We start from the raw sequence: 57,671 nt of genomic DNA on the forward strand, positions 1-57,671 counted from the left end.
ATGTAAAACCAAATTGGTTTGCAGTATTTTTATTAGTTTCAGTGATATTCTTTTTTGTAGAAAAATCATCATAAAAAATCACTTCAATCTTAGTATCTAACACAGAAATTTGGTTATTTAACTCAGAGGCTAAATCTCGAATATCATAATTATAAACAGGTACTAAAATTGAAATCATAATAATCTTTTACGAATAAAAAAAGAGTCTACAACTAAGTAAACTCTTTCTTTAAAAATATATTGTGTCTTATTTTTATTCTGTAATTGCTTCAGCAACTTCAAATAATTTTCCGTCTTCACAACGCACTTTACGTGCAGGGTAACGTCGAATAATCTCGTAATCATGTGTCGCCATTAAAACTGCACAATTATTTTGTTTAGATACTGACAACAACAAATCCATAATATCATTTGACGTTTCTGGATCTAAATTCCCCGTAGGCTCATCAGCTAAAATCAACTCAGGATGATTCAATAAAGCACGAGCTATAGAAACACGTTGTTGCTCTCCTCCAGAAAGTCTGAATGGCATCATTTTTTTCTTAGACAACATACCTACCGCATCTAAAACTTCGTCAATACGCTTATCAATCGTTGATTTATCTTTCCAGCCAGTAGCTTTTAAAACAAACGTTAAGTTTTGTTCTACCGTACGATCTGTTAACAATTGAAAATCTTGGAAAACAATTCCTAAATGTCTTCTAAGATCTGGAATTTTACTTGTTTTTAATGATTTCAAATCCATACCAACCACAGAACCTTGTCCAGATTGTAATGGTAAATCACCATAAAGTACTTTTAATAAACTACTTTTTCCACTTCCTGTTTTTCCAATTAAGTAAACAAACTCACCTTCGTTAAGTGTAAAATTAACGTCTGATAATACTAAATGATTCCTTTGATATATAGATGATTGATTTAACTCAATTACATTTTTAGCTTCCATACTTTCTACAGTCTTTAAAACAAATGTAAAAAAAAAGCTTGAAAGAACGACCTTCAAGCTTATTTTTTATGAATTGTAGCGATTATCTTTTAGCTCTTACGTCACTAACAGTTAATGCTTTTCTTCCTTTCTTTCTACGAGCAGCTAATACTCTGCGCCCGTTTTTAGAAGCCATACGCTCACGGAATCCGTGTTTGTTTCTTTTTTTTCTGTTACTTGGTTGAAATGTTCTCTTACTCATCTTTACTAAGTTTCTAATCCATTACTCGAATGGGTTGCAAATATACAGTTAATATTATTAATTCAAAAATCAAATTGATAGAAAATTACAAAAAAGCTGAATTAATAGTAAACCGCGTTCCGTTCTACACTTTGTAATTTTCGAAGTGCAAATATAAAAACATTTTTTTGTTAAGCAAGAGAAAATTAAAACAATAACAATTAAAACTTATCAACATTTTTAATTTATCAAACGAAATGAACTAATTTTTGGATGGATTAGAAAACTTTCCTTAAAACTTTCATAAAACATCAAATATCTTGTTTTTATCAGTCTTTTTTTAGCTTAAAATTCGTATATTAGCCACCTTATATATCAAAACAATATGACTGAAGGAGAAAGACTAATCCCAATTAACATTGAGGATGAAATGAAATCCGCTTACATCGATTATTCGATGTCGGTAATCGTATCTCGTGCGCTTCCGGATGTGCGTGATGGTTTAAAACCTGTACACCGTAGAGTATTATTCGGAATGTATGAATTAGGTGTTTTTTCTAATCGTTCTTACAAAAAGTCGGCACGTATTGTAGGGGAAGTTTTAGGTAAATTTCACCCACACGGCGACAGTTCTGTTTACGACACAATGGTACGTATGGCGCAACCTTGGTCTTTGCGTTACTTATTAGTTGACGGACAAGGTAACTACGGTTCTGTAGATGGTGATCCACCTGCTGCAATGCGTTATACTGAAGCAAAACTTCAAAAAATCTCAGACGAATTATTAGCTGATTTAGATAAAGAAACAGTTGATTTTCAACTAAATTTCGATGATACTATTCAAGAACCAACAGTATTACCTACACGTGTTCCCAATTTATTAGTAAATGGTGCATCTGGTATTGCAGTTGGTATGGCAACTAATATGGCTCCTCATAATTTAACAGAAGTTATTGATGGAACTATTGCTTATATTGATAACCGCGAAATTACAATTGACGAATTAACTCAATACATCAAAGCGCCAGATTTCCCAACAGGAGGTACTATTTATGGTTACGATGGTGTAAAACAAGCTTTCGAAACTGGACGTGGACGTGTTGTTTTACGTGCAAAAACTAATTTCGAAGAAGTACATGGTCGCGATTGTATTATTGCAACAGAAATCCCTTACCAAGTTAACAAAGCAGACATGATTGCAAAAACTGCTGAGTTAGTAAAAGATGGTAAATTAGATGGTATTTCTGAGATTCGTGATGAATCTGACCGTAAAGGTATGCGTATCGTTTATGTACTTAAAATGGATGCGGTTCCAAACGTTGTTTTAAATAAACTATATAAATTTACTCAATTACAATCATCTTTCAGTGTAAATAACATTGCCTTGGTTAATGGTAGACCAGAACAATTGAATTTGAAAGATATGATTTATCATTTCGTAGAACACCGTCACGAAGTAATCGTGCGTCGTACAGAATACGAATTGAGAAAAGCACAAGAAAGAGCACATATCTTAGAAGGTTACATGAAAGTAATCGGAACACAAGATGATCTGGATCGTGCAATTAAAATTATTCGCGAATCTGCAACACCAGAAGATGCTCGAACAGGATTAATGCAAGCTTTCGAGTTGTCAGAAATTCAAGCACGTGCCATTTTAGATCTACGTTTACGTACATTAACTGGTCTTGAGATTGATAAAATTCGTGAAGAGTACGATGAAATCATGAAAATGATTAATCACTTAAAAGATATTTTAGCAAACGAAGATTTACGTATGCAAATTATCAAAGACGAATTATTAGAAGTTCGTAAAAAATATGGTGATGAACGTCGTACTGACATCGATTATGCAGGTGGAGATCTAAATATCGAAGATTTAATTCCAGATGAGCAAGTTGTTTTAACGATTTCTCACATGGGGTATATCAAACGTACACCACTTTCTGAATATCGCAAACAATCTCGTGGAGGAGTTGGTAACAGAGCCGCTACAACACGTGACGAAGATTTCTTAGAATATATGGTTTCGGCATCTAACCACCAATATATGTTATTCTTTACAGAAAAAGGAAAATGTTATTGGATGCGTGTATATGAAATTCCAGAAGGCTCTAAAACATCTAAAGGTCGTGCAATTCAAAACTTGATTAACATCGAACCAGATGATAAAGTAAAAGCATATATCCTTACACACGATTTAATGAACGAAGAATACGTAAATAACAATTACGTAATCATGGTAACTAAAAATGGTATCATCAAGAAAACATCTTTAGAAGCTTATTCTCGTCCACGTGTAAATGGTATCAACGCAATTACAGTTCGTGAAGGTGACACATTATTAGAAGCATTATTAACAGATGGTAAATCTCAAATTATGATCGCTTCTAAATATGGTAAAGCAATTCGTTTCGAAGATGAAAAAGTTCGTCCAATGGGTCGTACTGCATCTGGAGTTCGTGGTATCAATTTAGGAGATCAACCAGATAATGAAGTTATAGGAATGATTGTTGTAACTGATGTAGAAAAAGAAACTGTATTAGTGGTTTCTGAACAAGGATACGGAAAACGTTCTTCTATAGAAGATTATCGTGAAACAAATCGTGGTGGTAAAGGTGTCACAACACTTAATATTACTGATAAAACCGGAAAACTAATCGCTATAGAAGCTGTTACAGATGAAGATGATTTAATGATTATCAACAAATCTGGTGTAGCAATTAGAACTGGTTTAGATGAAATACGTATAATGGGTCGTGCAACGCAAGGTGTTCGATTGATTAACCTGAAAAAGAACGACGAAATTGCGGCTATTGCAAAAGTACAAGTTGAAGAAGAATTGGAAGACGAAGTAGAACTAGATGAAGAAGGAAATCCAATTGTTGTAGAAAATACAAACGAAAACAACGAAACTCAAGCAGAAGAAACATCTGCAGAGGATCCAAATAATGAATAATCAATGAAAAAATTATTATTTAGTTTAGGTTTAGTTTTAGCAATGTCAACATCATTTGCTCAAACAAACACAGAAGAGTTAACAACAGAACCTACAGTTTTAGCTGAAAAATATAACAAATCAGCAAAAGAAAACTTAGCAAAAGGTGACGTTACAAAAGCAAGTCAAGATTTAGCAAAGCTATCTAAATACGAAAACGGTAAAGTTTGGCAAGTCAAAAACAAAGACTCTAAAAAAGACGAATTTTACTATTCTCAAGCAGATTTAGACAAAGCTACAGCAAGCGGTAACTATGCAAAAGCTAAAGAAGTTGCATTACAACCAAAATATGGTTTCTTATTGCAATCAGAAGTTTCTAATTTAGCGAACAAAGAATTAGATGCAGCTAACAAAGCAATGGACGCTAAACAATACACAGAAGCTGGAACAAAATTCTTGAACGTTTATAATTTAGTTGAAGCTTTAGGTACAAAAGAAGATATCTATAAATATCAAGCAGCAATTTGTTTTTACAATGCAAATGATTACGATAAATCGTTAACGATTTTAAAAGAATTGGCTGCAAAAGGATTTACAGGTAAATCGGCTAATCAAACAAAAGATTACAACCGCGACATGTATGTTTTAGCGCTTAATGGATTATACAATGCAAAAAAATACGATGCGATTGTAGAAGAAGCTATTGCCAAATATCCAACTGATGCTGATATCAACAATATCGCGACTGGAATTTACCAAGTTTCTGGAAACTCTGATAAAATGTTGAAACGTATCGAAGAAGCAATTAAAATCAGCCCTAACGATTCACAAAACTATTACAACTTAGGCGTTTTATATTTAGATGACGCTTCTAAAGCAGAAGAGTCTAAAAAAATGTTCAAAAAAGCGATTGAATTAAATCCAAAACATTTCGAGTCTTATAACAATTTAGTTTTAGCTATTTTACAACCAGACAAAGAAATTGTTGAAGCAATGAACAACAATTTAGGAACATCTAAAAAAGAGAAAGAAATTTACAATACAAACGAAGCAAAACGTAAAGCTTTGTTTACAGAAGCAGTTCCTTACCTTGAGAAAATGTACGAAATACAACCAGAAAATCGTTTGGTTATTCGTAACTTAATTCAAGCTTACAAAACTTTAGGAAACGAGCAGAAAGAAAACTTCTATCGTGATGCTGAGAAAAAATTAACTAAATAATTCTCTCAATAAAATAAAAAAGGACTTCAATTGAAGTCCTTTTTTATTTTCAAGTTATTTGAAATTAGTTAAATAAAATCTCTTCGAAAAGCTAATAATTCCAGCAAGTTTCGCACTTCTAATTTTGTCTTACAAATCCCAATTTCTAAGATCTGGCAAAAAATGATGCGCAGTTAAATCATAACGAACAGGTACAACCGAAACATAACCTTCCTCTAAAGCTCGTTCATCTGTATCTTCTCCTTTATCAAGATTTTTAAATTCCCCACTCATCCAATAATATGTTCTTCCACGTGGATCTTCACGTTTATCAAACTTCTCTTCCCATTTTGCATCAGCTTGGCGACAAACTTTTATCCCTTTTATTTCATGTTCTTTCAATTTAGGAATGTTTACATTCAACACAACTCCTTTTGGTAATTTATTTTTTAAAACCTGAGCAATAATTGTTTTAATAAATTTTTCTCCTGCTTTAAAATCTGCATTATATGAAAAATCACACAACGAAAATCCAACAGCTGGAATCCCTTCTATACCAGCCTCAACAGCTGCAGACATTGTTCCAGAATATATTACATTCACAGAAGAATTCGAGCCATGATTAATTCCCGAGATACACAAATCTGGTTTACGAGGTAAAATTTGCGAAACAGCCAATTTCACACAATCCACTGGTGTTCCAGAACACGCATATTCTTTTACTTCCGAATCAACTTCTATCTCATCACAAAACAAAGTTGAATTAATTGTTACAGCATGCCCCATACCACTTTGTGGACTATCAGGAGCCACAACATAAACTTCCCCAAATTCTTTTGCAACTTCTATTAATGCTCTTATTCCTGGCGCAGTTACTCCATCATCATTTGTAACTAAAATTAGCGGTCTTTCCATATTTATTTATTACTTTTATTCATCATTTATACAAATGTAAAAAACTTCCTTCTAATTTCTTTTTTGTTTTATATTTGAAGGAACCTTAAATTATTAATTTATATAACACCAGCAAAATATGTTAATTAAAAAAACGTATGTTTTACTATCGTTTTTATCGATGAGTTTGCTTGCTTTCTGCTTTTGCAAACCCATGTTAGACACTGATGAAGAAAGAGAAAAGTTAATCGTAAAAAATACACGAAACACATTAACTTACCTACATTACAAACCTGCTACAGTTGACGATAAATTTTCAGAAAATGTATTCAATAAATATTTAGAATATATAGATCCTAGTAAACGCTTTTTGTTGCAATCTGATTATGATTTATTCAAAAAAGATTACCACAATTTAGATGATTATTACAAAAATGAGAATTTAAATTTTTACAATTCTACTGCAGATACAATTTACAAACGTATTGCTGAAGCTGAAAAATATTCGATGGACGCCTTATCGAAACCTTTTGATTTTAATCAAAAAGAGAATTTCAACATCGATTATAAAACATCTAAATATGCAAAAGATAAAAACGAAGCAAAAGATTTGTGGCGTAAATATCTTAAATATAACGTAATGTTAGAAATCATTTCTATGCAAGATGATTTAAAAGGTGAAAAGAAAGATACTTTAAGTAATTCTACTTCGTTGAAAGAAACTAAAGATCCTTTAGCTGATAAAGACAAAAAGAAAATCACAAAAGATACACCTTTTGCAGAAGTAGAAAAGATGGCACGCGAAGAAGTAAAAGACTTAATTTCTGACTATTTCCGTCGCATAAAACAAACGAAGCGTGAAAATTATTTCTCAATTTACATGAATTCGTTTACAGAACAATACGACCCGCACACAACATATTTCTCTCCAACAAGTAAAGAAGATTTCGAGTTTGAAATGTCTGGACAAATGGAAGGGATTGGAGCTAAGATTCAAGATAAAAAAGGATACGCAACAATTGCCGAACTTATCGTTGGAGGTCCAGCATGGAAAAGCGGTAAATTAGAAGTTGGAGACCAAATTATTAAAGTTGCTCAAGGGAAAAATGGCGAGCCTAAAAACATTGTTGGAATGCTTTTAAGCGATGCTATTCGTCTGATAAAAGGTAAAAAAGGAACAGAAGTAGTCTTAACAATCAAGAAAAAAGACGGTTCTCAACAACAAATCTCTTTGATTCGTGAAGTAATTGAATATGATGAAGTATTTGCTCGTTCGTCTGTAATTACTGACGACAAAGGGGATAAATTTGGAATCATCTATTTACCTGAGTTCTATACACCGATGGGTAAAGAAGGTGGTCGTTACCCTTCTGATGATATCAAGAAAGAAATTGAAATCTTGAAAAAAGAAAATATCAAAGGTCTTATTTTCGATGTTCGTAACAATGGTGGTGGTTCATTAGAAGAGGTGGTTAAAATCTCTGGATTATTCATCAAAGAAGGACCAATTGTACAAGTTAGACGTAGTGACGGAATGCTTAAAATTCACGAAGACAAAGATAATTCTATCTCATACGACGGACCTTTAGTGGTAATGGTTAACGAACTTTCTGCTTCTGCATCGGAGATTTTTGCTGCAGCAATGCAAGACTATGGACGTGCAGTTATCGTGGGTTCTCCACAAACGTTTGGTAAAGGTACTGTACAAACTATCTTACCTTTAGATCGTCAGTCGGGAAGTGATGAGTATGGAGCTGTTAAGTTAACGATACAAAAATTCTACCGAGTTAACGGAGGGTCAACACAATTGAAAGGAGTTCAGTCAGATGTTTCATTAGTTGATCAGTATACTTACGAAGACATCAGCGAAGCTTCTCGTCCAGAAGCATTGAACTGGGATCAAATTAAACCATTGGTTATTGCAAAATGGCCTTCATCTTTCGATTTAGCAAAAGTAAAAGCGAACAGTAAAGCTCGTTTAGAAAATAATGAACACTTGAAATTAATGAACGAAAGTTTCAAGTTCATTAAATCAATGGAAGAGGTGAAAGAGATTCCTTTGAACTTGGTTGACTATAAAGCGTACCGTAAAACGCGCGAAGATAAAATAAAGAAATTCGAAGTTTTAGATAAGTACAAAAACAACTTCAAGTTTACAATGAATCAAAACGACTTGGCAACTACTAAGACTGATACTGTCTTAAAAGCTAAACGTAACAATTGGTTCAAAGGAATGCAAAGAGACTTTTATTTAAACGAAGCGGTTAACGTTTTAAGAGACATAAAATAATGAAGCAAGAAAACGGTTCATTTTCTCAAATCGTATTCAATAAATTAAGAAAGAACACCCTTGGTGTTCTTTCTTTTGGTGTAATAGTATTGGCTGCAATCATTTCTATCTTTGCTTATGTCTTTGCGTCGGACAAAACAGAAAACGCTAACAGACAAGACCTAACCATTGCATATGCACCTATAGGTTATCAGCAAAAAACAATCGAAATTCCCTTACCAAATTACACAGGAGAAACGAGTTTTGCTGATTATATCTTCGGGAAAGAGATTGATTCGGAACAAATAAGTATTACCTCTTACACCAACAATGGTAAAACTATTACCTATGTTCCTTATTTAGGAAACGGACTAAGTGGCGAACCAATCAAGGTAGATGTATCAACTTGGACTAAGCACAACATCAAACCTCAAGATATAGAGAAAGAATTTATCTATACAAAAACATATCTTCTTGGTACAGATTCTTATGGAAGAGACTTTTATTCGAGATTAATTATCGGGACAAGAATTTCTTTTCTTATCGGGTTTATCGCTGTATTTATCTCATTACTTGTAGGTGTTACCATGGGCGCTATCGCAGGTTATTACAAGGGACGAGTAGACGACTTTATAATGTGGTTGATAAACGTAGTATGGTCTATCCCAACATTACTATTGGTAATTGCTATTACATTAGCTATTGGCAAAGGATTTTGGCAAATATTTATTGCCGTTGGTCTTACGATGTGGGTAGAAGTTGCACGTGTTGTCCGCGGACAATTCTTATCCTATAGAGAAAAAGAATTTGTGGAAGCAGCAAAAGCATTAGGTTTTTCAGATTCAAGAATTATCTTCAATCAAATATTACCTAACGTCGTTGCACCTGTTATTGTGATATCAGCAGCTAACTTTGCCTCGGCAATTTTAGTAGAAAGTGGTTTGAGCTTCCTTGGAATTGGCGCACAACCTCCTACTCCGTCTTGGGGAAATATCATCAAAGAACATTACAATCATATCATTCTTGGTAAACAACATTTAGCAGTTCTACCAGGTTTAGCCATTATGTTTTTAGTTCTTGGATTTAATATCTTTGGTAATGTTTTGCGAGATATTATGGATATTAAGCAATAAAAATCTTATAAAGTTTTAAAATTTTTATATTAAACCACATAGAAACATAGGTATATTAAATAGTTTTCATAAGCTATGTTTCTATGTTGTTTGATTAATATAAAATAAGATTATATATTCTCTTTATAAAAACATCGAGACATTTTCTATAAAACGTCGAGTGATTTTAAGTAAAACGTCGAGTGATTTTAATCAAAATCACTCGACGTTTTTTTAGACCTATCTCAATAGATGTTTATAAAAGGTTTTTAGGACTTCTTTTTTTCATACTTTAAGGTTGCTAAAGTTTCTCGTAAATCTAAACCAGGTCTAAAAAGAATTTTAGCACCTTTTATCAAATTAGCAGTTACTTTTTGCTGTGTATCTACACCTTCGCTACTAATACTTATCTGAAAAGAACCAAAGTCTCCTAACCTTACAATTTTACCATCAGATAAATGCCTCGATAACATTTTTGCTAAATCTATTAAAGTAGCATACACATCACTCTCACTAACAGAAGAGGTTTGTGCAATTTCTTTGCTTAGTCTACGAAGAGAAACTTCGCCATCGGCAACAGAACTTGCATAAAACTTTTTAGGCGCTGAAGCATCTCCAGGATTGCCTTTTTCAATAACGTTGTATTTTACTGACATAATTAAAAGTGTTTATAGATTAATAGTTAATTAACTCTAAATTAATACTTTATATTTAATTAACAAAATAAACTTATTGATTATCAGTTTAATACAAATTAAACCATACACAAAAAAAGCTTCCTTTATAAGGGAAGCTTAGTTTTTATCTTGAAACTTTAGTGGTAAGTTTTGCAGTATCTTTTGGATGAAGTGTCTGCTGATGCAACCTCATCGAATCTTTTGACGGAACTTTTATTGGATAAGTATCCATTAGTCCTGCTAATCTAAACGCACTATAAATATTTCTGTTCTGTTTATTTCCTAATGCAATTACCGTAAATTGATTGTTAACATCGTGTACAAAAACCGTATTGTTCCCATGCCACCAACCATTGTGATATAATAATTTTTTACCATTATCATATTCTAACAAGCGCATTCCAAGCCCATAGTTTTTGAAACCTTTTTGCTCGTAACTATATCCTTTAAAAGCTTCTTGCTTAATCTTCTTAGGTAAGAAATCATCCGAATACATGGCAACATCTAATTTATACAAATCTCTTGGTGTAGAATAGATGTTTTTGTCTCCATATGTACGGTCAAAATCGTCCCAAGCCCACTCGTAACCATTGTATTTGTAACTACGAGCTACTGTATCTTTATCGCGATCATAGTCAAAAACAAAGGTGTGCTTCATCTCAAGAGGGTCAAAAACCATGTATTTCATCGCTTTTGGATAAGGCATTTTCATAATCTTTTCGATAACCAAAGCAAGAAAAGCAAAGTTGGTATTCGAATAATAAAAACCTTTGTCTGCAGGACGAATTTGTTTAACGTCGTGTTCTCTAAAAATATCCAACACATCTTGATTAGAGATTGGTTTCTCACGATCCATCATCACCTTCTTACCATTCCACAAAACGTTGGCATAATTTGGTAAACCACTGCGGTGATTTAGCAAATTACGAACCGTAATGTCGTCGTAAGGAAAACCTTCTAATATTGTATTAACCTTTTGATCTAATTTAATTTTACCTTTCTCGACCAGCTTAAGAATAGCCATCGACGTGAAAACTTTCGAGATAGATGCAATGTGAATAGGTGTTTCGGCAGTTATTGGACGCTTATGTCTTTCGTCTGCCATTCCTTGATATTCCTCTAAAAGTATTTGTCCATTCTTTACAACCAATAGTCCTCCACTCACTTTTCCATCAACCCAAAAGTCTTTGTAAAAGGTATTTACTTTGTTTCGGTAATCATTTAACTCTGCTTCTGTATACTTCATTGGTTTGAAATCTGCTTTCCAATCCAACGAATCGTAACGCAAAGCGTGCGGATCTTTCTTTCTAAGTTCTTCTTTTTGTTCGTTTTTCTTGCTACAGCTTCCCATAAACAGCATTGCAGAAGCAAGAACAACCGCTACATATTTCATGTGTTTTTTCTTAATCTATTTGTTTGTTTCTACTAAAGTATATATTTATTTGTGGAATAGTTACCCGTTTAGAAACATTAAGTTTTTTTTATGATTTGTGCGAAAGTTGAGACTTAAATTCTCCTAAGATGACACTTGTTGCAACAGCTACATTAAGACTTTCGGTAGAACCATTTTTCCCAAAGAACGGAATGCTTAATTTATTTGTAGTCAACTCCTCGATCTCTTTCGAAATTCCATTTGCTTCATTACCCATCACCAAAATACCTTCTTGTGGAAGTGTTTGTTCATAAATAGATTCACCTTCCATAAAAGTTCCGAAAATGTTCCCTTTATATTCCGACAAATACTTTTCCAAATCGATGTAATGAACTTTCACTCGTGTAAAAGATCCCATTGTCGACATCACAACCTTCGGGTTATACATATCTACAGATTCTTTGGTACAAAGAATATCTTCTACACCAAACCAATCTGCCAAGCGGATAATTGTCCCTAAATTACCTGGATCGCGAATATCATCCAACGCAATAGATAAACCATTTAACTTGATATTTTCGTCGTAATTTGGTAACTCGCAAAGTGCTAAACCGATATTTGGAGTTGTTAAGAAACTGATTTTTTTCAAATCTTTTTCTTCTATAAATGTCTTTTTGATGTGTGTAGCTTCAGGCCAAAAATCCTCAGTTATAAATAATTCTTTAATATTTATAGAACTTTTTATAACTTCCCCAATATTTTTAACACCTTCTACGACAAACAAATTATATTTTTGTCTATATTTTTTAGAACCCAGAGAAGTTATTATCTTAATAACGTTATTTGATAACATATTTATGCAAAAAAAAATTACAACAAATATAACACTTATCTCTTGTTTAGGATTACTTTTTTATAGCTGTAGTACAACTAAGAAAGTTCCTGAAGGAGAATATTTGTTCGTAAAAAACAAATTTGTCTACGATAAAGAAGATCCTGACATCAAGAAAAAGAAATCGATAATCAACAAAGATTTAAGTGATTATGTAAAACAAAAGCCAGCAGGAAAATTCTTAGGATTTTTTCCACTTTGGCAATGGGTTTACAATTGGTCGCCTGCGAAATTTGATGAAACTTTTCAGGAATATTATCGACAAGACGCCTCTCAACGTAACCAAAAGTTATTGGATAGTTTACTCACTAAAAATAATTTGAGCCAATATGTAGGGCAAAGTTTATGGAAAGAACGCTTGTATTATAGCCAAGGTGAAGCGCCAGTTTTGTTAGACGAGCAACAATCGGAGTTTTCTGCAAAAAACTTAAACCGATTATTTCACGATAAAGGTTATTTCGATTCGAAAGTCGCTGTTTCTTATGATAAAGATTCGGTTGCAAAAAAAGCGGAAACCATTTATGACATCAAATTAGGAGAGCCTTCTTACATCGAAACTTTTTCTCAAAAAATTTCTGATGCGAAAATTGAAGAATATTTAAATTCTCCATTAGGTCAACAAACTGTTTTACATGCCGGAGATCAATATAATTTTGACAAATTCGAAGAAGAACGCGATCGAATTATTGATTTATTGAAGAATAGAGGTTACTATGATTTTAATGATTCGGGCGAAGATTTATACTTTGAAGCTGATACATTAAAGAGTAACAAACGTCTTGATATCACTATGTTTATAGATAAATATAGTCAAGATTCTCTAAAAATTGATAGTATTACTCCATTTACACAATATCGTTTTGGAAAGATAAATATCTATGCTGACTCACGTAGTATGGTAGACGACGAAAGTCAATTAATCAAAAAAGAATACAAAGATTACAACGTCTTTTATACAAAACAACCAGAATATAGACCTCGATATTTTACAGATGCTTTTGTAATTCGACCTGGACAATTATATCGTCAGCGTCAAGAAATTCAAACAAAACGAAATATTTTTAAGAAAGAGAATATTAATTTACATGGATTTAGAGTAACGAAACAAGATTCTATTCTAAATGTTGATGTGTTTTTTACACCTAAAAAGAAATATGACTTAAATTTATTTGTCGAAAGTTATGCTTCTCGATATATGAATTTTGCAATTTCTCCTGGGATGACTTTAACTTCGAGAAATTTATTTGGAGGAGGAGAAAATTTAGAAACAACATTAAAAGGAACTTTAGGTTCGGTGAACAAAGATTTCTCAATGAATAAAGCTTTCTTGAATGCTTACGAAATTGCTATTGAAACTAAATTGAAATTTCCTTATTTATTAACACCAGTTAATCTTGATAATATTTTACCTAAACGTTTCTCTGCTGAATCTGCTATTCGAATGAATGCAAGTACACAGAAAAATGTTGGTTTAGACAAAACAACTTATGGTTTTGGTTTTGATATGGATATTTCAAGTTCAGAATTTCAACACAAAGTTTCTTTATTTAATACAGAATTTATTAGCAATCGTAAAAAAGATCGATACTATGAAGTTTTTACAAGAGATAATACTACAAAAAATGAAGTAAAAGCCTTATATTATGCCTATAATCCAAATGCACCTGTTTATTTAACAGATGATGAGTTAACCGATGCAATTGAGTCTGACAAAGGGTTTCAGAGTTCGCTTACAGGTGAAGATGCGAGATTATATGTTGATTTTGAGAATATGTTGTATAGAAAAGCAAACATTTCTCAAAATGTCTTAATTAATTCATTTATTTATCAATTCACGTATAATCAAGAAAATGCATTTCGTCCAAAAAGCAACCCATGGTTTATACAAGCCAGAATTGAATTAGCTGGAAATTTACTTAGAGGTTTAGACAAAGCATTCGGTTTTAATAAAGCCGAACCTGATAGAGAAGGACATCAAGCTGGTTTAATTTTTGGAATTCCATATTCACAATTTGTAAAATTTGATCTAGATATACGTCGAAAATTCAAAATGAACTCCAACTCTAGTATTGCAGGTCGTTTTTTATTTGGAATTATTCAGCCATATGGCAATTCTGATACAGCACCGTTCGTTAGAAGTTATTCTGCTGGTGGGGCAAACGATGTCCGTGGTTGGGCACCATTAACATTAGGACCAGGAAGTAAACCTCGCATCAATTCTAAAAATCAAAGTTTAGAATTTGAAAGTATGAAATTATTATTCAATGCTGAATATCGTTTCAATCTTTTTGGAAGTTTAGAAGGAGCTTATTTTATTGATGCTGGTAATATTTGGGGTGTAAACAAAGATCGTCAAGAAACTTTATTCAAATTCAAAGATTTTTATAAAGAATTTGGAATTGGCTCTGGAGTTGGTTTCCGTTATCACATTGGTACGTTTGCAATTGTAAGATTTGATTTAGGTTACAAAATTTATGACCCTTCTTATGAATTAGGTGATCGTTGGCAATTTGATAATTTTAATTTATTGAAACCAAGATTACACTTCGGAATTAATTATCCTTTCTAAAAAAACATCTATATTTGTTTCACAAAATTCTAACATAATGAGCAGAAAATTTCCAGCCGGTGTTGCAACCGGTTCATTAGTTCAAGACATTATCAATGATGCAAAAGCTAATCACTACGCTTTACCAGCGTGTAATGTCATCGGTTCAGATACAATTAACGCAGCAATGGAAGCTGCAGTTGAAGTTAACTCTCCTATTATTATTCAATTTTCTAATGGAGGAGCTTCTTTTAATGCTGGAAAAGGATTAAAAGGTGATAATCAACTTTCTGCTATCAAAGGAGCAATTGCTGGTGCAAAACATATTCATACTTTAGCAGAATCTTATGGTGCTACTGTAATTTTACATACTGACCACTGTGCAAAAAAATTATTACCTTGGATAGATGGTATTATGGATGCTAACGAAGAACACTTCAATAAATTCGGAAAGACTTTATTTAGTTCTCACATGTTAGACTTGTCTGAAGAACCATTAGAAGAAAACGTAGAAACGTGCAAAAGATACTTAGAAAGAATGTCTAAAGTTGGAATGACTTTGGAGATGGAATTAGGTATCACAGGAGGTGAAGAAGATGGTGTTGACAATTCTAATGTTGACAACTCTCTATTATACACACAACCAGAAGAAGTAGCATACGTTTACGAAAACTTAAAATCAGTTTCTGACAATTTCTGGATTGCAGCTGCATTTGGTAATGTGCATGGTGTTTACAAACCAGGAAATGTTGTTTTAACACCAAAAATTTTAGATAATTCACAAAAATACATCAACGAAAAATATGGTGTAGACAATGCTGTAAATTTTGTATTCCACGGAGGTTCTGGTTCTACTTTAGAAGAAATCAGAGAAGCAATTGGATATGGTGTTATCAAAATGAATATTGATACAGATTTACAATATGCATTTATGGAAGGAATTCGTAAATATTTTGACGAAAATGCAGCTTATTTGCAAGGACAAATTGGTAACCCAGAAGGTCCAGAATCCCCTAACAAAAAATATTATGATCCACGTGTGTGGTTAAGAGCTGGAGAAGTTACTTTCAAAGATCGATTAATCCAATCTTTCCACGATTTAAATAATGTTAATACTTTAGGATAATCTTTAATTAAGATTTTTCTATTCAAATAAAAACAGAGAATATGCCTTGGTTTATTAGAAGCAAGAAAAATATTACAACGCCTACAGAGTCAAAAAAAGACGTCAAAAAAGGCTTATGGTATAAAACACCATCAGGAAAAATTATTGAAACTGAAGAGCTAAAAGCAAATGCGTATGTAAGTCCAGAAGACGATCATCACGTACAAATTGGTTCTCAGGAATACTTTGAAATCTTATTTGACGAAGGAAAATTCACAGAATTAGATACAAAAGTAGAAAGTAAAGATCCTTTGAACTGGACAGATACTAAACCTTATAAAGATCGTTTAAAAGAAATAAAAAAGAAAACGGGAATGACCGATTCTCTTCGTAATGCGACGGGAAAAATTCATGGACGTGACATTACAATTTCTTGTATGGATTTCAAATTCATTGGAGGTTCTTTAGGTTCTGTAATGGGAGAAAAAATTGCACGTGCAATTGACTACTCTATCAAACACAAAACTCCATTTGTAATTATTACGCAATCTGGTGGTGCACGTATGATGGAAGCTGCAATTTCGTTAATGCAATTAGCAAAAGTAGAAGCTAAATTAATTCAATTAGCAGATCATAACATTCCTTACATTACAGTCTTAACAAACCCATCTTTTGGAGGTATTACAGCTTCTTTTGGATCAATTGGTGATGTTATTATGGCCGAACCAGGTGCTTTAATTGGTTTCGCAGGTCCTCGTGTTATTAAGGAAACAATTGGTAGAGATTTACCAGAAGGATTCCAAACATCTGAGTTTTTATTAGAAAAAGGCTTCGTAGATATGATCGTTCATCGTAAAAAGATGAAAGATAAAATAAAAGAAGTAGCTGATATGTTAATGCCTATCAACTAATTAATAGAAGTGCAAATATATTTTTGAAATTTTATTCAAATTTCATTTGGATTATTAGAAATTGATTTTATATATTTGCACTCCAATCGCGAGAATAGCTCAGCTGGTAGAGCGCAACCTTGCCAAGGTTGAGGTCGCGGGTTCGAGCCCCGTTTCCCGCTCTTTGAAATAATATTAAGATTCAAAAATCAAATTTTGCCTTGGTGGTGGAATTGGTAGACACGCAGGACTTAAAATCCTGTGTCCATTAGGACGTGCGGGTTCAAGTCCCGCCTGAGGTACTTTTTATTTGATTTTTGCAATTTACACGCGGGAATAGCTCAATTGGTAGAGCGTCAGCCTTCCAAGCTGAATGTTGCGGGTTCGAGTCCCGTTTCCCGCTCTAACTTCTTTCTTAGAAGTGGATGCCTTGGTGGTGGAATTGGTAGACACGCAGGACTTAAAATCCTGTGTCCATTAGGACGTGCGGGTTCAAGTCCCGCCTGAGGTACAACAAAGCTCAAGAATTTATTTCTTGGGCTTTTTTTATGCTTTAAATAATTATATCTTTATCATCTAAATAAAGTACGTTTTTATCACATGATTCAACAGTCATTTCTAAGAAAAACTCTCTTTACTCTTACCTTTTTACCTTTATTTTCTTATAGTCAAGAAACTAAAAGCTCTGACGAATTATTTCAGGAAGCTCGACACAAAGCTTTCGAAGAAAAAGATTATACATCTGCTAAAAAACTTGCATTGCAAGCATTAGATCAATCGCCAGAATATACTGATATTGCTGTATTCTTGGGAAGAATTTATACATGGAATAACGAAGAAGATGAAGCCAGAAAAATTTTTCAGAATGTAGAAAAAAATATGGATCCTTCAACTGATTTCTATTTAGCTTATACTTCGCTTGAATATTGGGAAGAAAATTACTCCGAAGCTGTTTCTATTATTGATCGTGGATTAGTTAAATATCCTAAGAATGAAGAATTGCTATTGTTAAAAGCCAAAATTCAAAATTCGGCAGATGAATATAGTGATGCATCAAAAACGATTAAAGAATTATTAACGATTAATCCTAAAAATACTGAAGCACGCGAATTAGCAAATCGTATCGAAATCAACAATACAAAAAATGCAATTGGTGTAAATTATAATTACTCGCATTTTGATAAACAATTTGCTGATGATTGGCATCAAGTTTCGGTAAGTTACAAACGTCAAACATCTTTGGGATCATTGATTTTTAAACTTAATTACGCAAATAAATTTAGAGATAACGGAGTTCAGTATGAAATTGAAGCTTATCCAAGACTTTCTAAAACGTTTTATATGTACATTGGTGGTGGATATTCAGATAACGATGGAATCTTCCCTAAATACCGTACAGGAGCTTCTCTTTATGCGAATTTACCAAAAAGTTTTGAAGGTGAATTAGGTTATCGACAACTTCATTTTTCTGACGATGTTTGGATGTTCACTGGATCTATTGGGAAGTATTATAAAAATTATTGGTTTAATTTAAGAGCATTTGTTACGCCAAGCAATAATAACATTTCGCATTCGTATACATTTACAACACGCTATTATACTGGGGATGCTAATAATTATTTAAGTTTAGCAGTAGGAACAGGAATTTCACCAGAAGATTTTAATAATAATCTTTTAGAGGATACTACTTACAAATTGAAGTCCTTTAAAATTGGAGCAGATTATAATTTTTCGATTAATGAATTGAATTTAATTTCAATTGGTGCAAATTATTATAATCAAGAATATCGTCCTAATGAAAAAGGAAATCAGTTTGATGTAAGCGTTTCGTATAACAGAAAGTTCTAATATATATATTTATTAAATAACGAATCAGGAACCATTTTTTGAGTATTTTTCAACGAATGGTTTTTTGTTTTAAATGATTTTAATCGATTCTTCAATTCAATTTCCATCTTCGAATTCTGCTCGATATCTTCGGTTAAATTTTTCTCAATGCGATATAATTTTCCACCCGATAAATGATAGTTCTGGAAAACATAATCATCCAAAATATTTTTATTTTGCATCAACGGAATTCCTTGTTTTCTATAATTCGCTTTTCCATTTTCTAGATTTTGCCCCATCCAAGTTACATAATTAGGTAATTTCATTTTATACGAATCTCTAAAATAGGTCGTAAACGTTGGCGCAATATCAAAATGCGACACACTATTTGACATCTTTTTCGGTGCTTTTAATAACGGAGAATAAACAATAATTGGTACATGAAAACGATCTATTTTGGTTTCCATTGGCACTTCTGGCATTCGATGATCTCCTGTTATCACAAAAATTGTTTGATTAAAATCTGAACGTTTTTGATAAACCTCAAAAAAGTTTTTCAACGCATCATCAACACTCAAAAATGTCACCAATTGCTGTTTATATTTTTTGATTGTAGCTAAAGTGATTGCATCATAATTTCTTGTTTTAATCAACGATTCAAATTGCGTATTATATTTCTCTACATTATTTATCAAAAATGGACTATGCGTCGCTAATGTCATCAACACATTAAAATATGGTTGATTATTTTCTTTCTGTTCAGTCAAATATTTTTTGAAAACCGAATGATCATCATAGCCCCATGTAAAACCATTATTCGAAGGAATTTTAGCGAAATCATTTCCATAATTATCTTCGTCAATTATCTTTTCTACACGCGAATAATCTAAGTATTTTGACATAAAATCAAAATCTGCATTTCCCCCATAAAAATAACCTGTTTTATACCCTTGACTTTTCAATAAATTATACAAATTGAAATGTTGCGGTAACGTACTTTGTTCCATAAAACCATTTTCTGCAAATGGTAAAGATCCTGTCAAAGCCGGTAAAACACCATATGTTCTACCTGTCGTACTCAAACCATTTTCCCAATACAAACTCTTCTTTGATAATTGATCAATATATGGAGTAAACGAGCCTAAAAAAGCTCCATCGTTACTAAAAGCTCGTCCCAAACCTTCGATAACAATAAAAACAACATTTGGTTTACCTTGAATTAAATTGAATTGATTTGCAAAAAAGTCTTGGTTATCATCTTGATATAAAAATGGATAATTTGCCTGATCAGGATAATGTCGCTGATCTCCATTAGTTGAATTAGAGCTTGAATTTAAAAAATCAATTTCTGCTATTTTTTCTTCAGCATATTGTTCAAGAGAATTGGAAAAAAAGTAAGAAGATTTACTCTGCACTAAGTTCGAAGAAAATTCATCAATTTGTGTATTTTTCAAATAAAGATTAATCGGAATAATAATTGCTAAAAGACTTAGAACAATCAACGGGAATTGTAATAACTTTTGATTAATTTTCAATCTATAACTATAAATAAATATGGTTACTAAAATTGCAATTGCAAGAATTGATACAATAATATTTGTTGGATTTATAACACCTGAAGCACCAACAATTAATTTTAATTCTTCAAAAGTATATGAGAATAAATCTGAACCTAATAAATTGAGTGTAGTTTCGAAGTATTTAATCAATAATATATTCGAGATAATCAAAAATGAATAAGCGAAAATAATCCACTTTTTTGCAAAACTTACTGAATAAAATTGCACTAAATAGTAAATAATACTTACTACAAAAATACTATCTAAAGCAAAATCAATGTTATGAGCAAACAAATCAAAAAACCACGTATAAGTTGAATGAGGTGTTAAATTTTGTTTATAAAAAGTAAACTCTAAAATTGTCGATAAACCGAAAAGAATAAAATAAATAAACGATATAAAAGTAGTTTGTTGAACCAAATTAACAAATCCTAATTTCATTGTTTGCCAAAGCGACAATTCATTCGTTTGATTTCCTCCAAAACCTTGTCGTGTCATTTCTCCCCACGAATTATTTTTGAGAAAGAAATCTTTTACGCCTTTCACACCTGCCATAACAACAAACGGATGAAATGTAAAGGGTTCTATAAACGCTGTGAAAAAAAGTTTTGGAATATCTCCTTTCTTGTGATAAACATTGTACGTCATCAAATCAATCAAAATCGCATAAATAGAATATAAAATTCCGTAAAGCAAAATAAATGCAAAAAGCAGGAAGAAAATATGCCAATTGATAAGACCTAAAAACATCAGAACAAAGAAAATAATCCAACCAATATATTCGATAATTGGTCCTAAAAACTCAAAGAAAAACCAATACGGATAACTCATCATTCCTAATTTTCCATATTTCGGATTGAAGAATAAAACACGATGTTTCCACAATGTTTCTATTGTTCCACGCATCCAACGATTACGTTGCTTGGTTAATATTTCTTTACTTTCTGGCACTTCTGTCCAACATAGCGGATCGGGAATATTTACCACTTTATATCGAAGTTTTTGCTCGTGCATATAACGACGCATACGCACCACCAATTCCATATCTTCTCCAACTGTATCATGATCATAACCGCCGCATTGAAGTACAATTTCACGATCAAAAGCACCAAAAGCACCCGAAATCAACATCAATCCATTTGCACGCGACCAAGCCATTCTTCCTAAAAGAAATGCTCTAATATATTCTAACGCTTGTGCTCTACCCAAACGAGTTTTAGGTAAATTAACATCAACAATTTTTCCATCAACAATTGTACAATTATTCGCCAAGCGAATCACACCTCCACATGCTATTACTTTAGCTTTTGCTTCGTCCATAAAAGGTTTAGCCAATTTTAGAATAGCATCTTGCTCTAAAATACAATCTACATCTATACAAACAATATAATCGTTTGTTGCAATATTGATTCCCACATTCAGCGCATCAGACTTTCCGCCATTCACTTTATCTACAATCACCAATTTCTTAAAAACTGGATTTGTACTTTTATAAATCGCATTGATTGGTTTCGTTTCTATATTTCCTTCTACAAAATAATCAATTTTAATCAAATCATACGCTTTAATCAATCGTTGCAACGAATCATCTTTGGAACCATCGTTCACAATAATAATCTCGAGCTGGTTGTAATACAACGACAACAAAGAACGCACATTTTCTACAATCGTTGCTCCTTCATTATATGCTGGCGCAATAAGGCTAAAACTTGGCGCATTAGCAGATGTTGCAATAAGCGAATAATCTGTAAAACTATTTTTTCGGATATATGATTTTATAGCTCCTTTTGCATAAAAACCAATCCATCCGTATACTAAAATTAAGAGGACTGAGTAAAAAAGAAAGCCATAAATAAAAAAATCGAAAGCCGTTTCTAGCCAATTCATGATTAGTTTTCTTGAATAATTTGATTAATAATTTGTTTTAATTCAGGAGAGGTTGATTGATTAGAAAGCATTAATAATTCATTCTTATCACAACAATTTATCAAAGCTTTTACACTTGCTTTTTTGACAGAAAATGAAGGATTTTCATTCGCTTGAGTAATTAAAAATGAAATATTTTCTGGATTTGATATTTTTTCTAATGCTTTTAAAATGATTATCTGAAACTTCTCATTACAATTTTCGTAATACTGAATCAGTAAAGTTGATGTAGAATCGTCTTCAATTCTCACCAAGGTTTTAATTGTTTCTTGAACTATTTTTTCTTCTAAAGAATCAAGATTTGCTGCAACCAATTCGTGCATTTGCAATAATTGAAATTTACGAATCAACTTCATTGCAAAAATTTTCACACTTTGATTAGCTGATTTTAGCCAATTCGAAATCATCAAATCAACCTCATCATTACTTGGTAAAATTGTAATCGCATCCAACAATTTTAACTGATGCCAATCTGTTAATTGTTCTTCTAAATGATCTAAAAAATATAGACCTTCAAATCCAGAAAACTTTACCAAACCATATTGTGCTTCTGTGCGAACCAAATCGTTTTTATGATGAAGTAAACTTTTTATTTTTGGTAAAGTTTCATCACAATTCATTGCCGTAACTTCTTGAATTGCTTCGGCAATGTCGTAATCTTTTTTACTATTTAATTTTTGGAATGATATTTTTTTTAGTTGATAATGTTCGAACAAATTTCGAACACTTTCTTTCGAATTTCCAGAAAAATTATGTTCCGCTTTCAGTAGTTTTTTTATAAAATAATGTTTGAACGAAATCGATTTCAAATAACTTGTAAAATCATGATTCAAATTTGGTTGATCCTCTAAAATCGATTCATATATTTCTTGATCAATGATTGCGTTCCACTTATTTTTCTTTGTAATGATTTTATACTCAATTATACTTGTTATTAATGTATAAATGATCGTCAAAAAAAGTAAAATAAGTAGAACATAAATTCCTACGATTAACTCCGTATATGTGACTATTTGTAGGATAATCATCTTTTTATTTTAATAATTTCTTTACTCGAACTGATAATTCAATAGGACTAAATGGTTTTACCATAAAATCATTTGCACCAAGGTTAAATGCTTCCACAACCACATCTTCTTGCCCTAAAGAAGACAAAATAATAATTGGCGTAGTTGCATTTTTGCTTTTTCGAACTGCACTAATAATTTCTAAACCAGAAGCAAAAGGCATCATAATATCCGTAATAATTAAATCAATATCTTCTGACTCAATTTTATTGATTGCTTCTTTTCCATTTCGTGTTAAAACAATAGTATGTCCTTCTTTTTTTAGTTTATGTTCGATTGTTTTTAAAATCAATTCGTCATCTTCCGCAATTAAAATCTGCATTATATTGGTTTTTAAATATTTTTTAAATAATTAATTACTAATTCAATTTCAGTTTTGGTTTGTATGATCAGTTGGTTTTCTAGTAAAGAATTGATTGAAGTTGATTTTTCTATTTTTTCTGTCAAATCAGCTAAAATATTAAGTCCAGCAGTTTTTGCTGTTCCTTTTATTTTATGACCAAGTTGATTGATTTGTTCTAAATTTTCGTTAATTAAATGTGATTCAAATTCTATTTTTGATTTTCCTAATTCGTTTATAATAATCTCGATAAACATTTTTCTAAACGATTCATCACCGTTTGTATAATTATCTATCATCGAAATATCCAGATGTTCACCAAAATCATTCGTTTGTTTATTTTCATCTTGAGAAAAATCTAACCATTTTTCTAACACATTCAAAATATCATTTTCACGAATTGGTTTTGCCAAGAAATCACTTAAACCAGCGTCAAGACATTTCTCTTTTTCACCTTTCACATTTCCCGCAGTTACAGCGATTATTGGTGTTTCTTGATAAGCAGACATCATTCGAATAATCTTTGTAGCATCAATACCATTCATTTCTGGCATTTGAATATCCATCAAAATCAAATCAACTTGATTTTCTTGACAAACTGTAACCGCTTCTGTTCCATTTACAGCCGTATAAAGCACAGAATTTGGCGAAATATTTTTGATAATTTGCTGATTTAATGCCATATTCACGATATTATCATCAGCAATTAGAATATGAAATTGTTTCGAAAAATCTTGTATTTTTTCTTCCAGTTCTTCGACAACAATGGTTTGAGTTTCTTTCGAATCAACCACACTTTTTCTTAGCGTATCAAATAATTCTTCAGACTTAATAGGTTTCAATAAGCGAGAATTAATTCCTAATTCTTTGGCTTTCGAAATCAAAAATTCATCTTCAGAAGAACTATGCAATAAGACTAAAGGAGTTTTTGTGTGCACCGTTGCAAAATATTCTTTTATTTTCTGAATTGTTTCTAAGCCATTCAAAACTGGCATGTGATAATCCATCAAAATAACATCGTACACTTCTCCATTTAACACTTTCTGAAGCGCTTCCATTCCATTATTTGCAATGTCAGATGTAATTTCTTTGAACTGCAACATATGCTTCAAAATAACTTGATTGCTTTGGTTATCATCAACAATTAAAACGTGTTTAATTTCATCTAAATGATCAAATTGTTGTTCTAAATTGTATTCAAAATCAACTTCTAAATCAAAGTAAAATGTTGAACCTTTATCTACTTCACTGCACAATTCTAAGTGACTTCCGAAATAATTTAGTAATTTATTTGAAATTGTTAACCCTAAACCTGTTCCACCAAAACGCTTACTAACAGTACTATCTTCTTGTGTAAAAGCATCAAAAATTTTGGCTTGTTTTTCTGGTTTAATTCCAATTCCTGTATCGCGAACAGAAAATCTAAGTTTGGCTTTTTTACCTTCTTCAATTGGTTCAACTTGACTAATTTTAAGTTCAATCTCACCTTTCTCGGTAAACTTCACAGCATTTCCAAGTAGATTAATCAAAACTTGTTTCAATCGCGCTTCATCAATCCAAATAAATTGTGGCAAATTATTATCGATGTTCAATAACAATTCGATTTTCTTATTTTCGGCTTGATAAAGAATCACATTGATAACTTGATTTCCTAATTCGAATAAATTGTTTTTATCGATAGAAACATCCATTCTACCCGATTCTATTTTCGAGAAATCTAAAATATCATTAATAATAGACAACAATGAGTTTGCAGAATCATTTATGTAATTCAAATATTGCTTTTGAGTTTGATTAAGTGGCGTTTTTAACAATAAATCAGAGAAACCAATCACACCATTTAAAGGCGTTCTAATTTCGTGACTCATATTCGCTAAAAACTCAGACTTCGCTTTACTCGCAATATCTGCATTCTTTTTCGCTTTCTTAAGTTCTTTATTTTTTATAAAAGATTCGGTAATGTTTTGCGAAAACATAATCAATCCTCCTATTTGTTTTTTATTGATGTACCAAGGATGAATTTCCCAAGTATAATGCTGATCTGTATCGTATTTTGGTGTACGATATATAGAATCTGGATTAGAATATGACTCTCCTTTTAAACACGCCTCGTATATCTGTTTTCTTTCCTCAGGAACATTGTATAATTCGTAATGCGACTTCCCAATTACATTTTTCTTTTTTATAGCAAATTCATCACTCCATTTATTACTTAATGTTATGTAATTCATTTCATTATCAAACATTGCAACTGAAGCTGGTACGTGATTAATAAACGTTTCGAAAATAGCTTTTTGTCTAGCTAATTCTAACGTATATCGTTTCATTTCGTTAATATCCTGAAAAATTCCGAAAACACTTACACACTCACCATTCACAAATTCTGGAATTCCTTTACATCTTACCCAAACCGTTTTACCTTTTTGAGTAACAATTTGCAATTCCATATCATACGGAATTCCTTTTTCTACAGCATCTTTAAATGCTTTTTTTATCTTTGGATAACTGCTTTTCGCTTCATAAAAATTAAGTGCAGTTTCTACATTTGGTTCAAAATCTGAATCTACTTCGTGGATTTTCTTCGTTGTATCAGCCCAAATTAATTTATTATGAACCAAATCATATTTCCAACCTCCAACATTTGCAACTTCGTAGGTATGATCTAACAATTGTCGCATACGATTAAGATCTCTTTCTAAAAGTGTTCGTTGTGTCATATCAATTGCTGTACTCATTACAATTGGATTTCCATCATTATCTTCATCCAAAATATTACTATACAACCAATATGTTAACGTTCCATCTTTCTTGATTAAGGTCATCAAACCAGAATCTTGCTTTTGTTTTGAAATTGTTTCTATATAAGTTTTATATTCCTTGTGATTTGTTTTTGGAATTAATTTTTTCAGGTTTAAATCTTCCGCTTCTTCATTCGAATAGCCCATAGATTCTAGTCCCTGCTTATTAATAGACAAAATTTTTCCTTCTAAATCGTGAATCGTCATTAAACCAAGCGAAGAATTGAAAAAGTTTCTAAATTTTCTTTCACTATTTTCAAGTTCAACTTTTTTAGAATGTTCAAGCGTAATATCTCGGCCAAAAAAGAAAATTTCATTCTCAATTAATGTACTCGATTTTGTATACCATTCTACTAATTTTTCTTCATTTGAATCGATTGTTGTCATCAAACATTTAAAATGTATCGAACCTGAATTATTTTTAAGATCAGCTAAAAACATTTTAACTTTATTTTGATCTTTCGCAGAAACAAAATCCAAAAAATTACTTGCTATTATATCTTTATTTTCTTTTGTTCCTAAAACTTCTTTAAAAGTAGGATTAACTGATTTTAACTCACCATTAATATTTGCAACTCCAATTAAATTATTTGAAATTTTGTAAATATTCTGAAAGTAAGCTGCATCTTTTTTACGTTTTTTACTAACTAATAATTTAGTAATATTTTTCCCTAATTGAATTAATAAACTTCTCTGTTTATCGCTCAATGTACGTGGATAATGATCATTCACACAAAGCGTTCCCAACGCATTTCCATTGTCATCAATCAACGGAACTCCTGCATAAAATTGAATATTTGCTGCTTTAACTCCTGCTATATTTTGTGCGGGTGCAAACTTGTTAACATCATCAATCACTAAAATCTCATCCTCCACCAAAGAGAATTGACAAATTGTTTGTTGACGAGGAACAACGTCTACTTCTATACCACAATTTGCTTTTATCACTTGATAATTTTGATCAAAAACAGAAACTAATGCAATAGGCGCATTACAAATTAAACTTGCTGCATTTGCAAAAACATCTAATTCTTCATCTTTATCATGTGCTTGCAAATTGTAATCATAAACCGCTTGCAATCTTTGCTTTTCGTTTCTAGGGATGGGATAATTTTCCATTAAAATTCAACTGTTTTAATAGGAAAGTAGAGATCGATAAAGATATTACTTAATTGTAAATATTTAAAATCTAATATTATTTAAAAATTTAGTACAACTGATTTTGAATTAAAAGAAAAAATAACAGGTGAAATTGTAATTGACGAAAATTTTGCACCACAAAAATAACTTTCTTACCTTGCTTGCTCAAAAGGGAATCGAGTGCAAATCTCGAGCTGTCGCGCAACTGTAAGTAGTGAAAAACTATAAGCCAGACCACTTTTTTAGATGATGCTTTCGCGATTGAAGCTCAATCAAAACTTCATATATTTTGATATTTGTTGAATTGATTGTCCTTGATTTCGAAAGCATTTTTTTATTAAAACTTAGTTTATTAAAATGCAAAAAGAAGAAATTCAACACATTATTGACCTCAAAACAAAACCACTTGGAGCCTTAGGTTTATTAGAAAAAATAGCGCTTAAAATTGGTTTAGTTCAACAAAAAAATCATTTAGAATTAATCAATCCACACCTTATTGTTTTTGCAAGCGATCATGGAATTGCTCAATCTGGTGTTAGCGCTTATCCCGCAGAAGTAACGCCACAAATGGTATTAAACTTTCTGAATAATGGTGCTGCAATTAATGTGTTTTGCAATCAAAATAAGATCGATTTAACAATAGTTGATGCTGGTGTGAATTATGATTTCGAAGATTATTCTATTTTGAAAGATAGCAAAATTGCCAAATCAACCAAAAACTTCTTGTACGAACCTGCAATGTCGTTGGAACAATTAGAACAATGTTTTCATCATTCAAAGAAAATTGTAGATAAGATTGCGCAAAATGGAACTAACATTATTGGATTTGGAGAAATGGGAATTGGAAATACTTCATCAGCAGCGATGTTAGTGCATTATTTAACTGATTTATCTCTCGAAAAATGTGTAGGACGAGGAACTGGATTGAATGATGAGCAATTACAAAACAAAATCAATATTCTTGCCCAGGCTAAAGAAACACATGGAAAAATTCTTGATCCAAAACAGATTCTAGCAACTTTCGGAGGTTTTGAAGTTGCACAAATGACAGGTGCAATGCTAGCTGCTTATGAACATAATATGTTATTAATGATTGATGGTTATATTGCTTCTGCAGCAATTTTAGTTGCGTCAAAATTAAAACCAGAAATATTGAATAATGCCATATTTTGCCATCAAAGTGATGAAATTGGACATCAATATTTGCTGAATTATTTCAACGAAGAACCTATCTTGAAAATCAATTTACGCGTTGGCGAAGGAACAGGTTGTGCATTGGCTTATCCAATTATTAAAAGTGCAGTTAACTTTTTTAATGAGATGGCAAGTTTCGAATCTGCAGGTGTTACAAACAAATAAACTGAAGTAGAATGCTAAAAAAAGAAATCACTTATTTTTTAACGGCGTTGATGTTTTTCACTCGAATTCCAATTCCGTTCAAAATTCCTTATAGCAACGAAATTATGAATCAATCTCAGAAATATTACGCTGCAATTGGTTTGTTAGTTGGCTGTTTCAATGCGATAATTTATACAATTTGTCAATTTATTTTGCCAATCGATATTGCGATAATTATTACAATGATTACAAGTGTTTTGTTGACTGGCGCCTTTCACGAAGACGGTTTTACAGATGTTTGCGATAGTTTTGGAGGTGGTTACGGAAAAGAAAAAATCATGACGATTATGAAAGATAGCCGAATTGGTGCTTATGGCGTAATTGGTGTTATCTTATTATTGTTACTAAAATTTACGTCATTGGTACATATTGCCGAAAATAATTTTTGGCTAATGATTTTCACTTTAATTTCTGCACATTCTGTTAGTCGATTTTTCTCAGGAATGATGATTTACACACACGAATATGTGACTGATATTGATAAAAGCAAATCAAAACCAATGGCAAATAAGGCTTTACCAATTAAAAATCTAATCATTAGTTTTCTTTTTTGTTTACTTCCCTTTATCATTTTTGGTGAATGGAAAATGTTGCTAATTTTACCTCTTTGCTATGTAGGAAAAGTATATTTAGGATGGTATTTTAAAAAATATATTGGCGGATATACGGGCGATTGCTTAGGTACAGTGCAACAAGTTACCGAAGTTTTGTTTTATCTTGGTGTTTTAGTTTTATGCAAATTTCTGTAATTCGACATACAAAAGTTAATGTTCCTTCATCGGTTTGTTATGGACAAACTGATGTGGAATTAGCTGATACTTTTTTAGAAGAAGTTAAACAAATTCATGCTAAAATCGAAAATGGTTTTGATATAATTTTCTCAAGTCCGTTAAGTCGTTGTCAAAAATTAGCCAATACTTTTTCGGACGAACTTATTTTAGATGAACGATTAAAAGAATTCAATTTCGGAACGTGGGAAATGAAATCGTGGAACGAAATTCCTTCGGAAGAAATCAATCCATGGTACAATGATTTTGTAAATGTTAAAACACCAAATGGAGAATCTATGCACGAAATGTTTTTGCGACTTTCAGATTTTATGAATGATTTGAGAAATTCTAAACAAAAGAAAATTTTAATCGTAGCTCATGGTGGAATTATTAGATTAATGTGGTGCTATTTGTTGCAAATTCCAATCAAAAATGCATTTAAAATCCCAATTGATTATGGTGAGATTTTTCAATTCAATTTAGGTGAAACAAAAGAAGATGATTTTGTGATGAGAAAAAAGTAAATTATAAACATTTAATTTTTGCTAACGATTTCCATTCGTGCTCGATATTTTTCATTAAAACGGCATTATCAAAACAAACAGAACCTTTTGGAAAGATACTTTTATCTTCAAAAAAACTAGATTTCATATGTAAAACTTCTAAAGGTTCTATTTTCCAATTATATGTTTCGAGTTTAAGACCTTCGAAATTATTTCCATTCGGAGAATACCCTACAGAACCATTCTCGAAGAACTTTGAAACATCATCCAAAGACTCAAAAATAGAATCGTTATTCAGATTAGCAGCAAGTTTAGCAGCAAGTTTAGCATCTATTTCTATTCTAGTTTTATCAGAACCTGTGAAATCTAAATGATAAAAATTATTTTCCTCCTTCACATTAAATTCTGCATAATAATGTTTTCCAGGAAAAACCCTACCTCCTACAATCGCATTTAACCTAAGCGAAGTGTCTCTTCTAGGAATATAAACACCTTCTTTTGTCAAGCCATTTTCTTCCCACTCAACTGCGATTCTATGTGCTCCATTTTCTGAATTTACTCCAACAAAATTTGGCAAACCTTTCGGTTTGATATCTTTTAATCGAATCAAACAAATCCCAGCAATTGCCTTTTCTTTGTACAGTTTTGGACGAAAAGGTTTTGGTAAAATCGTTTCAATATATTGTGGTTCAACGCGAAAATTTATTAACATTCTACGTTCTATAATTCCGTGTATTGTCGGGATTCTCATATCTATATTTATTATTCTTTATACGTTGTTTCTTCTATTTTCCAATAATTCAAAGTCGAATTATCACTATATTTTAAATAAAGTTTGATGTAACCATTAGGATCAATTTGACCGAATTTTTCTTGAATTAAATAAATCTCTGCTTTATCTAAAACCTCATCTGGCTTACCAATAATTTTGTAAACCTCATCTTTTGTAGTTCCGCTTGATTTATTTGAATCAAATTTTAAAACATTATTAACTAAATCGTTTAACATTTTAAAACGATAATTTTCTCCATAAACACCTTCTTCAATTGAGTTCCATTTTACTGAATCGAATTTTTTATTAGAGTTACAGCTAAAAGAGAATAACAATAAAAGCGTAATAAACTTGAATATATTCATGATTTTAAATCGATTCATGATTTTTAATAAAGTCTTCAACAATTATTTTTAAACTTTTATTGATATCTAATTCTAAAATATCTTTTATAGACATTAAACTTTCTACTTTCCAAGCGTTATTTATAAAATTATATGAATCTAATTTAGAAACTAAATTTTGATGAAAAATATTGTCTCCAATTTCCATTTCAACTTTATTTATAAAATCATTTATTGTAATTGATTCCACAGGCCAATCATTTTCTGCATCAAAAAGTTTAATTGCAATTGTAAAATCTACTTTTGACTTGAAATTATTTCTTTCAATTAGGATTAATAACTCTTCAAATGTCATTCAAATTATATTTTTCTCTAATTTCTCAAAAAAAATCAATACCTCAAATATTTCAAAATTAATTTATTAGAAAAAAGTTGTAAAATTTATTCGAAAAACACTTGCAAAAGTAGTTTTATTGACCTTATATTTGCACTCACAACGCGGGAATAGCTCAATTGGTAGAGCGTCAGCCTTCCAAGCTGAATGTTGCGAGTTCGAGTCTCGTTTCCCGCTCTTTGAAATACAAATTCAAAAATCAAATTTTGCCTTGGTGGTGGAATTGGTAGACACGCAGGACTTAAAATCCTGTGTCCATTAGGACGTGCGGGTTCAAGTCCCGCCTGAGGTACTTTTTAATTTGATTTGAAAATTTATGCGGGAATAGCTCAATTGGTAGAGCGTCAGCCTTCCAAGCTGAATGTTGCGAGTTCGAGTCTCGTTTCCCGCTCTGTAAAAAAAACCGAAGATTAATCTTCGGTTTTTTTGTTTTAAAACTTATCCTACAAAAAAATCCTCATCAAAATTGACAAGGATTTATATGTTTTAGTTAATTCAGAAAAATTAATTCACCTTTTCTTCCGATAACATCTGTTTATACTTTTTACCTTCGATAAATTTTTTCTCAGCCCAAATTGTTCCTCCAGGAATAATTGCCGCTACAAAAAATATCCAGAAAATTTTCATCGACCAATTGTATTTTTCTTTCAACAAATACAATAAGACAACATAAGCAATAAACAATCCTCCGTGTACTCTTCCTGCGTGAGTTACCCAAGTTGGGTCTTCCCAAATATATTTCATAGGCATTGCTACAAAAAATAAAATAATCGCCGAAAGCGCTTCTAAGTAACCAGTTATTTTAAATAATTTCAACATTCATCTTAAATTTGAAGTCAAAAATAATTTTTAATTTTCACATGAACACTAATAGATATCAGTAAAACAAATACTTAACATCTATTTTACTCGTTATTATAAGCAACTATGCGATTTTTAAGCTACATATTCTTCTTTTTTATCCAAAGTATTTTACTTTTTGGACAAGAAAAAACGTATCATTTTTTACGATATAATGATGATACAAAATCGTATACAAAAGATTTTGAAAGTAAAAATCTTGATTCATCTTTAGATTCACTTCAAAAAAATGGTTATTATACATTGACTATTGATTCGATCAAAAACGAAAACGTTTACTTGAACAAAGGAAAAAACTATCAAACAATTTGGGTGAAAAACAATGAATTGTTTCAAAATAAAAATGACTATTTTCCGACAGATAATTTAGATTCTATTCTAAATAATATTGCTACTATTAATACCAACCAAGGATATCCTTTTGCACAAATAAAACTTGTTCCGAATGGGTTTGAGCAAAACGAACAAAAAATAGAACTAATTTTAGATAAAGGAAATCAGCGAACAATAGATGGTGTAAAATTAGTTGGTTATGAAAAATTATCGAAAGCTTATTTACGACATGGACTAAACATCAAAAAAGGTGAAGTATACAATGAGCAAAAGTTAGCGACTATTTCTACGTTGATGCAACAAACCAATTACATTGCAGAAGCACAACAACCACAAACCTTATTCAAACCCGATTCTACAATTTTATATTTGTATCCAAAAAAAATAAGTTCCAATTATTTTGACGGAGTTTTAGGATTTGGAACAGATGATAACGGCGATTTTAGATTGAATGGTAACGTGCAACTTTCATTAAATAATGTGTTCAATAGTTTAGAGGAAATTCGATTAAATTGGATTGGAACAGCGAATAAAAATACGTCGTTGAATATTGGTGTTAAAGTGCCTTATTTGTTCAAATCTGCGATTGGTTCGGAAACGAATTTCAAGCTTTTCAAGCAAGATTCTGTTTTTGTGAATTTAGATTTTTCGGAGCGTTTATTTTATCAACTCAACCTCAATTCGAACATTGGTGTGAGCGGAATTATACAATCGTCTAACTTTTTGTTGGAAGATGATTCGTATCTAAAATCAAGTTATGACGATTATTCGAAAACAGGATTTGGAGTAAATTATCAGTATTTTCTAAAACATCCTTTTCGTTTAATGGAAGGAAAATCGATGTTGAATGTTGCAGTAAATTCGATTCGTAAAAAGGAAAAGAATTTTTCTTGGACAGAAGATTTAGAAAATAAAACAGTCAATCAAATAGAAATTGGGCTTAAAACTTTTCGCTTATTCGAATTAACCAAAAAACATTATCTAAAAGCTGGTGCAGAATTTAGAGGTTTACTCACGAAAGACAATGATTTTTCTGAAAATGAATTGTACAGAATTGGTGGTTTTGGAAGTATCAGAGGCTTTAACGAAGAAAGTATTACTGCAAATATGTATGGCTTTTTAAATATCGATTATCGATTTGTTCCAAGCGAAGCTTTTTATATTGGGCTTTTCACCGACTATGGTTTTATTGATAACAAACGTGCAAATCTAAATACATCGTTGTTGAGTTTTGGAACTGGAATTTCTTTTTTAACTAAAATGGGAATCTTCAATTTGAGTTATGCAGTTGGTAAAACAGACAAAACTTCGTTTGACTTCAAAGAATCTAAAATCCACTTTGGGATATTAAGTCAGTTTTAGTTCATTTATAATCAACTTAAACAAGATTTGTTTACAAACATGGTTGTTTTACCTTAACGGAAGACTAAGTTTATTACAAACAAGGTTGTTTATAATAAATCTAAGGCTACATTAGTCTAAAACATGTCTGTTTGTAATAAATGTTAACTTACATTTATCTCTATCATATCTGTTTGTAATGTCCGTAAAGAAAATTTGATTACAAACAAGGTTGTTCTACCTTTCCTACTTTAGTAGTTGATCACAAACAAGGTTGTTTTAGTTTACCAAATGTACTGTGTGAATGAATACTATGAAGTTTTATTAAAAAAACTTTAAATTTTTATAGGTTTATTGTTAACATTTTCGTGAAATTAGCTACTTATAAAATGCTCACACAAAATAAATTTAAAAATGCGTAAAATTTTTTATCCAATATTCGCAGCTTCAATCTTATTTGGAGGTGTACAATTGGCGTCTGCACAAGACAATTTAGTTAATTCATTAAATAAAAACGTTAGCGAAAACAGTAAAGAAGCTTTCAAATTTACTGACGTTATCAATTTGGCTAAAACACCAGTAGAAAACCAAGGTTCTTCGGGAACTTGTTGGTCATATTCTGGAAATTCTTTCTTCGAATCAGAAATGATCAGAATGGGAAAACAACCTATTCAATTGTCTCCAATTTTCAATGCAAGAAATACATATGTTGAAAAAGGAAAACAATATGTACGCATGCACGGAGCTACAACTTTAGGTGACGGAGGTTCTTTTTATGATGTTTTAAATACAATCAAAAAATATGGTGCTGTACCTACAGAAGCTTACACAGGTTTAAATTATGGAACAAAAATTAACCAATTTGGTGAAATGGCTGCCATTCAAGAAGGCGTTTTAAAAGCTGTTGTTTCTAATCCAAATGGAAAATTAACGCCAAACTGGGAAAAAGCTTATACAGCTGTTTTAGATAGCTATTTAGGAAACTATCCTGCAGAGTTTACATACAACGGAAAAAAATATACACCACGTACATTTGCTGATCAAGTTGTAGGTATCAATCCAAACGATTATGTAGCGATTACTTCTTTCAAAGATCATGCATACTACAAACCATTTGTATTAGCTATTCCTGATAACTGGGCTTACGAAGCGTTTTACAATGTTCCAATGACTGAAATGACAGATAACATTGATTATGCATTGAAAAACGGATTTACTGTAGCTTGGGCAACTGACGTTTCTGAAAAAGGATTTAGCTGGAAAAATGGTGTAGCTTATGTACCAGAAGTTGATTTTGCAGATATGAATGCACAACAAAAAGCAGATATGTTCAAAGGTCCAAAAGCAGAAAAAGTGATTACAGAAGATATGCGTCAAGCTGCTTTTGATGATTACCAAACGACTGATGATCACGGAATGCACATTGTTGGTATTGCGAAGGATCAAAACGGTAAAGATTATTACATCGTGAAAAACTCTTGGGGATTAACTAACGATTACGAAGGTTATCTTTATGTAACAAAAGCATTTGTTCAGTACAAAACAACAAACATTTTAGTTCACAAAAATGGTGTTCAAAAACAAACGTTGAAAAAATTAGGATTGTAATTTCAAGTCTTATCATAAAAACAAAGCTCCTAATTTAGGAGCTTTGTTTATTTTACAATAAATGTAATTTGTTTTGTATTAGTTGGCGCAACTTCCTCCCAGCCTCTTTTGTAATCAAACTGAATTGTACATTCGCCTTTGCTTCCCGCTTTCACAGTATATACATTTTTACTCGGCGCACCTACCACTCCTTCTTTTTGATTTTTTACATTTGACTTATCAACAATTTTCACACTACAATCTTCTGGTTCCGATGTAAACCAATCATAACCAGTAGAAGGATTAGCAGTAACTTCTAATTTTACCTGATCACCTTCATTTAGTTTAATCGTTTTTACATTTTCTATTGTATCTAAATTAATCGTTTGTTCTTTACTTGCATTTGTCGCACACGCTGTCAACAAAGTTGCACTTCCAATTAATAATAAAGTTTTTTTCATTTTATGATGGATTATTTTATTTATTTTTTTGATAAAAACAGTTATAAAGCTATTCAACTAAGCGCATTTTCAACTAATTTTGTACTTTATTTTTTAGTCAATAATTATGCCTCAAAATGTAACCATACGCATATCTCCTGCAGAAGCTGCAAACGAGAAAATTTTGAAACAACGTTTAGCATCTGCTGTTAAAACAAAACCGGAGAATATCAATGCTTACCAAATTATTCGTCGCTCATTAGATGCGCGAAGCCGAAATATTATTTCCCAATTACAAGTCAATGTTTTTGTAAATGAAGAGTTTTCTGATGCTTTCGAGTTTCATCCAAATCTTCAGAATGTAGAAAATAAACACGAAGTTTACATTGCTGGTGCTGGTCCTGCTGGATTATTTGCTGCGTTAGAATTAATCGAACAAGGTTTAAAACCAATTATCATCGAGCGTGGTAAAAATGTACGTGATCGTCGTCGCGATTTAGCGGCTATGAATAAAGAAGGTAAAGTAAATCCTGAATCAAACTATTGTTATGGCGAAGGGGGAGCTGGAACTTATTCGGACGGAAAATTATATACGCGTTCTACTAAACGAGGAAATATTCTAAAATCTTTGCAATGGTTTGTACATTTCGGCGCAACAGAACGCATATTACAAGAAGCTCATCCACATATTGGAACGAATAAACTTCCTGGGATTATCGCAAACATGCGGGAAGCGATTATAGAATGTGGTGGTGAAGTTTGGTTTGATACAAAACTAACCGATATTATCATCGAGAATAATCAAATCAAAGGAATTGAAATCAATCATGATAAAAAGATTAAAACTTCTTCACTTATTTTAGCAACTGGACATTCGGCTCGCGATATTTTTAGAATGTTAGACGAAAAGAAAGTGTTAATTGAAGCAAAACCTTTTGCATTAGGTGTTCGTGTAGAACATCATCAAAGCTTGATTGATTCATCGCAATATCATTGTCCGGTAGGAAGTCAACGCAACGAATTTCTTCCACCTGCATCTTATTCATTAGTTTCGCAAGAAGCTGGTCGTGGTGTTTTCTCTTTCTGTATGTGTCCTGGAGGAATTATTGCTCCTGCTTCTACAGATGAGGGAGAATTGGTTGTAAATGGTTGGTCACCTTCGAAACGTGATGGTTTTTTTGCAAATTCAGGAATGGTTGTAACAGTTGATGAAACAGATTTTGCCAAATATGGTTTTACGGGTCCTTTGGCAGGAATGAAATTTCAGCAAATGATTGAACAAAAAGCATGGCAAGTTGGTGGTGGAAAATTAAAAGCTCCTGCACAGCGTATGACAGATTTTGTTTCTGGAAAATTATCTACTTCATTAAATGATTGCTCTTATTTACCAGGTTTAACATCTGGATTATTGAGTGATGTTTTACCAAAAGAAGTTCATCAATCCTTAAAATTAGGTTTCCAAACATTTGGAAAAAAAATGAACGGATACTTTACAGAAAATGCAAATATTGTTGCAACAGAATCAAGAACCTCTTCTCCTGTTCGTATTCCAAGAAATGAAGAAACATTAGAACACACTCAGGTTTCTGGATTATTTCCTTGCGCAGAAGGTGCTGGTTATGCCGGAGGAATTATTTCTGCCGCAATGGACGGAGCAAAAGTTGCATTAGCGACAAAACGATTTTTAGGGAAATAATATAAAATTTGTTGATTTGAGATTTCTAAATGAAAATACTTAAGATTAAACTTTTACGATATTATATCCTTTCAATTTTTATGATTTTATTTAGTTATTTACTTAATTTAATCGGATGGTCAATTGAAATTATGTTGGTTTATCTGGGATTAATATTAATGTTATTAGGATCAATACTTTTCATATTTATTCTTTTTTTAGGATTGATAAAACTAATTTCTTAATTGAATAAAAAAACAATCCAACAAGCAATAAATCAAAATATTAACTTCAAATCAATAATAGATAACAAAAAAACATTATTTTTAGAGAAATAATAAAAATTATCACATGAGGAAATCTATTTTGATCTGCGGAATCATTTTTGGTTCTGTATTTACTCACGCACAATTAAAAACAGTGAAAAAAACTGACAATAAAGGATATACCTATGAAATGGTAGAAAATGATCCTTCTAATACAAGGATTTATACCTTAAAAAACGGATTAAAAATTTATTTGGCTCAAATAAAAGATGAACCAAGAATACAAACACACATTGCTGTAAAAACAGGTTCTAATAACGATCCGGAAGACAATACTGGATTGGCACACTATTTAGAGCACATGGTTTTTAAAGGAACTTCTAAAATCGGAACTCAAAATTGGGCAGCTGAAAAACCTTTAATCAAACAAATTTCTGATTTATACGAACAACATAAAGCAGAAAAAGATCCAGCTAAGAAAATTGAACTTTATAAAAAAATAGATCGAGTTTCGCAAGAAGCTTCTAAGTATGCTGTCGCGAATGAGTACGATAAATTAATTTCGTCGCTTGGTGCTTCTGGTACAAATGCGCACACTTCTTTAGAAGAAACTATTTACCATAATAATATTCCGAATAACGAATTAGAAAAATGGTTAAAAGTAGAATCTGAACGTTTCAACGAATTAGTTTTACGTCTTTTTCATACAGAATTAGAAGCGGTTTACGAAGAATTTAATCGTTCACAAGACAATGATGGACGTTTAGTTTTCTATAAAATGATGGAAACGTTATTTCCAAAATCACATTACGGAACACAAACTACAATTGGAACTTCAGAACATTTGAAGAATCCATCAATGTTGGCGATTCATAATTATTTTGACAAATACTATGTGGCAAGTAATATGGCTGTAATGTTGATTGGTGATTTCGATTTTGATACAGCTGTCCCAATGATTGACAAATATTTTGGAAATTATGCAACAAAACCAGCTCCTGCACAATATGTAGCAAAAGAAGAACCGATTAAAACAATCGTTACAAGCGAAGTGTTCAGTCCTTCTTCGGAGCGTGTTCAGTTTGCTTATCGTTTCAATGGAGCAAAAAGTTCTGATGCAAAATATGTAACGTTAATTGATTACATTTTAAGTAACTCAACTGCTGGATTAATTGATTTAAATATCAACCAACAGCAAAAAACATTAGGCGCAAGTAGCTCTTCATCTTTCTTTAGAGATTATGGTATGCATTCTTTTTCGGGATCGCCAAAACAAGGTCAAAGTTTAGAAGAAGTTCGTGATTTATTAATTGCTCAAATCGATAAAATCAAAAAAGGAGAATTTGATGATTGGATGATTGAAGCTGTTACAAATGATCTAAGAAAATCTCGTATGAGAAGCTGGGAAAATACACGTTCTTTAGCTGCAAGCTTGTACAAATCATATATCAATGATGTTCCTTGGGCAGAAGTTGTCGATCAATACGATGATATGGGACGTGTAACGAAGCAAGAATTAATGGATTTTGCGAAGAAAAACTACACGAATAATTATGTAATTGTTTACAAACGTCAAGGAGAAAACAAGGATTTGGTACGTGTTTCAAATCCTGGAATTACGCCAATTCAATTAAATCGTGATGCTGAATCTACTTGGTACAAGGATTTCATGAAAATCAAATCAAGTGAGATCAAACCAGTTTTTGTAGATTTCAAAAAAGAAATGAATGAAGGAAAAATCAAAAACACAAAGTTCACTTCTATCCAAAATAAAACAAATGATATCAGTTCTGTTTACTATATCGCTGATATGGGATCGGATAACAATAAAAAACTTGGTTTAGCTATTAATTATTTAAATTATTTAGGAACATCTAAATATTCGCCAGAAAACTTGAAAAAAGAGTTTTACAAAATTGGTGTAGATTATGGTGTTAATGCAGGTACAGAAAGAACTTCAGTTTATATTACAGGTTTACAGAAGAATTTATCAAGCGGAATCAAATTATTTGAGCATCTTTTAAGTGATGCTGTTGCAAATAATGAATCGTACCAAGAATATGTAAAAACAATTTTGAAATCGAGAGAAAATTCTAAAAAGAATAAAAACGTGATTTCTTCTTTGTTGAATACTTATGCACAATATGGACCAAATAATCGTTCGAGAGATATTATTTCTGAAGCTGATTTAAAAGCAATTGATCCAAAAGAATTAACGCAAATCATTAAGGATTTCTTTAACTACAAGCATCAAATTTTCTACTATGGAAATAACGAAGCGGAAACTAAAAAAGCGATTGAACAAAATCATAATTTCGGAAAAAATTTAGATTATCCAAAGAAAAAAGAGTATCCACAACCTGCAACAGATGGTAAAGTTTATTTTGCTCCTTACGATATGGTACAAGCAGAAATTAATTTCTTTGCACGCGATTCTAAATATGATCCTACACTGTTAACATCTGCAGGAATTTTTAACGAATATTTTGGCGGAGGTTTATCATCTATTGTTTTCCAAGAAATTCGTGAATCAAAATCGTTAGCATATTCTGCTGGTTCTTATTATATAAATGCAAATAAGAAAGATAATTACAATTACGTAAGAGCCGTTATTGGTACACAAGCGAACAAATTACCACAAGCTGTAGACGCAATGAATGAATTGATGAATAATATGCCAAAAGCAGAAAATCAGTTTAACAATTCAAAGCAAGCTGCGCTTAAACAAATCGCTACAAGTCGCTATACAAAAGCAAATGTGTTCTTTTATTGGTTATCATTACAAGATAAAGGTCTGAATTATGATATCAATAAAGATATTTACGATCAAACTTCTAAATTAACTTTAGATCAATTGGATCAGTTTTTCCAAAAACATATCAAAGGTCAAAACTTTAATGTTGGTTTAATCGGTAAGAAAGAAAACTTAGATTGGCCATCTGTTGAAAAACTAGGACAGGTAAAAGAATTAACTTTAGAAGAATTATTTAATTATTAATATTCAACTAATTTATAAAATCAATAAACGCGTTTAGGAAATCCCACAACGCGTTTATTTTTTATAAACAACTGCTATGACTGGTTATAATTTTATTCAAAAATCAAGTAAGGTTCTATTTCTTTGAATTTTTCTTCACTTATTCCATAACACTTTTTTAGTATTTTAGCATCTTTAAAACTTCCTCCTAAAGAACGTTTAAAATTTAGGATTGTAGTTGCTTGTTTGTCTGTAAATCCCAATTTCATCCAGTCATCATGATTCAAATTATTCGGATTAAATTTACCTTTAAGTTCTATTTTTTCAACAACCTTTTCTTCAACTTTTGGCTTTTCTGTTTTATATTCTATAATTTCAGGTAAATCAATAAAAGGTTCCATTTCAAGAAATTTTTCATCCGAAATCATATAACATTTTTTCAGTTGCTCTTTAGTTTTAAACTGACCACCCAAAATATTTTTATATTTCAAAATTGCTTCTGCTTGTTTCACAGAAAAACCAATTTTTTGCCAATCATAAACAGCTAAATCATTTGGATTAAATTTTGTATAGTTTATTTTTTGTTTGATTTGTTTAGAAGCTAATTTTTCATCCGCTTTAGACTTTTCTGGTAACAATATAAAAGCTTGCATTTCTGCATACTTTTCATCATCAACTACAAAACATTTCTTAATTTGTTCTTTCGATGTAAATCTTCCACCAACAATTTGCTTATATTTCATAATTACCTCAGCTTGTCTAGGTGAAAAACCAAGCTTTTCCCAACCTTGTTGAGGTAAATCATTTGGATTAAAACTTTTATAAACTATTTTTGATTTTGAAGATGAATTCGTTGCAAAAGTTGATTTTGATTGTTCAGGTAAAAGAATAAACGGTGCTAATTCATTGTATTTTTCTTCATCAATGACATAACATTTTTTGATTTGATCTTTCGAAGTAAATTCACCGCCAACAATTCCTTTATACTTAATAATGACCTCTGCTTGACGTTCAGAAAATCCTAATTCCATCCAATCTTCCGCCGACAAATCATTTGGATTAAATGGTTTTATTGAATCTTGTGTTTTTTTTGCAGAAACAGAATGAAACGCATAATTTTTAGAGACAGTTTTATAAGTTTCCAACAAAGCTTTATCAGCCTCTGTTAACTGATAAGTTTCTTTTTGAATTGAAATATGTTGAAAAATTTCAAACAACAATATCAATACAAATAATAAATACACCCCAAATCGCTGTGATTTATTTAGATAAAAAGTAGATTTTTTTAAATATTTCATTTTGGTTAAAAAAGAAGTGAAATTCAATATATAATCACACACTTACTTTATCTAAAAAAGATATAACCTTCAAATATTTAACAAGTTAAGAAGTATAAATTTAATAATAGGTTTTAAATGTTTGTAAATAAGAAAATTACAAATCAAAAACCGATTTTCGTTTGATAATAAAACAATCTTTAACCCAAAAAAAGAATAACATAATAAAATAACCAACAAACGCTAAACCAAACGTTGCAAAAGTCAAATAAATAAAAATAAAACGCAATTTTGCTACGCGAACACCTAATTTATCTGCAAAACGTGAAATAACATTAAACCATTCTCTTTCTGTAAAATTTCTAATTTTCTCTTTCATTTAACGCAATATCTGTTGTCCAATAGCGCAATTTAAACATTTTTTTTCGGAGCAATATCTTTTTTTGAGTTGAATTAATTGTTGCGAATCTTTTGCTGTTTTATTTTTAAAACCAATTCGTTCAAATTCATCTAAAATAGAATTACGTTCTGCTTCCATTTCTTGTAACAAATCCAAATAAAAATCTATTTCAACTTCATCTTTTTGTCTTTCGAAAGCATATCTAATTGGAATAATTGAATTAATCAACAGATTATTTATTTTATCTTTTGAAAGATTTTTGAGCTGAAATTTTGATTCATTTTTAAACGTATAATGTGTTTCCCAAAAAGAATTCAATTTCAACTTATCAAAAATTTTATAAAATTCTTTCAATTTATTAGGCTGGATAATTACCGAAAATAAACTTTGATAATTCACATAAATCGATGCCAATTGTGCCAATCGAATAGTAGGAAAACCAATTGGTCGCATTTTCGAAAAACGGAACAAACTATTTTCAATCGGCATCAACTGATATTTAGTTCTTAAAAATTGATATTCGTTTTTTAATTGATTAAAATAATCATTTTCAAAACTTTCTTCTAAAAAACCTGCTTGTCCAAAAAATAAAGCTTCAACTTTCAACGAATCAAATTGTATTTTTTGCAATACGTTAAATGGAAAAGATTTTGCCCATAATTCAAACGCTTCAACATTTACTTTCAAACCAAAATTCTTTGCTAAACTTTTAAATAATGATTCTTCCCAATTTGAATTATTACGCTCCAAAATTTGTAAAATATCGTTCGTTTTTTCTTCAAAACGTTCAATTAAGAGTCTTTCAAACCAAAAAGAAAACTGTTTCAAATCAATTGAACTTAACATTTCTTCACAATAAATCTTATCGAATTTTGAATTGATAATATTTTGATAATTAAAAACAATTTCAGGTTTTACAAAATCTTTTAAAATAAGTGTTTGTACATTTCGTTGACGCAAAATATCAACTTCACAATCATGATTCCATACGACATGCAAAATCACATTTTGATAAGTTAAATCATCAGAATGTTGATGAATATTCCAATCAGAAGAATTTACATGCATTTCTACACTACCTATCCAAACTTTATCACCAATGATAATTTCTGCTTCTAAAAAATCTGGACCTGCATGCATATTCAATCTTCCAACCTTAACGATTTCAATGTAATCACCATGAAAAGTTTGTAAGTTTTGGTGCGAAAATTGATTCAATTTCCATACATAATGTAGAAAAACTTCTTTCATAGCCAAAAGATAATCAATTCATTACAATAAATTTCAGAAATAAATACTTAAAAATTAAAAATTAATTAAACGTTTGTTTAACTTTGCGCGTTCAATTTTTAAAAAGATGGAATTAAGTGAAAAGCAAATAGAAATTTTGATGGCTGCTGAAAAAGTTTTTGGTCGACGAGGAATTGATGCTGCAAGTGTTCGTGAAATTGCAAAAGAAGCAAACATTAACATTGCAATGATTAGCTATTATTTTGGATCGAAAGATAAATTGGTCGAAAATCTATTTAGCTGGCGTATTTCGACTTTCAACACCTCTTTAGAATTAATTTCTCAAAATTCGACTTTATCACCTTTCGAAAAACTACAAGAAATTTTGAAAGCATATTTGAATAGAATTCTTGACAAACCAGAATTTCATCGAATAATGGCTAGAGAATACTCAAAAAGTGATTCGATTTTAGAAGTTGATAACAAAATCAACGAATTGAAAATTAAAAACTTAGATTACATCTCTAATATCATTCATGAAGGACATTCAAAAGGAATTTTCAATAGAAAAGCACCTGCAGAAGCTGTTGTTATGGTTGTAATTGGAGGAACATCTTATTTGATTTTGAACGAAAAAACATATATGAAACAATGGGGGTTGTCTACTCATGAAGAGTTTACGACACATATTCACAACGAATATTACCCATATTTAATAGATTCTTTAAAAGCAATTTTACTATACGATGAAAAATAAAATTTTCTTACCGATTTGTTTAGTTGTTGCTACTTTCGCTCATGCGCAAGAAACTAACGTTTCTTTGCAGGAAGTTATTCAACAAAGTTTACAGAACAACAAATCTGTGAAAGTTGCCGAAGCTGCTAAAAATACCAGTGAGTATAAAGTACAAAGCGCTAAAAACAATCGTTTACCAGACATTTCGTTGAGTGGACAATACATGCATTTGTTTACAACAACTAATGTAGACATCAAACTTCCTATGCAATCTTCTGGTGGAGGAATGGGAGTTGAACCAAATCAATTATTATTAGGACAAGCAAGTGCTTCTGTTCCTGTTTTTGCTGGATTTAAAATTAAAAATGCTATTAAAAGTAGTGAATTAATGGTTGATTTATCAAACTTACAAATCGAAGCAACAAAAGAAAATGTGGTTTGGCAAGCGATCAATTTATATTTTGGTCTTTACAAAACACAGCGTTCGATTGATGTATTGAATGAAAACTTAGTTAGAGCAAATCAGCGTGTGAAAGATTTTCAGAACTTTTTGGATAACGGAATTATTGCGCGAAACGATTTGTTGAGAGCTAAACTACAAGCATCGAATGTACAAGTTGCGATTGATGAGGCTGAAACGCAGTACAAAAACATTAATTATCGATTGAATTTATTGACTGGTCAAGACGAAACTAAAATCGTTCATGTTGATAATGTTGAAACCTTGAAAACAATCAATCAAAATACTCAAGATTATGTTAATCGTAGTGATGTAAAATCATATGATGTAAAAAATCAAATAGCAGATAATCAAATCAAAATTGCGAAAGCAGCTTATTATCCACAGATTGCAGTTTCTGCTGGATATGTTGCAATGGATATTGATAAAGTTGCGTCAGTTACAAATGCTACAAACGTTGGCGTTGGTTTAAAATATGATTTGTCTTCTTTGTACAAAAATAAAGCAGAAGTTGAAATTGCAAAAGCTCAGAAATTAGAAAATGAGTTGCAAAAAGAAACAACAATTGATAAAGCTAAAGTTGAAATGAACGAGGCTTTTCAGAAATATGATTTAGCAAAAAAGAAGAATAATGTTTACAAAGAAGCTGTAGAGCAAGCGAACGAAAACTACAGAATTGTAAAAGATAAAAACGAAAACGGATTGGCTGATACAAACGATTTATTAGAAGCGGATGTGCAACAATTACAAGCAAAAATCAATCAAGTTGTTGGAGATGCTGACGAACAATTGGCTATCTACGAATACTATTATACAACAGGAATTTTATTAGAAAACGTACAATAAGACACTCACGATATGGAAGAGAATAATCAAGAAAAGAAAAAAATAAACTCTAAATTTATCATCGTATTAGGAGCTTTAATTATCCTTGGAGGTGGATACGGAATTTATAAATATTTGCACGGACAAGCGCACGAAATAACTGATGATGCACAAGTGGAAGCTAAAATAACACCTGTGATTCCTAAAGTTTCGGGTTATATTCAGAAAATTTTAGTTGAAGATAACCAAATTGTACACAAAGGTGATACGTTGGTTGTTTTAGACGGTTCTGAATTTGCATTGAAATTACAACAATCTCAAGATGCTTTATTACAAGCAGAAGGTCAATTGGGAGTTGCGCATGCGGGCGTTTCTCAAGCTGGTGCAGCAATTGGTGTAACAGAAGCTGGTGCAGTTGCAGCAAATACGACAATCGAAACAGCGCAAGCTAGTGTTAATACAGCACAAGCAAATGTAGAAGCTGCTAAAGTACAAGTTTGGAGAACGAAAAATGATTTTGATCGATACAATAAATTGTATCAAAATCAATCGATCACAAAACAACAATACGAGCAAGCTTTAGCTGCAAAAGAAACTGCAGAAAAACAATTACGAATTGTACAAGAACAATTAGGTGTATCAAGAGCGCAATTAGCTTCTACAGCTAAACAAGCACAAGCTACAGCAAAACAAGTAAACACATCGAAAGCACAAGCTGATGCATCAAAAGCACAAATAAAAGTAGCTGAAGCAGCAATTGGACAAACTAAAACAAACATTGAAAATGCAAAATTATATTTGTCTTACACGTATGTAATCGCTGCTGAAGATGGACAAGTTTCTAAAATTAATTTACAACCAGGTCAATTGGTACAAGCAGGTCAATCTTTATTTAATATTGTAAATACTAACAATATATGGGTTGTTGCAAATTATAAAGAAACACAATTAGAAAAAATTAGAGAAGGTCAAGAAGCTATCATCAAAGTTGATGCTTATCCAAACCACGAATTCAAAGCGAAAGTAACGTCTTTATCTCCAGCAACTGGTGCTAAATTTGCGTTATTACCTCCAGATAATGCGTCTGGTAACTTCGTAAAAACGGTTCAACGTGTTCCTATTAAAATCGAATTTATCGATCAAAAAGATGAAATGTTGAAATTGATTCGTCCAGGAATGAATGTGGAAGCTGATATTCTTTTAAAATCGAATACTTCTGCAAAATAATAACACCTATTCAGAAAAATTATGGAAGAAAATAATTTAGTTGAATATGGTGCAAGACGTGTAATCATCACCATTACCGCCATCATGTGTGCTTTGTTAGAAATTGTAGATACTACAATTGTTAACGTTGCAATGAACGACATGAAAGGTAGTTTGGGTGTCTCTTTAACTGATATTGCGTGGGTGGTAACCGCTTACGCAATTGCCAATGTAATTGTTGTACCGATGACCAGCTGGTTATCACAACAATTTGGTCGACGCAATTATTTTGCAGCGTCCATTATCATCTTTACAGTTGCTTCATTTCTTTGTGGAAATGCAACAACATTGTGGGAAATTATCTTGTTCCGATTTATACAAGGACTTGGTGGTGGAGCTTTATTGGTAACTTCTCAAACCATTATTACAGAAAGTTATCCACCTAATAAACGTGGATTAGCTCAAGCAATTTATGGTATGGGAGTAATTGTAGGTCCTACTCTTGGTCCACCTTTAGGAGGATATATTATTGACAATTGGTCTTGGCCATATATTTTCTACATCAATATTCCGATCGGAATTATTGCTGTTTTATTGACTATGTCGTTTGTAAAAAGTCCTAAATATGCTGAAAAATCTAAATTAAGTCAAGTCGATTTCTTGGGAATTATTTTGTTAGCAATTGCAGTTGGATCATTACAATATGTCTTAGAACATGGACAACAAGATGATTGGTTCTCAGATTCGACAATTGTCATGTTAAGTATTTCGAGTTTCTTCGGATTTATCTTATTTGTTTGGCGAGAATTAGTTTTTGATCATCCAATTGTTAATTTACGTGTATTAAAAGATAGCAACTTAGCTGTAGGTACAATTTTGTCGTTTATTTTAGGATTTGGATTGTATGGATCAACATTTATTATTCCTATTTATACACAATCAATTTTAGGATGGACAGCTACTGATGCAGGTTTATTATTAATTCCTTCATCTTTGATGACCGCATTTATGATGCCAATTATTGCAACAATGTTACAAAAAGGTGTCGAGCCTAAATACTTGGTTGCAGGAGGATTTTTAATCTTTTTCTGTTATAGTTTTTGGTCATACAAAATCTTAACACCAGACACAGGTTCAGAACATTTCTTTTGGCCATTAATTGTTCGTGGAGTTGGATTGGGATTATTATTTGTACCAGTTACCACACTTTCACTTTCGAGTTTGAAAGGACAACAAATTGGTGAAGGAGCTGCCTTTACAGGAATGATGCGTCAGTTGGGAGGATCTTTTGGTATCGCAATTATTACAACATTTATTTCACGTTGGACAGTTGGACATCGTACTGATTTAGTTGCAAATCTTGATACATCAGATTATGATGTACAGAAACATATTCAGAATTTACAAATGAACTTCATTAGCAAAGGTTTTGCTCCAAATGAAGCATTAAATAAAGCCTACAACCTACTCGATTTACAAGTAACGAAACAAGCAACTGTATTAACGTATATGGACGTGTTCTTGTATTTGGGTGTTGTTTTCCTTATCTGTATTCCATTTATCTTGTTCTTTATTAAAAAAGGAGCAGGTAAAGTAATCAGTGCAGGACATTAAAAAAGAATAATTATTTTAATTTTCAGTTTTTTATAAATGTAAAATCCATCTCAATTTGTTGGGATGGATTTTTTTTATTCAATAATTATCGTTTAATAATTTTACACTGTCGGCTCGCTTGTACGACTTGCAGGTAACGTACTATTTCTTGAAGCTTTTACGATCTCGTTCAAATCATGGTACAATTTTGTCCAATCTGGTACATTTTTCATTGCTGTAATAAAATTAAGGTAAGATCGTAAGACTTGTTCCAATTCTTTTCGAGTAGATGTTGCACTGGCAATTTGGCGCAAATCTGCATTTGCTTCTGCTTGTTGTGCAAATAATACCTCGAAATCTGTATGCTTTGTTTTTAGTTCAGCAAAAGCCGTTTCAAGCGCTAAATTTGTAATACGTTGCGTATTTTCTGGCTTTTCTAATTCTTCAATTAACTTCTTCAATTGTGCTGTTTCGGCAGAATAACTCAATCTGTCCAAATCTAATCCAAACGTTTGGAAAACTTTGTACAAAGCTTCCGCATCTTGGTAGTTAGCGACAGATGTCAATTTACGATAACCATTCAGAAAAGCCTTCATGTTACTAAAAGCCAAATCTCGCTCTTTATCTGCTGTCGCTACCTCTTTTCCTTTTCCACTGTAAGTCAACTTTGCGTATACCGTATCGTAGTTTTGATAACTCGCAATAAGCGACAACAGCAAAGGGTGATTCTCTACAATGGTATAATTTCCAGTTTGAGAAGAGTTGATAATTCGCTGTGCTAATGTCGCCAGATTTTTTGTAGATAATTTTTGTAAATTAATTTTCATAATAGGTAGATTAAGTGTTTTTAATTCATTTAATATTAATACATTATAAATATAATCAATATATTATTAATCAATATATCCTTACAGACATTACAAACAGATTTATTTTAGAGTAATGTAATCTTACATTTATTATAAACAGACTTGTTTTAGACTAATGTAATCTTACGTTTATTACAAACAGACTTGTTTTAGATTAACGTAATCTTACATTTATTACAAACAGACTTGTTTTAGACTAACGTAATCTTACGTTTATTACAAAAGCACTTGTTTTAGAGTAATGTAAACTTACGTTTATTATAAACAGACTTGTTTTAGATTAACGTAATCTTACATTTATTACAAACAGACTTGTTTTAGACTAACGTAATCTTACGTTTATTACAAAAGCACTTGTTTTAGAGTAATGTAAACTTACGTTTATTATAAACAGACTTGTTTTTAATAAAATCTTCTCAGTGGAGATTGGAAACATCCTGTTTTGAATGAAATCATTATTTAATCCAAACTATTTTTTAGTAAATAGGTTATTTAAAAATAATTATATTAGCGAGTGATTAAACGAAGTAAAACTATTTTTTGTTTCTTGTAAAAATAATTTTAAGTGCAAGCTCATAAAAGATCATATAAAAATGAAGAAGGAAGAAATTACCAATGAAGATATTAATCAATTACTGAATGAAAAATTAGGTGTTAAATATTGGGAATTTCAATTAGGTGTGGGATTACAATATGAATATGTCCATTCAAATATCAAATTTACTGCACCTTATCCGGAAATGGGTAAAGAACTTTGGAAAGCGTTTAAATTTGAAATTTATGAATTGTTGTGTGACAGAAATAATAAAACTCCACAAGATTGGGTAGAGGAATTAGTTAATGGTGATATTCGAAATTTGATTGTTGGTATTACTTCAGCAATAACTTCAAAATATGATATTACATTAGGAATTGCCATTCCAGTTGCTGCATTGGTTATTAAAAGTAATATTTTACTTTATTGCAACAATACTCCTAAAAAACCTAAAAAAAGTGTTTTAAAAATACTTGAAGATAAAAAGGAAAAAAAATAAAAGCCAGCGGCTAACCTAATTTGGAAAATATAGGTTTTATACTAAAGTAGCAATCCTTGTCAAGATTCAAAACCTTGACAAGGATTTTTTATTATTTCAATTCGTTTTTCAAGAATTTTCCTGTTACGCTTTTCGGATTCTTCACAATTTCTTCTGGCGTACCTTCGGCGACAATTTTTCCACCTTTTCCTCCTCCATCAGGACCGATATCAATCACATAATCGGCTAATTTTATCACATCTAAATTATGCTCGATAATGATGACTGTATTTCCAAATTCAACAATTTTATTGATGACTTTCATCAACACATTTACATCTTCAAAATGCAAACCTGTTGTTGGTTCATCTAAAATATAAATTGTTTTACCAGTTTGTTTTTTCGCTAATTCTGTTGCCAATTTTACACGTTGCGCTTCTCCTCCACTCAAAGTTGTCGATTGTTGTCCAAGTGTAATATAACCTAAACCAACATCTTGCAACATTTTGACATAACGATAAATTTTCGGAATAGCTTCAAAGAATTCTACTGCTTCGTTTACCGTCATTTCTAACACATCCGAAATCGACTTTCCTTTGTAACGAACTTCTAACGTTTCGCGGTTAAATCGTTTTCCATTACATGTTTCACATTCGACATGAATATCAGGTAAAAAATTCATCTCTATTACACGCAAACCTGCTCCTTGACACGTTTCACAACGACCTCCTTTTACATTAAATGAAAAACGTCCAGGTTTATAACCTCTAATTTTAGCTTCTGGTAAATTTGTAAATAACGAACGAATATCAGAAAAAATTCCTGTATATGTTGCAGGATTAGAACGAGGCGTACGACCAATTGGCGATTGATCCACTTCGATTACTTTATCTAAATGTTCTAAACCTTCAATTTTTTTATAAGGCATCGGATCTTTTTCTGCACGGAAAAAGTGTTGATTTAAAATTCGGTAAAGTGTTTCATTTATCAATGTAGATTTTCCACTTCCTGAAACTCCCGAAACCACAACCAATTCACCTAAAGGAATGGTAAGATTTACATTTTTAAGATTATTTCCTGAAGCGCCAAAAAGTTTCAGTTCGTTTCCATTACCTTTTCGACGTTCTTTTGGAACTTCTATTTGTAACTGATTATTCAGATATTTTGAGGTTAATGTATTTGATTTTAACATTTGTTCTGGCTCACCTTCCCAAACAATTTGACCTCCATTTTTTCCTGCCTTTGGACCTACATCAACCACATAATCAGCTTCTAAAATCATGTCTTTATCGTGTTCTACGACCAAAACAGAATTTCCAATATCACGCAATTTTTTTAACGAATCAATCAAACGTACATTATCACGCTGATGCAAACCAATACTCGGTTCATCTAAAATATACAGGACATTTACTAACTGAGAACCGATTTGAGTTGCTAAACGAATTCGTTGCGCTTCTCCTCCTGAAAGGGTTTTTGACGAACGATTCAAACTCAAATAATCCAATCCGACATCTAATAAAAATGACAAACGTGTATAAATTTCTTTCAGAATTTCGTGCGCAATTTGCTGTTGATTTGCTGTCATCGAAACAGGTGCTTCTTCAATCCATTTTTGCAACGATTTGAGATCCATTTCGGCAACATCACCAATATTTTTATCATCAATACGAAAGAAAAGAGATTCTTTTTTAAGACGTTTTCCTTCGCAAGTTGGACAAATTACTTTTTTCCCAAACTTTTTGCTGATCGAATTTGAAGAAGGATTATTCTTATCCTCCATGATTTCGGTAAGAAATTCATTTAATCCCTCAAAATCTATTTTATATGTTTTTTTGACTGATGCAAACTTCAAATCGACGTTTAAGGTTTCTTTCAATCCATTCAATACATCGTCAATTAATTCTTTCGGTAATTTTTTGAAAGCTGTTTTTTGATCGACATTATATTTTACAAAAATTGCTTCGATTTGCTTTTCTATTCGAGTAGAAGTTTTCAACGCTTCGAATAATTCTTCTAAATTATCAAATAATGATTTGTCTTTATCTTGAAATATTTTATCGTGATTGACAACTTTTAATTCTCCTAAACCTGTACACGTTGGACAAGCTCCTTTTGGTGAATTAAATGAAAATGTGTTAGGCTCTGGCAAAGCATACGAAACGCCTGTCGTTGCACACATTAATGAACGAGAAAAGAACCGAGATTCGTTTGTTTCGTAATCCAAAACCATTGTAATTCCGTTTCCTTGCTGCATCGCCTGATCGATACTTGAACGTAATCGTTGATCGTTGACTTTATCATTTAAAATCATTTTATCTACTAACAATTCGATATCATGCGTTTTGTAACGATCTAACATCATACCTGGTGCAATATCTTGTAATTCGCCATCAATGCGCATTTCTAGGAAACCTTTTTTAGAATACGTCACAAAAATTTCGCGATAATGACCTTTTCGAGAGCGAACTATTGGAGCAAGAATGGCTATTTTTTTACCTTCGTATTGCTCACGAATCAATTCTATAATTTGATCATCAGAATACGCCACCATTTTTTCATTTGTTTCAACTGAATAAGCTGTAGATGCACGCGCATACAACAAACGAAGAAAGTCATAAATTTCGGTAATTGTTCCTACCGTAGAACGTGGATTTTTATTGGTTGTTTTTTGCTCAATCGCAATTACAGGGGATAAACCGTCGATTTTATCAACATCTGGACGTTCTAAACCTCCCAAAAATTGACGTGCATAAGCCGAAAAAGTTTCGATATAACGACGTTGACCTTCTGCATAAATCGTGTCAAAAGCCAGCGAAGATTTTCCACTACCACTCAATCCTGTGATGACCACAAGCTCGTTGCGAGGAATCTTTACATCAATATTTTTCAGATTATGTTCACGTGCACCGTAAACTTCAATAAAATCTTTGTCCATGTTCGTTTGTAAGAAGTTGCAAAAATACAAAAAAAGCCACATTTCTGTGGCTTAGTCTATTTTAAAAATTGTTAATTCTTTCTAATTTATTATTTTACAATCGGTATATAAATACGCGACATCAATTTTAAACTATCTGTTTCTTTCGGATCGTTCAACATGACTTCTAATTGTCTTTCTCCTAATTTTATTTTTTTAGATTGAGCATAATTTTTCATTTTTGTAATGGTTTGATTACGTTTTGATCGAGGTCCGATGTGCAAGGTTAATAAATAATCGCCACCAGGAACTACTACTTTTTGCATTCCTTTCTGCAAAGGTAAATCTTCAATTAATTGAATTCCTGAGAAAAAAGTAACTTGATCTTTTTCCTTATTAAATTCAGTAAAATAGATATAAGGAAATCCTAAATCAAAATCAAAACCACCTTCTTCCTTGTTTATCAAAGATTTATAAATCACTTCAAAAGATTCATCTACCTTTTCCATGATAACATTATCTGCAATCTTCGTTTGCTTTTTGATTGCTAACAGATTAGTTCTATCAAAGGGAGTTATACGAAACTCTCCGTAGTTTAATCTACCTTCTTTTTTATCTTTATCTAAGCGAATTTTTACACGTTGACTTAAATTATCTAAAGATTCTTGAAACTTAGATTCTGGATTTTTGAAATAAGCAAAATAACGATAGAAATAAGGAATATCTTGACTCAAGTAATTCACTTTTGCAATAGTTTTACCATTTTCACTTTGGTCAAACTTTACATTTAAACTATCTAATTTTTCCCAACCGTCATATTTAATTGTATAATCAACAAAACGATTAACCGCAAAATTTTCAATTTTTACTTTTCCTGACGCAATTGCTGCATCTTCAGAATCCCAAGTCATCGAAATTTCATCATCTTCTTGTGTATTCGTAAATTTTTTGACGGTTAAAGTATCTGCAGCAGTAAATTTTTCCCATTTAGAAAATTGTCGAAGATTATAGAATTCGTCATAAACCAATCCTACAGGAGCATCAAACTCATATTCGATTTCTTCATCAAACCGATTTGGTAGTACGATTGGCAACAAGGCGATAATCGCAATAACAATTACTAAAAAAAGATTTATTTGTTTCATTTACAAAATTGAAAGTACAAAAATAGAAATACTTTATAGCACTCGTAATATTAATCTCAATTAATGTGTTAAAAATACTATATTTGATTTAAATAAATTTAAACTTATGGACTTTACAAATTTAATTCAAGGAGCTATTGGGCAACAAGTTGTTGGTGCTGCTGCAAAACAATTAGGGATTAACGAATCGCAAGCACAATCAGCAGTTGCTGCTGCAGTTCCTTTTTTATTATCTGCTTTAAATAAAAATGCACAAAGTGGAGGTGCAGAAGGAATCTCGAATGCTTTAAATCAACATGATGGAAGTATATTAGATAATCTTTCTGGATTTTTAGGTCAAGGTGGTAATCAGCAAGATGGTTTAGGAATTTTAGGACATGTTTTGGGAAATAAACAACAAAATGTAGAGTCTGCTATTTCACAACAATCTGGTTTAAATATGGGACAAGTAACGCAAATTTTAGCTTTAGTTGCGCCAATTGTAATGGGCTATTTAGGAAAACAAAAACAATCTGAAGGTTTAGATTCTAATGGTATTGCAGGATTATTAGGAGGTTTAGTTGGAGGAACATCTACACAAGCAAATCAAGGTGGAGTTAATTTAGGCGGATTTGAAAAATTATTAGATCAAGACGGAGACGGACAATTAGGATTAAGTGATGCAATGGGATTATTAGGAGGATTTTTCAAAAAATAACTCATTTTTCAAAACGTATAAAAATACAAAATTTATCAAGCAGGAAATTTTCCTGCTTTTTTTGTTGTTAAAATTATGAAGTTGACAAATTACAACGTTTGAAATTTATCAACTTCATAAATATTAAAAATTTTAATTAAAATAAGTGTAATAAAATTTTACAATAATTATATTTTTATCAATAATTAAACACAAAAACAATGGATACTTTATTTTACACAGAAAACTTTATTCAATCTATCAAATCGAAAAATCCTAATGAAAAAGAATTTCTACAAGCTGTAGAAGAAGTATCTGAAACAATTCTACCATTTGTAGAAGAAAATCCAAAATATAAAAAATTTAAAATCCTCGAACGAATTACAGAACCTGAACGAATTATTCAATTCCGTGTAACGTGGGTTGATGACAACGGTGAAATACAAATCAATAAAGGGTATCGTGTACAAATGAATTCTGCAATTGGCCCATATAAAGGAGGTTTACGTTTTCATCCAACTGTTAATTTATCGATTCTAAAATTCTTAGCTTTTGAACAAGTTTTCAAAAATAGTTTGACAACATTACCAATGGGTGGTGGAAAAGGCGGTTCTGATTTTGATCCAAAAGGAAAATCTGATATGGAAATCATGCGTTTTTGTCAATCTTTTATGACCGAATTATCACGTCATATTGGAGCAGATGTAGATGTTCCAGCAGGTGATATTGGAGTTGGAGCAAGAGAAATTGGGTATATGTTTGGACAATACAAACGTATAAGAAATGAATTTACTGGAGTATTAACGGGAAAAGGATTAGATTATGGTGGTTCTTTGATTCGACCAGAAGCAACAGGATATGGTTTACTTTATTTTGTAGAATGTATGTTAGCCGAAAAAGGTGAAAAATTGAGTGGAAAAGTTGTTTCCATTTCTGGTTCGGGTAATGTTGCCCAATATGCAGCAGAAAAATCTATAGAAATGGGAGCAAAAGTAGTTACATTCTCTGATTCATCAGGTTATATATATGATGAAGATGGTTTTGATTATGAAAAACTAAACGTTATTTTCAAAATTAAAAACGAAGATTATGATCGTATTTCGACTTATATAGATTATTATCCTCATGCAAAATTTTATCCTAACCAAAATCCTTGGAAAGTGCCATGTGATATCGCTTTACCTTGTGCAACAGAAAATGAATTGAATATACATGATGCTCAGACTTTACATTTGAATGGATGTATGTTGGTTGCAGAAGGTGCAAATATGCCAACAACTCCCGATGCTGTACATTATTTCTTAGATCATCAAATTTTATATGGACCAGGAAAAGCTGCAAATGCAGGTGGTGTTGCGACTTCTGGATTAGAAATGTCTCAAAATTCTATTCGTCAAAATTGGCACCGAGAAAAAGTTGATTATCGATTAAAAGAAATCATGATCAAAATTCATCATCAGTGTAAAAAATATGGAAAAGAACCGAATCAACACAATATAAATTATTATAAAGGAGCAAATATTGCAGGTTTCGTAAAAGTAGCTGATGCCATGATTGCCCAAGGAATTTAAGTACTAATCTTACTATAAAATTCAGTTTCCAAACTGAATTCGAATTCAATTGTTTGTTATTAAAGCCGAGTTTTCTCGGCTTTTAATTTAAAGGTAAATCTATTTTAAAACCAATTCCACGAACCGATTCAAATTTTATATTCTTATCAAACTGAAAATATTTGCGTAAACGAGTCATAAAAACATCTAAACTTCGTCCCATAAAATAATCATTTTCTCCCCAAATGGTTTCTAAAATTTCTTTTCGTGTGACTAATTTTTGATTATGTTGAGTAAAATAATACAACAAATCCGTTTCTTTTTCTGTGAGTTGAAATACTTCATCTTCGAAGACTAAAGTCATTTGATTTCGCTTAAAAATATACATTCCAA

At 31.5% G+C, this 57,671-nt stretch carries 45 protein-coding genes, 7 tRNA genes and 1 riboswitch (2 of these 53 cut by a window edge); of the genes, 29 read left to right on the forward strand and 23 right to left on the reverse strand.

From position 1 onward, the window contains the following. From AC2I98_RS07345 to rpmH, 3 genes are all read right to left on the reverse strand, one after another. A protein-coding gene (locus tag AC2I98_RS07345) for a glycosyltransferase family 2 protein (RefSeq protein WP_486413943.1) crosses the window boundary here: on the reverse strand, positions 1-178 show its beginning. 725 nt of this gene lie to the left of the window's left edge; only the first 178 of its 903 coding nucleotides appear in the window; its start codon is at positions 176-178; its stop codon lies off the left edge, out of view. A gap of 75 nt (positions 179-253) precedes the next feature. Beyond that, positions 254-946 carry a cell division ATP-binding protein FtsE gene (locus AC2I98_RS07350; protein WP_486413944.1) on the reverse strand — a complete coding sequence of 231 codons (693 nt, stop codon included), beginning with the start codon at positions 944-946 and terminating at the stop codon, positions 254-256. An 82-nt stretch (positions 947-1,028) separates the two neighbouring features. Continuing rightward, positions 1,029-1,187, reverse strand: coding sequence for a 50S ribosomal protein L34 (gene rpmH / locus AC2I98_RS07355; RefSeq protein WP_486413945.1), 159 nt, complete (start codon positions 1,185-1,187; stop codon positions 1,029-1,031). A gap of 364 nt (positions 1,188-1,551) precedes the next feature. Here rpmH and gyrA point away from each other — a divergent pair, with 364 nt between their 5' ends. Both gyrA and AC2I98_RS07365 read left to right on the forward strand, forming a co-directional pair. Then, positions 1,552-4,125, forward strand: a complete 2,574-nt coding sequence (gene gyrA / locus AC2I98_RS07360) for a DNA gyrase subunit A (protein ID WP_486413946.1) — start codon at positions 1,552-1,554, stop codon at positions 4,123-4,125. 3 nt (positions 4,126-4,128) lie between these two features. Next, positions 4,129-5,325 (forward strand): tetratricopeptide repeat protein, encoded by a 1,197-nt coding sequence (locus tag AC2I98_RS07365; protein ID WP_486413947.1) that lies wholly within the window; start codon positions 4,129-4,131, stop codon positions 5,323-5,325. 129 nt (positions 5,326-5,454) lie between these two features. Here AC2I98_RS07365 and surE read toward each other — a convergent pair whose 3' ends face one another. Continuing rightward, positions 5,455-6,219, reverse strand: coding sequence for a 5'/3'-nucleotidase SurE (surE, locus tag AC2I98_RS07370; RefSeq protein WP_486413948.1), 765 nt, complete (start codon positions 6,217-6,219; stop codon positions 5,455-5,457). 193 nt (positions 6,220-6,412) lie between these two features. Between surE and AC2I98_RS07375 the strand changes: the two genes are divergently transcribed. Next, positions 6,413-8,488 carry a carboxy terminal-processing peptidase gene (locus AC2I98_RS07375; protein WP_486413949.1) on the forward strand — a complete coding sequence of 692 codons (2,076 nt, stop codon included), beginning with the start codon at positions 6,413-6,415 and terminating at the stop codon, positions 8,486-8,488. Next, a complete protein-coding gene (locus tag AC2I98_RS07380) occupies positions 8,488-9,600 on the forward strand; it encodes an ABC transporter permease (RefSeq protein WP_486413950.1) in 1,113 nt (370 codons plus the stop codon). The genes AC2I98_RS07375 and AC2I98_RS07380 overlap by 1 nt, the downstream gene beginning before the upstream one ends. Before the next feature lie 248 nt (positions 9,601-9,848). On the opposite strand, the gene AC2I98_RS07385 is transcribed toward AC2I98_RS07380, so the two are convergent. The 3 genes from AC2I98_RS07385 to AC2I98_RS07395 form a co-directional block, all read right to left on the reverse strand. Continuing rightward, the gene (locus AC2I98_RS07385) at positions 9,849-10,235 is read right to left on the reverse strand and encodes an HU family DNA-binding protein (protein WP_486413951.1); all 387 of its coding nucleotides are present in this window, start codon (positions 10,233-10,235) and stop codon (positions 9,849-9,851) included. Between the two features lie 145 nt (positions 10,236-10,380). After that, positions 10,381-11,649, reverse strand: a complete 1,269-nt coding sequence (locus AC2I98_RS07390; protein WP_486413952.1) for a serine hydrolase domain-containing protein — start codon at positions 11,647-11,649, stop codon at positions 10,381-10,383. An 88-nt stretch (positions 11,650-11,737) separates the two neighbouring features. Further along, positions 11,738-12,481: a TrmH family RNA methyltransferase gene (locus tag AC2I98_RS07395; RefSeq protein WP_486413953.1), complete on the reverse strand. Its 744-nt coding sequence runs from the start codon at positions 12,479-12,481 to the stop codon at positions 11,738-11,740. Between the two features lie 4 nt (positions 12,482-12,485). On the opposite strand from AC2I98_RS07395, the gene tamL reads away from it, so the two are divergent. The 8 genes from tamL to AC2I98_RS07435 all read left to right on the forward strand — a co-directional run bounded on the left by tamL (position 12,486) and on the right by AC2I98_RS07435 (position 18,911). Further along, positions 12,486-15,089: a translocation and assembly module lipoprotein TamL gene (tamL, locus tag AC2I98_RS07400; protein WP_486413954.1), complete on the forward strand. Its 2,604-nt coding sequence runs from the start codon at positions 12,486-12,488 to the stop codon at positions 15,087-15,089. 37 nt (positions 15,090-15,126) lie between these two features. Continuing rightward, positions 15,127-16,194 (forward strand): class II fructose-bisphosphate aldolase, encoded by a 1,068-nt coding sequence (fbaA, locus tag AC2I98_RS07405; protein WP_486413955.1) that lies wholly within the window; start codon positions 15,127-15,129, stop codon positions 16,192-16,194. 41 nt (positions 16,195-16,235) lie between these two features. Continuing rightward, positions 16,236-17,084 carry an acetyl-CoA carboxylase, carboxyltransferase subunit beta gene (gene accD, locus AC2I98_RS07410; RefSeq protein ID WP_486413956.1) on the forward strand — a complete coding sequence of 283 codons (849 nt, stop codon included), beginning with the start codon at positions 16,236-16,238 and terminating at the stop codon, positions 17,082-17,084. A gap of 88 nt (positions 17,085-17,172) precedes the next feature. Then, a tRNA-Gly gene (locus tag AC2I98_RS07415) sits at positions 17,173-17,245 on the forward strand. A 36-nt stretch (positions 17,246-17,281) separates the two neighbouring features. After that, positions 17,282-17,365, forward strand: a tRNA-Leu gene (locus AC2I98_RS07420). Positions 17,366-17,393: 28 nt separating this feature from the next. Then, positions 17,394-17,466: transfer RNA gene (locus AC2I98_RS07425), tRNA-Gly, on the forward strand. A 24-nt stretch (positions 17,467-17,490) separates the two neighbouring features. Next, a tRNA-Leu gene (locus AC2I98_RS07430) sits at positions 17,491-17,574 on the forward strand. Positions 17,575-17,663: 89 nt separating this feature from the next. Further along, positions 17,664-18,911 (forward strand): YaiO family outer membrane beta-barrel protein, encoded by a 1,248-nt coding sequence (locus tag AC2I98_RS07435; protein ID WP_486413957.1) that lies wholly within the window; start codon positions 17,664-17,666, stop codon positions 18,909-18,911. Here the strand turns inward: AC2I98_RS07435 and AC2I98_RS07440 are convergent. The 4 genes from AC2I98_RS07440 to AC2I98_RS07455 are packed head-to-tail and all read right to left on the reverse strand — an operon-like array spanning position 18,908 to position 27,699. Beyond that, on the reverse strand, positions 18,908-22,336 hold the full coding sequence (locus AC2I98_RS07440) for a sulfatase-like hydrolase/transferase (RefSeq protein WP_486413958.1): 3,429 nt from the start codon (positions 22,334-22,336) through the stop codon (positions 18,908-18,910). The genes AC2I98_RS07435 and AC2I98_RS07440 overlap by 4 nt on opposite strands. Before the next feature lie 2 nt (positions 22,337-22,338). Then, a complete protein-coding gene (locus tag AC2I98_RS07445) occupies positions 22,339-23,403 on the reverse strand; it encodes a HEAT repeat domain-containing protein (protein ID WP_486413959.1) in 1,065 nt (354 codons plus the stop codon). Between the two features lie 4 nt (positions 23,404-23,407). Continuing rightward, positions 23,408-23,764 carry a response regulator transcription factor gene (locus AC2I98_RS07450; protein WP_486413960.1) on the reverse strand — a complete coding sequence of 119 codons (357 nt, stop codon included), beginning with the start codon at positions 23,762-23,764 and terminating at the stop codon, positions 23,408-23,410. 11 nt (positions 23,765-23,775) lie between these two features. Beyond that, positions 23,776-27,699: a response regulator gene (locus AC2I98_RS07455; RefSeq protein WP_486413961.1), complete on the reverse strand. Its 3,924-nt coding sequence runs from the start codon at positions 27,697-27,699 to the stop codon at positions 23,776-23,778. A 146-nt stretch (positions 27,700-27,845) separates the two neighbouring features. Further along, positions 27,846-27,976: riboswitch (cobalamin riboswitch) on the forward strand. 101 nt (positions 27,977-28,077) lie between these two features. On the opposite strand from AC2I98_RS07455, the gene cobT reads away from it, so the two are divergent. Genes cobT through cobC form a run of 3 tightly spaced genes read left to right on the forward strand, consistent with a single transcriptional unit; the run spans position 28,078 to position 30,412 of the window. Beyond that, positions 28,078-29,079, forward strand: coding sequence for a nicotinate-nucleotide--dimethylbenzimidazole phosphoribosyltransferase (gene cobT, locus AC2I98_RS07460; protein WP_486413962.1), 1,002 nt, complete (start codon positions 28,078-28,080; stop codon positions 29,077-29,079). Between the two features lie 11 nt (positions 29,080-29,090). After that, the gene (locus AC2I98_RS07465; protein WP_486413963.1) at positions 29,091-29,867 is read left to right on the forward strand and encodes an adenosylcobinamide-GDP ribazoletransferase; all 777 of its coding nucleotides are present in this window, start codon (positions 29,091-29,093) and stop codon (positions 29,865-29,867) included. Continuing rightward, the gene (cobC, locus tag AC2I98_RS07470; RefSeq protein ID WP_486413964.1) at positions 29,852-30,412 is read left to right on the forward strand and encodes an alpha-ribazole phosphatase; all 561 of its coding nucleotides are present in this window, start codon (positions 29,852-29,854) and stop codon (positions 30,410-30,412) included. The genes AC2I98_RS07465 and cobC overlap by 16 nt, the downstream gene beginning before the upstream one ends. A gap of 1 nt (position 30,413) precedes the next feature. On the opposite strand, the gene AC2I98_RS07475 is transcribed toward cobC, so the two are convergent. Genes AC2I98_RS07475 through AC2I98_RS07485 form a run of 3 tightly spaced genes read right to left on the reverse strand, consistent with a single transcriptional unit; the run spans position 30,414 to position 31,862 of the window. Beyond that, positions 30,414-31,142 (reverse strand): DUF2071 domain-containing protein, encoded by a 729-nt coding sequence (locus AC2I98_RS07475; protein WP_486413965.1) that lies wholly within the window; start codon positions 31,140-31,142, stop codon positions 30,414-30,416. 11 nt (positions 31,143-31,153) lie between these two features. Then, the gene (locus AC2I98_RS07480; RefSeq protein WP_486413966.1) at positions 31,154-31,528 is read right to left on the reverse strand and encodes a hypothetical protein; all 375 of its coding nucleotides are present in this window, start codon (positions 31,526-31,528) and stop codon (positions 31,154-31,156) included. 4 nt (positions 31,529-31,532) lie between these two features. Continuing rightward, positions 31,533-31,862: a hypothetical protein gene (locus AC2I98_RS07485; RefSeq protein WP_486413967.1), complete on the reverse strand. Its 330-nt coding sequence runs from the start codon at positions 31,860-31,862 to the stop codon at positions 31,533-31,535. Between the two features lie 143 nt (positions 31,863-32,005). Here AC2I98_RS07485 and AC2I98_RS07490 point away from each other — a divergent pair. From AC2I98_RS07490 to AC2I98_RS07500, 3 genes are all read left to right on the forward strand, one after another. Then, positions 32,006-32,078: transfer RNA gene (locus tag AC2I98_RS07490), tRNA-Gly, on the forward strand. A 31-nt stretch (positions 32,079-32,109) separates the two neighbouring features. Continuing rightward, positions 32,110-32,193 (forward strand) — tRNA-Leu (locus AC2I98_RS07495). A 26-nt stretch (positions 32,194-32,219) separates the two neighbouring features. Further along, positions 32,220-32,292 (forward strand) — tRNA-Gly (locus AC2I98_RS07500). A 113-nt stretch (positions 32,293-32,405) separates the two neighbouring features. Here the strand turns inward: AC2I98_RS07500 and AC2I98_RS07505 are convergent. Further along, positions 32,406-32,720, reverse strand: coding sequence for a DUF3817 domain-containing protein (locus AC2I98_RS07505; protein ID WP_486413968.1), 315 nt, complete (start codon positions 32,718-32,720; stop codon positions 32,406-32,408). A 108-nt stretch (positions 32,721-32,828) separates the two neighbouring features. Here AC2I98_RS07505 and AC2I98_RS07510 point away from each other — a divergent pair, with 108 nt between their 5' ends. Beyond that, the gene (locus AC2I98_RS07510; RefSeq protein ID WP_486413969.1) at positions 32,829-34,457 is read left to right on the forward strand and encodes a POTRA domain-containing protein; all 1,629 of its coding nucleotides are present in this window, start codon (positions 32,829-32,831) and stop codon (positions 34,455-34,457) included. A 393-nt stretch (positions 34,458-34,850) separates the two neighbouring features. Then, positions 34,851-36,044: a C1 family peptidase gene (locus AC2I98_RS07515; RefSeq protein ID WP_486413970.1), complete on the forward strand. Its 1,194-nt coding sequence runs from the start codon at positions 34,851-34,853 to the stop codon at positions 36,042-36,044. Between the two features lie 47 nt (positions 36,045-36,091). Here the strand turns inward: AC2I98_RS07515 and AC2I98_RS07520 are convergent, their stop codons facing one another. Further along, positions 36,092-36,484, reverse strand: a complete 393-nt coding sequence (locus AC2I98_RS07520) for a protease inhibitor I42 family protein (RefSeq protein ID WP_486413971.1) — start codon at positions 36,482-36,484, stop codon at positions 36,092-36,094. Positions 36,485-36,590: 106 nt separating this feature from the next. Here AC2I98_RS07520 and AC2I98_RS07525 point away from each other — a divergent pair, with 106 nt between their 5' ends. After that, positions 36,591-38,159 (forward strand): NAD(P)/FAD-dependent oxidoreductase, encoded by a 1,569-nt coding sequence (locus tag AC2I98_RS07525; protein ID WP_486413972.1) that lies wholly within the window; start codon positions 36,591-36,593, stop codon positions 38,157-38,159. Between the two features lie 330 nt (positions 38,160-38,489). Next, positions 38,490-41,402 (forward strand): M16 family metallopeptidase, encoded by a 2,913-nt coding sequence (locus AC2I98_RS07530; protein WP_486413973.1) that lies wholly within the window; start codon positions 38,490-38,492, stop codon positions 41,400-41,402. Between the two features lie 92 nt (positions 41,403-41,494). Here the strand turns inward: AC2I98_RS07530 and AC2I98_RS07535 are convergent, their stop codons facing one another. The 3 genes from AC2I98_RS07535 to AC2I98_RS07545 all read right to left on the reverse strand — a co-directional run bounded on the left by AC2I98_RS07535 (position 41,495) and on the right by AC2I98_RS07545 (position 44,309). Then, positions 41,495-42,679 (reverse strand): helix-hairpin-helix domain-containing protein, encoded by a 1,185-nt coding sequence (locus tag AC2I98_RS07535; protein ID WP_486413974.1) that lies wholly within the window; start codon positions 42,677-42,679, stop codon positions 41,495-41,497. 136 nt (positions 42,680-42,815) lie between these two features. Continuing rightward, positions 42,816-43,037, reverse strand: coding sequence for a PspC family transcriptional regulator (locus AC2I98_RS07540; protein ID WP_486413975.1), 222 nt, complete (start codon positions 43,035-43,037; stop codon positions 42,816-42,818). Further along, entirely contained in the window at positions 43,038-44,309 is a 1,272-nt protein-coding gene (locus AC2I98_RS07545; protein WP_486413976.1) for a DUF2851 family protein, read from the reverse strand. Between the two features lie 106 nt (positions 44,310-44,415). Between AC2I98_RS07545 and AC2I98_RS07550 the strand changes: the two genes are divergently transcribed. The 4 genes from AC2I98_RS07550 to AC2I98_RS07565 are packed head-to-tail and all read left to right on the forward strand — an operon-like array spanning position 44,416 to position 49,129. Next, positions 44,416-45,045: a TetR/AcrR family transcriptional regulator gene (locus AC2I98_RS07550; protein WP_486413977.1), complete on the forward strand. Its 630-nt coding sequence runs from the start codon at positions 44,416-44,418 to the stop codon at positions 45,043-45,045. Further along, positions 45,035-46,330 (forward strand): TolC family protein, encoded by a 1,296-nt coding sequence (locus tag AC2I98_RS07555; RefSeq protein ID WP_486413978.1) that lies wholly within the window; start codon positions 45,035-45,037, stop codon positions 46,328-46,330. The genes AC2I98_RS07550 and AC2I98_RS07555 overlap by 11 nt, the downstream gene beginning before the upstream one ends. 12 nt (positions 46,331-46,342) lie before the next feature. Continuing rightward, positions 46,343-47,536 carry an HlyD family secretion protein gene (locus AC2I98_RS07560; RefSeq protein WP_486413979.1) on the forward strand — a complete coding sequence of 398 codons (1,194 nt, stop codon included), beginning with the start codon at positions 46,343-46,345 and terminating at the stop codon, positions 47,534-47,536. A 21-nt stretch (positions 47,537-47,557) separates the two neighbouring features. Continuing rightward, a complete protein-coding gene (locus tag AC2I98_RS07565; protein WP_486413980.1) occupies positions 47,558-49,129 on the forward strand; it encodes a DHA2 family efflux MFS transporter permease subunit in 1,572 nt (523 codons plus the stop codon). Positions 49,130-49,230: 101 nt separating this feature from the next. Here AC2I98_RS07565 and AC2I98_RS07570 read toward each other — a convergent pair whose 3' ends face one another. Further along, entirely contained in the window at positions 49,231-49,935 is a 705-nt protein-coding gene (locus tag AC2I98_RS07570) for a DUF6261 family protein (protein ID WP_486413981.1), read from the reverse strand. Between the two features lie 635 nt (positions 49,936-50,570). Between AC2I98_RS07570 and AC2I98_RS07575 the strand changes: the two genes are divergently transcribed. Continuing rightward, a complete protein-coding gene (locus tag AC2I98_RS07575; protein WP_486413982.1) occupies positions 50,571-51,011 on the forward strand; it encodes a hypothetical protein in 441 nt (146 codons plus the stop codon). Between the two features lie 91 nt (positions 51,012-51,102). Here AC2I98_RS07575 and uvrA read toward each other — a convergent pair whose 3' ends face one another. Continuing rightward, the gene (gene uvrA, locus AC2I98_RS07580) at positions 51,103-53,928 is read right to left on the reverse strand and encodes an excinuclease ABC subunit UvrA (RefSeq protein ID WP_486413983.1); all 2,826 of its coding nucleotides are present in this window, start codon (positions 53,926-53,928) and stop codon (positions 51,103-51,105) included. An 89-nt stretch (positions 53,929-54,017) separates the two neighbouring features. Then, complete coding sequence (locus AC2I98_RS07585) at positions 54,018-55,052, reverse strand: GyrI-like domain-containing protein (RefSeq protein WP_486413984.1); 1,035 nt, start codon at positions 55,050-55,052, stop codon at positions 54,018-54,020. Between the two features lie 106 nt (positions 55,053-55,158). Between AC2I98_RS07585 and AC2I98_RS07590 the strand changes: the two genes are divergently transcribed. Then, positions 55,159-55,749, forward strand: coding sequence for a DUF937 domain-containing protein (locus AC2I98_RS07590; RefSeq protein ID WP_486413985.1), 591 nt, complete (start codon positions 55,159-55,161; stop codon positions 55,747-55,749). A gap of 200 nt (positions 55,750-55,949) precedes the next feature. Next, positions 55,950-57,299: an NADP-specific glutamate dehydrogenase gene (gene gdhA / locus AC2I98_RS07595; protein WP_486413986.1), complete on the forward strand. Its 1,350-nt coding sequence runs from the start codon at positions 55,950-55,952 to the stop codon at positions 57,297-57,299. 82 nt (positions 57,300-57,381) lie between these two features. On the opposite strand, the gene AC2I98_RS07600 is transcribed toward gdhA, so the two are convergent. After that, a protein-coding gene (locus AC2I98_RS07600; RefSeq protein WP_486413987.1) for a response regulator transcription factor crosses the window boundary here: on the reverse strand, positions 57,382-57,671 show its end. The gene runs 391 nt beyond the window's last position; only the last 290 of its 681 coding nucleotides appear in the window; its start codon lies beyond the right edge, outside the window; the stop codon is at positions 57,382-57,384.

Source organism: Empedobacter sp. EJD.6dd (assembly GCF_057369435.1).

What these genes read in the sequence shown, in the direction of transcription:
- gyrA (WP_486413946.1), top strand. Translation starts at nt 1,552, where the DNA reads ATGACTGAAGGAGAAAGACTAATCCCAATTAACATTGAGGATGAAATG.
- rpmH (WP_486413945.1), bottom strand. Translation starts at nt 1,187, where the DNA reads ATGAGTAAGAGAACATTTCAACCAAGTAACAGAAAAAAAAGAAACAAA.
- AC2I98_RS07390 (WP_486413952.1), bottom strand. Translation starts at nt 11,649, where the DNA reads ATGAAATATGTAGCGGTTGTTCTTGCTTCTGCAATGCTGTTTATGGGA.
- AC2I98_RS07585 (WP_486413984.1), bottom strand. Translation starts at nt 55,052, where the DNA reads ATGAAACAAATAAATCTTTTTTTAGTAATTGTTATTGCGATTATCGCC.
- AC2I98_RS07465 (WP_486413963.1), top strand. Translation starts at nt 29,091, where the DNA reads ATGCTAAAAAAAGAAATCACTTATTTTTTAACGGCGTTGATGTTTTTC.
- AC2I98_RS07520 (WP_486413971.1), bottom strand. Translation starts at nt 36,484, where the DNA reads ATGAAAAAAACTTTATTATTAATTGGAAGTGCAACTTTGTTGACAGCG.
- gdhA (WP_486413986.1), top strand. Translation starts at nt 55,950, where the DNA reads ATGGATACTTTATTTTACACAGAAAACTTTATTCAATCTATCAAATCG.
- AC2I98_RS07385 (WP_486413951.1), bottom strand. Translation starts at nt 10,235, where the DNA reads ATGTCAGTAAAATACAACGTTATTGAAAAAGGCAATCCTGGAGATGCT.
- AC2I98_RS07570 (WP_486413981.1), bottom strand. Translation starts at nt 49,935, where the DNA reads ATGAAAATTAATTTACAAAAATTATCTACAAAAAATCTGGCGACATTA.
- AC2I98_RS07530 (WP_486413973.1), top strand. Translation starts at nt 38,490, where the DNA reads ATGAGGAAATCTATTTTGATCTGCGGAATCATTTTTGGTTCTGTATTT.
- AC2I98_RS07440 (WP_486413958.1), bottom strand. Translation starts at nt 22,336, where the DNA reads ATGAATTGGCTAGAAACGGCTTTCGATTTTTTTATTTATGGCTTTCTT.
- AC2I98_RS07445 (WP_486413959.1), bottom strand. Translation starts at nt 23,403, where the DNA reads ATGATTATCCTACAAATAGTCACATATACGGAGTTAATCGTAGGAATT.
- AC2I98_RS07550 (WP_486413977.1), top strand. Translation starts at nt 44,416, where the DNA reads ATGGAATTAAGTGAAAAGCAAATAGAAATTTTGATGGCTGCTGAAAAA.
- AC2I98_RS07590 (WP_486413985.1), top strand. Translation starts at nt 55,159, where the DNA reads ATGGACTTTACAAATTTAATTCAAGGAGCTATTGGGCAACAAGTTGTT.
- cobC (WP_486413964.1), top strand. Translation starts at nt 29,852, where the DNA reads ATGCAAATTTCTGTAATTCGACATACAAAAGTTAATGTTCCTTCATCG.
- tamL (WP_486413954.1), top strand. Translation starts at nt 12,486, where the DNA reads ATGCAAAAAAAAATTACAACAAATATAACACTTATCTCTTGTTTAGGA.
- AC2I98_RS07555 (WP_486413978.1), top strand. Translation starts at nt 45,035, where the DNA reads ATGAAAAATAAAATTTTCTTACCGATTTGTTTAGTTGTTGCTACTTTC.
- AC2I98_RS07475 (WP_486413965.1), bottom strand. Translation starts at nt 31,142, where the DNA reads ATGAGAATCCCGACAATACACGGAATTATAGAACGTAGAATGTTAATA.
- AC2I98_RS07535 (WP_486413974.1), bottom strand. Translation starts at nt 42,679, where the DNA reads ATGAAATATTTAAAAAAATCTACTTTTTATCTAAATAAATCACAGCGA.
- AC2I98_RS07545 (WP_486413976.1), bottom strand. Translation starts at nt 44,309, where the DNA reads ATGAAAGAAGTTTTTCTACATTATGTATGGAAATTGAATCAATTTTCG.
- AC2I98_RS07505 (WP_486413968.1), bottom strand. Translation starts at nt 32,720, where the DNA reads ATGTTGAAATTATTTAAAATAACTGGTTACTTAGAAGCGCTTTCGGCG.
- AC2I98_RS07395 (WP_486413953.1), bottom strand. Translation starts at nt 12,481, where the DNA reads ATGTTATCAAATAACGTTATTAAGATAATAACTTCTCTGGGTTCTAAA.
- surE (WP_486413948.1), bottom strand. Translation starts at nt 6,219, where the DNA reads ATGGAAAGACCGCTAATTTTAGTTACAAATGATGATGGAGTAACTGCG.
- AC2I98_RS07515 (WP_486413970.1), top strand. Translation starts at nt 34,851, where the DNA reads ATGCGTAAAATTTTTTATCCAATATTCGCAGCTTCAATCTTATTTGGA.
- AC2I98_RS07565 (WP_486413980.1), top strand. Translation starts at nt 47,558, where the DNA reads ATGGAAGAAAATAATTTAGTTGAATATGGTGCAAGACGTGTAATCATC.
- accD (WP_486413956.1), top strand. Translation starts at nt 16,236, where the DNA reads ATGCCTTGGTTTATTAGAAGCAAGAAAAATATTACAACGCCTACAGAG.
- AC2I98_RS07540 (WP_486413975.1), bottom strand. Translation starts at nt 43,037, where the DNA reads ATGAAAGAGAAAATTAGAAATTTTACAGAAAGAGAATGGTTTAATGTT.
- uvrA (WP_486413983.1), bottom strand. Translation starts at nt 53,928, where the DNA reads ATGGACAAAGATTTTATTGAAGTTTACGGTGCACGTGAACATAATCTG.
- AC2I98_RS07350 (WP_486413944.1), bottom strand. Translation starts at nt 946, where the DNA reads ATGGAAGCTAAAAATGTAATTGAGTTAAATCAATCATCTATATATCAA.
- AC2I98_RS07485 (WP_486413967.1), bottom strand. Translation starts at nt 31,862, where the DNA reads ATGACATTTGAAGAGTTATTAATCCTAATTGAAAGAAATAATTTCAAG.
- AC2I98_RS07455 (WP_486413961.1), bottom strand. Translation starts at nt 27,699, where the DNA reads ATGGAAAATTATCCCATCCCTAGAAACGAAAAGCAAAGATTGCAAGCG.
- fbaA (WP_486413955.1), top strand. Translation starts at nt 15,127, where the DNA reads ATGAGCAGAAAATTTCCAGCCGGTGTTGCAACCGGTTCATTAGTTCAA.
- AC2I98_RS07575 (WP_486413982.1), top strand. Translation starts at nt 50,571, where the DNA reads ATGAAGAAGGAAGAAATTACCAATGAAGATATTAATCAATTACTGAAT.
- AC2I98_RS07480 (WP_486413966.1), bottom strand. Translation starts at nt 31,528, where the DNA reads ATGAATATATTCAAGTTTATTACGCTTTTATTGTTATTCTCTTTTAGC.
- AC2I98_RS07560 (WP_486413979.1), top strand. Translation starts at nt 46,343, where the DNA reads ATGGAAGAGAATAATCAAGAAAAGAAAAAAATAAACTCTAAATTTATC.
- AC2I98_RS07510 (WP_486413969.1), top strand. Translation starts at nt 32,829, where the DNA reads ATGCGATTTTTAAGCTACATATTCTTCTTTTTTATCCAAAGTATTTTA.
- AC2I98_RS07450 (WP_486413960.1), bottom strand. Translation starts at nt 23,764, where the DNA reads ATGCAGATTTTAATTGCGGAAGATGACGAATTGATTTTAAAAACAATC.
- AC2I98_RS07365 (WP_486413947.1), top strand. Translation starts at nt 4,129, where the DNA reads ATGAAAAAATTATTATTTAGTTTAGGTTTAGTTTTAGCAATGTCAACA.
- AC2I98_RS07375 (WP_486413949.1), top strand. Translation starts at nt 6,413, where the DNA reads ATGTTAGACACTGATGAAGAAAGAGAAAAGTTAATCGTAAAAAATACA.
- AC2I98_RS07380 (WP_486413950.1), top strand. Translation starts at nt 8,488, where the DNA reads ATGAAGCAAGAAAACGGTTCATTTTCTCAAATCGTATTCAATAAATTA.
- AC2I98_RS07435 (WP_486413957.1), top strand. Translation starts at nt 17,664, where the DNA reads ATGATTCAACAGTCATTTCTAAGAAAAACTCTCTTTACTCTTACCTTT.
- AC2I98_RS07525 (WP_486413972.1), top strand. Translation starts at nt 36,591, where the DNA reads ATGCCTCAAAATGTAACCATACGCATATCTCCTGCAGAAGCTGCAAAC.
- cobT (WP_486413962.1), top strand. Translation starts at nt 28,078, where the DNA reads ATGCAAAAAGAAGAAATTCAACACATTATTGACCTCAAAACAAAACCA.